Origin of the sequence: Nostoc sp. KVJ20 (assembly GCF_001712795.1) — a bacterium.
Classification (GTDB): domain Bacteria; phylum Cyanobacteriota; class Cyanobacteriia; order Cyanobacteriales; family Nostocaceae; genus Nostoc.
The window spans coordinates 1-57,378 of sequence record NZ_KV757705.1; the positions used below are offsets into that span (position 1 = coordinate 1).

The 57,378-nt window shown below is 41.8% G+C and carries 50 protein-coding genes and 1 pseudogene; 21 read left to right on the top strand and 30 right to left on the bottom strand.

Features of this window, described 5'->3' with window-relative positions; all coding sequences use genetic code 11:
• Positions 1-201: 201 nt before the first annotated feature.
• A complete protein-coding gene (locus tag A4S05_RS40760) occupies positions 202-402 on the top strand; it encodes a hypothetical protein (protein ID WP_141699843.1) in 201 nt (66 codons plus the stop codon).
• An 8-nt stretch (positions 403-410) separates the two neighbouring features.
• On the opposite strand, the gene A4S05_RS30260 is transcribed toward A4S05_RS40760, so the two are convergent.
• The 3 genes from A4S05_RS30260 to A4S05_RS30270 form a co-directional block, all read right to left on the bottom strand.
• Positions 411-1,127 (bottom strand): pirin family protein, encoded by a 717-nt coding sequence (locus tag A4S05_RS30260; protein WP_069073473.1) that lies wholly within the window; start codon positions 1,125-1,127, stop codon positions 411-413.
• Between the two features lie 293 nt (positions 1,128-1,420).
• Positions 1,421-2,974, bottom strand: a complete 1,554-nt coding sequence (locus A4S05_RS30265) for a cation:proton antiporter (RefSeq protein ID WP_069073474.1) — start codon at positions 2,972-2,974, stop codon at positions 1,421-1,423.
• Positions 2,975-3,016: 42 nt separating this feature from the next.
• Positions 3,017-4,018, bottom strand: a complete 1,002-nt coding sequence (locus tag A4S05_RS30270) for a DUF389 domain-containing protein (protein WP_069073475.1) — start codon at positions 4,016-4,018, stop codon at positions 3,017-3,019.
• Positions 4,019-4,233: 215 nt separating this feature from the next.
• Between A4S05_RS30270 and A4S05_RS30275 the strand changes: the two genes are divergently transcribed.
• Positions 4,234-5,799 (top strand): cation:proton antiporter, encoded by a 1,566-nt coding sequence (locus tag A4S05_RS30275; RefSeq protein ID WP_069073476.1) that lies wholly within the window; start codon positions 4,234-4,236, stop codon positions 5,797-5,799.
• Between the two features lie 140 nt (positions 5,800-5,939).
• Here A4S05_RS30275 and A4S05_RS30280 read toward each other — a convergent pair whose 3' ends face one another.
• The 4 genes from A4S05_RS30280 to A4S05_RS30295 form a co-directional block, all read right to left on the bottom strand.
• A complete protein-coding gene (locus A4S05_RS30280; protein WP_069073477.1) occupies positions 5,940-6,380 on the bottom strand; it encodes a hypothetical protein in 441 nt (146 codons plus the stop codon).
• A 7-nt stretch (positions 6,381-6,387) separates the two neighbouring features.
• Positions 6,388-7,824: a c-type cytochrome gene (locus A4S05_RS30285; protein WP_069073478.1), complete on the bottom strand. Its 1,437-nt coding sequence runs from the start codon at positions 7,822-7,824 to the stop codon at positions 6,388-6,390.
• Positions 7,825-7,855: 31 nt separating this feature from the next.
• On the bottom strand, positions 7,856-9,331 hold the full coding sequence (locus A4S05_RS30290) for a c-type cytochrome (RefSeq protein ID WP_069073479.1): 1,476 nt from the start codon (positions 9,329-9,331) through the stop codon (positions 7,856-7,858).
• A 65-nt stretch (positions 9,332-9,396) separates the two neighbouring features.
• Positions 9,397-10,854: an NADH:flavin oxidoreductase gene (locus A4S05_RS30295; protein ID WP_256091270.1), complete on the bottom strand. Its 1,458-nt coding sequence runs from the start codon at positions 10,852-10,854 to the stop codon at positions 9,397-9,399.
• Positions 10,855-11,458: 604 nt separating this feature from the next.
• On the opposite strand from A4S05_RS30295, the gene A4S05_RS30300 reads away from it, so the two are divergent.
• From A4S05_RS30300 to A4S05_RS30310, 3 genes are all read left to right on the top strand, one after another.
• On the top strand, positions 11,459-13,468 hold the full coding sequence (locus tag A4S05_RS30300; RefSeq protein WP_069073480.1) for a hypothetical protein: 2,010 nt from the start codon (positions 11,459-11,461) through the stop codon (positions 13,466-13,468).
• 82 nt (positions 13,469-13,550) lie between these two features.
• Complete coding sequence (locus tag A4S05_RS30305; RefSeq protein WP_069073481.1) at positions 13,551-15,023, top strand: alpha/beta fold hydrolase; 1,473 nt, start codon at positions 13,551-13,553, stop codon at positions 15,021-15,023.
• Positions 15,024-15,341: 318 nt separating this feature from the next.
• Positions 15,342-16,133, top strand: a complete 792-nt coding sequence (locus tag A4S05_RS30310; protein ID WP_069073482.1) for an SDR family NAD(P)-dependent oxidoreductase — start codon at positions 15,342-15,344, stop codon at positions 16,131-16,133.
• Between the two features lie 142 nt (positions 16,134-16,275).
• Here A4S05_RS30310 and radC read toward each other — a convergent pair whose 3' ends face one another.
• A complete protein-coding gene (radC, locus tag A4S05_RS30315; protein WP_069073483.1) occupies positions 16,276-17,007 on the bottom strand; it encodes a RadC family protein in 732 nt (243 codons plus the stop codon).
• A 171-nt stretch (positions 17,008-17,178) separates the two neighbouring features.
• On the opposite strand from radC, the gene A4S05_RS30320 reads away from it, so the two are divergent.
• Together A4S05_RS30320 and A4S05_RS30325 are read left to right on the top strand one after the other, a co-directional pair.
• A complete protein-coding gene (locus A4S05_RS30320; RefSeq protein ID WP_069073484.1) occupies positions 17,179-17,742 on the top strand; it encodes a hypothetical protein in 564 nt (187 codons plus the stop codon).
• A gap of 47 nt (positions 17,743-17,789) precedes the next feature.
• Positions 17,790-18,365 carry a hypothetical protein gene (locus A4S05_RS30325; RefSeq protein WP_069073485.1) on the top strand — a complete coding sequence of 192 codons (576 nt, stop codon included), beginning with the start codon at positions 17,790-17,792 and terminating at the stop codon, positions 18,363-18,365.
• Between the two features lie 216 nt (positions 18,366-18,581).
• Here the strand turns inward: A4S05_RS30325 and A4S05_RS30330 are convergent, their stop codons facing one another.
• From A4S05_RS30330 to A4S05_RS30340, 3 genes are all read right to left on the bottom strand, one after another.
• On the bottom strand, positions 18,582-19,520 hold the full coding sequence (locus tag A4S05_RS30330) for a phosphoribulokinase (RefSeq protein ID WP_069073520.1): 939 nt from the start codon (positions 19,518-19,520) through the stop codon (positions 18,582-18,584).
• Between the two features lie 628 nt (positions 19,521-20,148).
• The gene (locus A4S05_RS30335) at positions 20,149-20,955 is read right to left on the bottom strand and encodes a hypothetical protein (RefSeq protein WP_069073486.1); all 807 of its coding nucleotides are present in this window, start codon (positions 20,953-20,955) and stop codon (positions 20,149-20,151) included.
• 228 nt (positions 20,956-21,183) lie between these two features.
• Positions 21,184-21,984: a histidine kinase gene (locus A4S05_RS30340; RefSeq protein ID WP_069073487.1), complete on the bottom strand. Its 801-nt coding sequence runs from the start codon at positions 21,982-21,984 to the stop codon at positions 21,184-21,186.
• Between the two features lie 422 nt (positions 21,985-22,406).
• On the opposite strand from A4S05_RS30340, the gene A4S05_RS30345 reads away from it, so the two are divergent.
• The 4 genes from A4S05_RS30345 to A4S05_RS42195 all read left to right on the top strand — a co-directional run bounded on the left by A4S05_RS30345 (position 22,407) and on the right by A4S05_RS42195 (position 24,382).
• Positions 22,407-22,631: a hypothetical protein gene (locus tag A4S05_RS30345; RefSeq protein ID WP_069073488.1), complete on the top strand. Its 225-nt coding sequence runs from the start codon at positions 22,407-22,409 to the stop codon at positions 22,629-22,631.
• Positions 22,632-22,687: 56 nt separating this feature from the next.
• Positions 22,688-23,023, top strand: coding sequence for a cytochrome c6 PetJ (gene petJ, locus A4S05_RS30350; RefSeq protein WP_069073489.1), 336 nt, complete (start codon positions 22,688-22,690; stop codon positions 23,021-23,023).
• A 110-nt stretch (positions 23,024-23,133) separates the two neighbouring features.
• A complete protein-coding gene (locus A4S05_RS30355) occupies positions 23,134-24,153 on the top strand; it encodes an aldo/keto reductase (protein ID WP_069073490.1) in 1,020 nt (339 codons plus the stop codon).
• Between the two features lie 58 nt (positions 24,154-24,211).
• Positions 24,212-24,382, top strand: a complete 171-nt coding sequence (locus tag A4S05_RS42195) for a hypothetical protein (protein ID WP_176727156.1) — start codon at positions 24,212-24,214, stop codon at positions 24,380-24,382.
• Between the two features lie 596 nt (positions 24,383-24,978).
• Here the strand turns inward: A4S05_RS42195 and A4S05_RS30365 are convergent.
• The 6 genes from A4S05_RS30365 to A4S05_RS30390 all read right to left on the bottom strand — a co-directional run bounded on the left by A4S05_RS30365 (position 24,979) and on the right by A4S05_RS30390 (position 33,463).
• Positions 24,979-25,452 (bottom strand): DUF4385 domain-containing protein, encoded by a 474-nt coding sequence (locus A4S05_RS30365; RefSeq protein ID WP_069073492.1) that lies wholly within the window; start codon positions 25,450-25,452, stop codon positions 24,979-24,981.
• 727 nt (positions 25,453-26,179) lie between these two features.
• The gene (locus A4S05_RS30370; RefSeq protein ID WP_069073493.1) at positions 26,180-26,875 is read right to left on the bottom strand and encodes a DUF305 domain-containing protein; all 696 of its coding nucleotides are present in this window, start codon (positions 26,873-26,875) and stop codon (positions 26,180-26,182) included.
• A gap of 105 nt (positions 26,876-26,980) precedes the next feature.
• Positions 26,981-29,203: a dynamin family protein gene (locus tag A4S05_RS30375; protein ID WP_069073494.1), complete on the bottom strand. Its 2,223-nt coding sequence runs from the start codon at positions 29,201-29,203 to the stop codon at positions 26,981-26,983.
• Positions 29,204-29,345: 142 nt separating this feature from the next.
• The gene (locus A4S05_RS30380; RefSeq protein ID WP_069073495.1) at positions 29,346-31,427 is read right to left on the bottom strand and encodes a dynamin family protein; all 2,082 of its coding nucleotides are present in this window, start codon (positions 31,425-31,427) and stop codon (positions 29,346-29,348) included.
• Between the two features lie 16 nt (positions 31,428-31,443).
• Entirely contained in the window at positions 31,444-31,770 is a 327-nt protein-coding gene (locus tag A4S05_RS30385; protein WP_069073496.1) for a DUF3040 domain-containing protein, read from the bottom strand.
• Between the two features lie 508 nt (positions 31,771-32,278).
• Entirely contained in the window at positions 32,279-33,463 is a 1,185-nt protein-coding gene (locus A4S05_RS30390) for an AbrB family transcriptional regulator (RefSeq protein WP_069073497.1), read from the bottom strand.
• Between the two features lie 214 nt (positions 33,464-33,677).
• On the opposite strand from A4S05_RS30390, the gene A4S05_RS30395 reads away from it, so the two are divergent.
• Positions 33,678-34,874 (top strand): RNA-guided endonuclease InsQ/TnpB family protein, encoded by a 1,197-nt coding sequence (locus tag A4S05_RS30395; protein WP_069073498.1) that lies wholly within the window; start codon positions 33,678-33,680, stop codon positions 34,872-34,874.
• A 309-nt stretch (positions 34,875-35,183) separates the two neighbouring features.
• On the opposite strand, the gene A4S05_RS30400 is transcribed toward A4S05_RS30395, so the two are convergent.
• The 3 genes from A4S05_RS30400 to A4S05_RS30410 form a co-directional block, all read right to left on the bottom strand.
• The gene (locus A4S05_RS30400; RefSeq protein WP_069073499.1) at positions 35,184-35,522 is read right to left on the bottom strand and encodes a hypothetical protein; all 339 of its coding nucleotides are present in this window, start codon (positions 35,520-35,522) and stop codon (positions 35,184-35,186) included.
• Between the two features lie 279 nt (positions 35,523-35,801).
• Positions 35,802-36,164 carry a Lin0512 family protein gene (locus A4S05_RS30405; RefSeq protein ID WP_069073500.1) on the bottom strand — a complete coding sequence of 121 codons (363 nt, stop codon included), beginning with the start codon at positions 36,162-36,164 and terminating at the stop codon, positions 35,802-35,804.
• A 168-nt stretch (positions 36,165-36,332) separates the two neighbouring features.
• Entirely contained in the window at positions 36,333-36,701 is a 369-nt protein-coding gene (locus tag A4S05_RS30410) for a Crp/Fnr family transcriptional regulator (RefSeq protein ID WP_069073501.1), read from the bottom strand.
• Positions 36,702-37,170: 469 nt separating this feature from the next.
• Here A4S05_RS30410 and A4S05_RS30415 point away from each other — a divergent pair, with 469 nt between their 5' ends.
• Positions 37,171-37,551 (top strand): endonuclease domain-containing protein, encoded by a 381-nt coding sequence (locus tag A4S05_RS30415; RefSeq protein ID WP_069073502.1) that lies wholly within the window; start codon positions 37,171-37,173, stop codon positions 37,549-37,551.
• Positions 37,552-37,652: 101 nt separating this feature from the next.
• Here the strand turns inward: A4S05_RS30415 and A4S05_RS40775 are convergent, their stop codons facing one another.
• Positions 37,653-37,889 carry a hypothetical protein gene (locus tag A4S05_RS40775; protein WP_176727158.1) on the bottom strand — a complete coding sequence of 79 codons (237 nt, stop codon included), beginning with the start codon at positions 37,887-37,889 and terminating at the stop codon, positions 37,653-37,655.
• 146 nt (positions 37,890-38,035) lie between these two features.
• On the opposite strand from A4S05_RS40775, the gene A4S05_RS30425 reads away from it, so the two are divergent.
• From A4S05_RS30425 to murF, 7 genes are all read left to right on the top strand, one after another.
• Positions 38,036-38,473 (top strand): hypothetical protein, encoded by a 438-nt coding sequence (locus tag A4S05_RS30425; protein ID WP_069073504.1) that lies wholly within the window; start codon positions 38,036-38,038, stop codon positions 38,471-38,473.
• Positions 38,474-38,832: 359 nt separating this feature from the next.
• A complete protein-coding gene (gene ileS / locus A4S05_RS30430; protein ID WP_069073521.1) occupies positions 38,833-41,742 on the top strand; it encodes an isoleucine--tRNA ligase in 2,910 nt (969 codons plus the stop codon).
• Positions 41,743-42,354: 612 nt separating this feature from the next.
• The gene (locus tag A4S05_RS30435; RefSeq protein WP_069073505.1) at positions 42,355-44,991 is read left to right on the top strand and encodes an EAL domain-containing protein; all 2,637 of its coding nucleotides are present in this window, start codon (positions 42,355-42,357) and stop codon (positions 44,989-44,991) included.
• Positions 44,992-45,168: 177 nt separating this feature from the next.
• A complete protein-coding gene (locus tag A4S05_RS30440; protein WP_069073506.1) occupies positions 45,169-46,098 on the top strand; it encodes a histone deacetylase family protein in 930 nt (309 codons plus the stop codon).
• 262 nt (positions 46,099-46,360) lie between these two features.
• The gene (locus A4S05_RS42200; RefSeq protein ID WP_176727159.1) at positions 46,361-46,498 is read left to right on the top strand and encodes a hypothetical protein; all 138 of its coding nucleotides are present in this window, start codon (positions 46,361-46,363) and stop codon (positions 46,496-46,498) included.
• 177 nt (positions 46,499-46,675) lie between these two features.
• Positions 46,676-47,122, top strand: a complete 447-nt coding sequence (locus tag A4S05_RS30445) for a tellurite resistance TerB family protein (RefSeq protein WP_069073507.1) — start codon at positions 46,676-46,678, stop codon at positions 47,120-47,122.
• Positions 47,123-47,587: 465 nt separating this feature from the next.
• Positions 47,588-48,943, top strand: coding sequence for a UDP-N-acetylmuramoyl-tripeptide--D-alanyl-D-alanine ligase (murF, locus tag A4S05_RS30455; protein ID WP_069073509.1), 1,356 nt, complete (start codon positions 47,588-47,590; stop codon positions 48,941-48,943).
• Between the two features lie 107 nt (positions 48,944-49,050).
• On the opposite strand, the gene A4S05_RS30460 is transcribed toward murF, so the two are convergent.
• The 9 genes from A4S05_RS30460 to A4S05_RS30505 all read right to left on the bottom strand — a co-directional run bounded on the left by A4S05_RS30460 (position 49,051) and on the right by A4S05_RS30505 (position 56,524).
• A complete protein-coding gene (locus tag A4S05_RS30460) occupies positions 49,051-49,713 on the bottom strand; it encodes a Na(+)/H(+) antiporter subunit B (protein ID WP_069073510.1) in 663 nt (220 codons plus the stop codon).
• On the bottom strand, positions 49,710-50,279 hold the full coding sequence (locus tag A4S05_RS30465; RefSeq protein ID WP_069073511.1) for a DUF4040 domain-containing protein: 570 nt from the start codon (positions 50,277-50,279) through the stop codon (positions 49,710-49,712). Before A4S05_RS30465 ends, A4S05_RS30460 begins: the two co-directional genes overlap by 4 nt.
• Positions 50,272-50,550, bottom strand: coding sequence for a monovalent cation/H(+) antiporter subunit G (locus tag A4S05_RS30470; protein ID WP_069073512.1), 279 nt, complete (start codon positions 50,548-50,550; stop codon positions 50,272-50,274). Before A4S05_RS30470 ends, A4S05_RS30465 begins: the two co-directional genes overlap by 8 nt.
• Entirely contained in the window at positions 50,547-50,804 is a 258-nt protein-coding gene (locus tag A4S05_RS30475) for a hypothetical protein (protein ID WP_141699846.1), read from the bottom strand. The genes A4S05_RS30470 and A4S05_RS30475 overlap by 4 nt, the downstream gene beginning before the upstream one ends.
• Positions 50,801-51,190: a Na+/H+ antiporter subunit E gene (locus tag A4S05_RS30480; RefSeq protein ID WP_069073513.1), complete on the bottom strand. Its 390-nt coding sequence runs from the start codon at positions 51,188-51,190 to the stop codon at positions 50,801-50,803. Before A4S05_RS30480 ends, A4S05_RS30475 begins: the two co-directional genes overlap by 4 nt.
• Entirely contained in the window at positions 51,175-52,614 is a 1,440-nt protein-coding gene (locus tag A4S05_RS30485) for a cation:proton antiporter (RefSeq protein ID WP_069073514.1), read from the bottom strand. Before A4S05_RS30485 ends, A4S05_RS30480 begins: the two co-directional genes overlap by 16 nt.
• A complete protein-coding gene (locus A4S05_RS30490; protein ID WP_069073515.1) occupies positions 52,611-52,946 on the bottom strand; it encodes a cation:proton antiporter subunit C in 336 nt (111 codons plus the stop codon). The genes A4S05_RS30485 and A4S05_RS30490 overlap by 4 nt, the downstream gene beginning before the upstream one ends.
• 215 nt (positions 52,947-53,161) lie before the next feature.
• A complete protein-coding gene (locus A4S05_RS30495; protein ID WP_069073516.1) occupies positions 53,162-54,577 on the bottom strand; it encodes a cation:proton antiporter in 1,416 nt (471 codons plus the stop codon).
• Between the two features lie 264 nt (positions 54,578-54,841).
• Positions 54,842-56,524 (bottom strand): bicarbonate transporter BicA, encoded by a 1,683-nt coding sequence (locus A4S05_RS30505; protein ID WP_069073518.1) that lies wholly within the window; start codon positions 56,522-56,524, stop codon positions 54,842-54,844.
• 576 nt (positions 56,525-57,100) lie between these two features.
• On the opposite strand from A4S05_RS30505, the pseudogene A4S05_RS42740 reads away from it, so the two are divergent.
• A pseudogene (locus A4S05_RS42740) lies at positions 57,101-57,307 on the top strand (GNAT family N-acetyltransferase); the annotation flags it as partial.
• Positions 57,308-57,378 lie beyond the last annotated feature (71 nt).

A 57,378-nucleotide genomic window follows, 5' to 3' on the forward strand; every position in this document is an offset into this window, starting at 1 on the left:
AGGCAACAGGCAACAGTCAAGAAGGCTTCTTAGTTGTACTGAGTTTTTTCAGAAATCAAATATGAGTCCTATATAACTTAATAAATATAATTGAAGAAGAATTCAGAATTCAGGAGTCAGAATTCAGGAGTCAGAATTCAGGAGTCAGAATTCAGGAGTCAGAATCTAATCAGTTGGGGATTCAGACCGGCGATTGAATTGTTGCACCACCAAATCTACGATTTGGTGGTGGTATTAAACCCGGTTATTCAGACGCGACTCGAAAATACTCGCTCTAAGCGAAGCCATGCCCATGCTGTTCGCGTTAGCGTCTCTGAAAGAGAAGGCTTTACACTGCGCTATCCACCAGTCATACAGAATACCCAACTCCCGGATTTCTCATTTGTGAGAAATCCAGGTTAGGTGGAATATTAGCCCAAATCGAAAAGCAAGATTTCGCCGCCGATGTTGGTGCTAATTTCTAGCTGTTCTTCGCCGTTGATCTGCACACCATCGCCGGCTCTGAGTTCCTCACCATTTAAGTTGACTATGCCTTGGGCTACTTGTAACCAGGCATAGCGATCGCTTTTGACTTGATAATTAACAACATCACCTGACTCTAAAACAGATGTATATAACTCAACATCTTGGTGAATTGTCACAGCACCATCGCGCCCATCCTTAGAGGCAATTAAGCGGAGTTTACCGCGCTTTTCTTCGAGAGGAAAAGCTTTTTGTTCATATCTTGGCGTTATTCCTTCTCGATCGGGAAGAATCCAGATTTGTAGCAGGTGCAGTGGTTCTGTTGGTGAGGGATTAAATTCGCTGTGGCTGATTCCAGTACCAGCGCTCATAATTTGGGCATCACCAGGACGAATCACCGACCCAGTACCCAAGCTGTCTTTATGCTCTACAGCACCTTCTAAGACGTAGGTGAGAATTTCCATGTCACGATGACTGTGGGTAGGAAATCCAGCACCAGGGGCGATGCGATCGTCGTTAATCACTCGCAGAGAGCGAAATCCCATGCGGTTGGGATCGTAAAAACTACCGAAGGAAAATGTGTGATAACTATCGAGCCAGCCTGTTTGAGCGTGGCCGCGGTCATTGCGATCGTGAATTAAGTGGGTAATTGTATTTTGAGACATAAATTTACCTCGTTGTTAATTGTTTTTAGAAGAATTTAGAATTCCAAATTTAGAGTTCTGATTGATTAGACCTAATTTGTAACTATTTAAATAGTAAAGTATATACATATAAAATGAGAAGTACGCACTTAAAAGTGGCGTACTTACCAAAAAGATACTGTGAGATTTGACAGCGCTTTTCAATTGAATGAATACACCTTTTAAAAACGTTCAGTTAAGAGCTAACTGTACAAAATTGTGGATTTTCGAGACGCGATAAATCGCCGTCAAGACAAGTGTATTGCCCCATATCCTTAATCATCTTCTAATTTCAGTAATTGTTCATCAAGAATTTGTATCCGCGCACGCACTATTTCTTCTGAGAGAATTCGCTTCCGCATTGCCTCATTGAGCGCTCCTTTTTCTGCTAAGAGTAAACGTCGGCGAATGGCTTCCAGTTTACTGCTCTTGCCACTTCTACCTTCTACCTCATCAGGGCGACGATTATATAGTTCCCGCAGTGTCTTTTCTGCACTGGCAATTCGCACCTGATAAGCTGAACGCATCTCTTCGTAAACAGCTTTTGGTAACACCCCTGATTTCAACAAACTATCTAATTCATCTTGTGCTGCCTTACCCGTCATTAACTGGGCTTGCAATTCTTCAACTTGTTGTTGAGCTTCTGAAAATTTAGATAATTTCAAACGTTTTACCACCCAAGGCAAACTTAAACCCTGTCCAACTAACGACACCAGCACACTACCAAAAACTAAAGCGATGAGGACATCTCGCCCTGGTAGTGTTGGAGGTAAACTCAACGCCAGAGCCATTGAGAGCGAACCTTTGATGTTACCTAAAAAGAGTAGATGTTGCCAGCGCAATGGAATTGGACGGTCAATCAAACGAATTCCTGCTAGTAGAGGATAGACTGTAAGAACTCGCCCAATTTGATAAGCCAAAACTGCAAATATAATTGCAGGTAAAGTTCTCCAGAGCGTTACTAGGTCTATTTCTACACCAATCAACAAAAAAATAAAGGTGTTGACAGTAAAACTGGCATATTCCCAGAAACTTAACAAGGTGATGCGACTAGAAGCAGAAGTATTGCCAGAAAGCCCTAAATTCCCGAAAATTAATCCCGCAACAACTACGGCCACAGCACCCGATACACCGATAAATTGCCCAGCCTGAAAAGTTCCTAATGCAACTGCAACTGTCAACAAAAGACTGCTAAGGGCATCATCTAAACGGGCGAATATAGGTATACTCAAGTAACCCAGGACTAACCCCACAAGGCAGCCTCCTAGAGAGATAAATAGCAGTTGTTGGATTCCCTCTAAAAATGTGAGTGAGCCTGTTGAATATACTTGCAAAATTAGGTTGAAGGAAACTAGGGCGGCTGCATCATTGAATAGGGTTTCTCCTTCAACGATGGTGGAAAGCCTTGAGGGAACTGGTATCTCCTTGAATACAGCAATCATGGAAACTGTATCAGTGTTTGCCAGAATTACTCCTACAAATAACGCAGGTATCCAACCCAGTCCCAGCCCAAATTTTAAGAGGGCGGCAATAATCGCGCCAGAAAGTATAGCCCCTGGCCCAGCTAGTAGGGCAATTGGTTTAAAGGTGCTGCGTAGGCGGCTGACATCTGTATTAATACCAGCTTCAAAGATGAGAATTGGTAAGAAAAGATTCAATACAAGGGTTGGATTTAAACCAATGGGCCGAGATAATAACTCAGTGATTGGCAAACCTGCTAATACTAAACCTGTGACATAAGGGATTCGCAGCCGTCGGGACAGCAAAGCTACACCTGTAGCAACAAGCAAGAGAATAATTGAAACTTTGACTAATTGAGTTACATCCACTATTGCATTCTGGAAAGTTATCTTGACTTTACATTAGCAACTTCAGGGCGTTGGTTCAGAACGTCGAATTTCCTCCACTTGACCAACTTCAAAAATGAGAGTGAATGGTTGCCCCATCTCTCGTTCAATAAATTCTTCTAATAATTCTACTTGCCGGGGTGTAACAGGTTCCCTTGCCCGGACACTCAAACGGACTTCTGGGGGATTTGTCAACCAATTAGTATTACTGTTGAGTAACTGCAAGCGTCCAAAGGTGACAGTTCGGTTTAATAATGCCCGTCGTAGACTATTTTCTAGTTGTGCCTGTCGTACAAGTCGAGCAAAGCTAACTCCCAAGGGAATTACCAAAATAGCCGTCAAAGCCATAGTCCAAATTAGGGGTTGACGGGCCCGCGCCATTGAAGTGTAACCTACTGCCACGAATGTCACCATACAGGAGAGGGCGATACCTAGCAAGTTGGTGAGATAAAGGAGAGTTGCCCCGAAACTCAGTGACCAATTTCCCTGTGCCAAGCCTAAGCCAATGACACAGATGGGAGGCATGAGGGCAACAGCGATCGCAGTTCCCGCTAAACTAGTAGAGATTTTCGTCTCAACTTTTGCGTAGCCACTGATACCGCCAGCCGCTACCGCAATTCCTAAATCTAACAGTGTTGGTCTTGATCTGGCCAGGATCTCGCTACCGTAGCTGGGCAACCCTACTAGCCAACCCAGAGTCCAGGCGATCGCTACCGCTAATATAGTGCCCACTGCTACAGCAATTATTCCCTTACGGAATAATGTAATATCTGCTTGCAAAGCACCAAAAGCTAATCCGCGAATCGGCAACATCAGAGGGGCAATAATCATCGCGCCAATAATCACGGCCGCACTATTAGACAATAAACCTAAAGTAGCGATCGCACAGGAGCTAATAATTAAAATTATGTAAGCCGAGTCTAGAGTCGATTCTGCCAGCAAGTCTGTTTGTAGCTGTTGGAGTTGTTCCGGCTGCGAACCCCGGCGGCGGAAATTTTTAAAGCGGTCTCGAATGTTATTACTCAAGACCTTCCTCCTGAATGTTCGGTTAATTGTAAAATCTTCATTCTCTGCTAATTAAAGTCTTAAATTGAATTGGTGTCATCTGAAAATAGTCATATCTAAGTCTGCCAGACATACTGACTCCTAAATTCTGACTCCTAAATTCTGAATTCTGACTCCTGAATTCTGACTCCTGACTTCTGTTTCGATAAATGCAAAATTATACCAGGAATTTACTTATGGCACTTGAATCCGCGATCGCCGAAGAAGTCATTACAAACAATCTCAAGCAGTTTTTGCTGGTACTTTCGGTATCTCTAGGTGTGGCGACACTACCGCAGATATTTAGCTGGTTTCGCAATATCCCTTACACCTTACTACTGGTGATTGTCGGGTTAGGTTTGGCGTTGGTGGATGTCCGTTTAGTAACCCTTTCCCCGGAATTAATTTTGTTCATTTTTTTACCACCGCTGCTATTTGAAGCCGCATGGAATTTGAAATGGTCAGAACTGAAGCGGGATTTAGTGCCAATTTGCTTGTATGCAGTGTTTGGGGTGTTAATTGCGATCGCCGGGGTAGCGATCGCTCTCAATCAATTCGTTGGTATTTCCCTAACTACAGCTTTACTCATCGCCGCCAGTCTATCTGCCACTGACCCGGTTTCTGTCACCGCTTTGTTCCGCCAACTCGGCGTAGGTAGTCGTCTTACCACCTTAATGGAAGGCGAAAGCCTATTCAATGATGGTATGGCTGTAGTTGCCTTTAGTTTTTTGGTGGCCTTATCTTTGGGAACTGTGGAATTGGAATTCCAGCCAATTTTATTGCAGTTATTTACAGTTGTTGGCATTGGTGTAGGGGTAGGGGCTTTCATTGGATTTGGGATTTCCTACCTCACCCAGCGCTTCGATTTGCCTTTAGTGGAGCAATCCTTAACCCTAGTTTCCGCCTACGGCACTTACCTGATTATCGAAGACTTAGGTGGTTCTGGGGTAATTGGAGTTGTCACCACAGGTTTGATTTTAGGCAACTTTGGCTCTCGTATCGGCATGAATCCCCGCACTCGGATTATTGTCTCCGAATTTTGGGAATTTTTGGCGTTCTTTGTTAACTCGATTGTCTTCTTGCTAATTGGCGACCAAATACGCTTTGCTAGTTTAGGCGAAAACCTGCAAATCATTATGGTGACAGTGGTAGCAATGATTTTGATGCGAGCAATTGCTATTTTGATTCTCACCAGATTTAGTACTAGCATTACCAAATCGGACATTTCGTTACCAGAACAAACTATCCTCTGGTGGGGTGGGTTACGTGGTTCCGTCTCCATTGCCTTGGCATTGAGTGTACCAGTAACATTACCAGAGCGAGAAAAAATCATTGCAACGGTATTTGGAGTAGTTTTATTTACTCTACTTGTCCAGGGATTAACCATCAAACCATTGCTAGAAAAACTCAATTTGCTAGGTGATGCACCCTTACGTGAGCAATATTTAGAATTCGTTGCCCGTCATGTTGCCTTAGAACGCGTTCTAGAACATCTCCAGGCAGACAAACGCCCAGGTATTGACCCAGAGTTTCGTCGTTATCAAGAGACACTAATCAAAGGTGAACTTGCAGATTTACGGATAGAAATTGACAAATTACAGGGTGAATATCCCAATCTTCAGAGCTTTACAACAGAACAATTTCGAGGAGAACTGCTGGCAATTGAGGCAGATACTTATGCAGAATTTGTCAAATCTGGTCGGTTAAATAAAGAATTAGAATCTATGCTTGAGGGTGTTTTGCCAAATCAAAAAGAAGGGTGATTCTGGAGTAATGAGTAATAAGTAATAAGTAATGAGTAAATACCCATTTTTCATCCACTCATTACTCATTACTCCTTACTCATTACTTTAAAGCATTGCGTGAAGCACGGGGCTTCACTTTGGTCAAGACAAAAGACTAATTATTGTAGAGACGGCGATTTATCGCGTCTTTGTAATGATTTATCGTCATTGTCTGGCGTATAAGCTTGAGGTTTGTTGAGCATAGTCAGTATCAACAGTGGCGCTTGGAACAAGAAAAATACCAAGTCGATAATCCCGAAGACGGGATAAACATTGGGGTAAATAAAGAAAAAGAAAATGACTCCTTGCGATCGCGCAAAGATCGCAAGCACAGCATTAGATGTGTAGCGGTACGGGTCATTTCCTCCCGGAATGTAGAACAGCGACAGCAGAACCACTAGCAAGCCAGCAAACGAAGTCCATACCGGGTCTTCGGTAGGTCTTTGGTGGAGTAATTCCAGCAACCAATTCGGTGCGAAGATAGCGGGTATACCCATCACGCAGTTTTGGATAACACCTAACCAGACGAGCGCCCGGAACCAAACAGCATATTTGTTCATAACTTGGTTACAAAGTTTTTAAGTATTCGACTAATGCTTGTTTATCTTTGACAGGTAAATCAGTGCCATAGATATGTCCTTGGTTACTATTACCAGGAACACTAATGTCATATTTAAAACCTACACGTTGCGCTTCTTCTCCTTCGGAAATAAAGCCAACTTTGTTTTGGTCATAGACATCAAATCCTCGATAAAAAGATTGGGGACGATCCTCCGGTTTTTCTAACAAGTCTTGTAGGGATGGCACCGAACCATTATGGAGATAAGGCGCTCTTAACCAAAGACCATCAAGAGAGACAGAAACATAACCATTGGTCTTCCGCAACTGGTTGAAGTCCCAAGAGTAACCATCACCAAATTTGTTGTAAGTATCTGCTGCTTGCTGCGTCCACATATCTAGACGGTGGCGGTCAGTTCCCACTTCTTCAACAGGAATCACCTTACCAGTCCTTTCGCCGCCAAATGCATGACAAGACGCACAAGTATTATTAAAAATTGCTTTTCCTTGTGTAGCTAGTTGCTCATCAACTGCAAACGGATATTTAGGAGGCGGTAATTCCGAAATATAATCTTCTACTCGTAGCAGATCCTCTACTGGTAGAGAGTCTTTAGTTGCACCGTCACCAATCGCCCCAGTCTGGATCGTTTCTCGCAGCGAAGTTTCTAAACCATCCCAATGCAGGGCAAAGTTTTGGTGTTGCTTTTCATTCCACAGAGGCATCATATCTGAGTTACCAATGGTGTCATCTTTAGGCAACTTTAAAGTAGTAAACTTCACAGGATTAAACGGGTCAATTCTACCTGGGCCCCAATTAGGACGAGAATCAGTCCAAGCAAAGTCTGCACTTTGTTGCAGCAGCCCTTTTTTTGTTTGGGGAATAATTATAAAACGATAAAGCAGGTTTTCTAACCAGCTAAACTCATGACTATATTTGATTTCATCAAGGATATAATCTGGTTCAAATCTGGGGTCACTAGCAGCGTTACCGAGAAAGCGGACATAGCCTTGAGAATCAAATCTATTAGCAGGCCCAGCTGCAATAATTGTTGGCTTATCTTTGAGATTTTCTCGATAAGTAGCATGATGACAAACAGCACAAGTTATCCCAACTCTGGGAAACCCGATTGTTTTTTTAGAAAAACCGACTGGTAGCTCTTTACCTTCTTCCCAGGTAATTCCCAGAGAAGTATAACCGCCTGGGCCTGGTAGCTTATCGGGAAATATGCGCGGTAATACTAACCAAATCCAATACGGTACACCTTGCGCTTGTTCTGTACCAATAGAACCATATTTAAAATGATCCTCTGGTAACTCATAAACTTCGCTAGGAACTTCGCGGAAAAGGTTGTACCATCCCACATAACCCACAACCCCAAAAAGAAGGACAATAACTACAGCAATTGAGGTGATTATTTTCCCTAATTTTGACTTAAGTATTGCCATAAACTTAGGTTTTTTCTCGCTAAAATATTTTTCAAAGTTTCTTCATGTACTCAACGATCGCATCTTTTTCTTCTGGGGAAAGATCAACGCCGTATAAGTGACCGCTATTACTGTTACCATCAAGTTTTGTATCAAACTTGAAGTAATTTTTACCATTTTCTTCGGCTATATCAGAGACAAAACCAACTTTTTCTCTATCGATAACGTCGTAGCCTCGATAAAATTCTTGTGGTCTGTTCTCTGGTTTTTCTAGTAAATCCCGTAAGGTAGGGACTGAACCATTGTGTAAATAAGGGCCGCGTAACCAAACACCATCAAGAGGCATATTCGCATAGCCATTAGTCTTGCGAAAATTCTTAAAGCGCCACGGATAACCTGCATACAGCGTATTTTGGTTAGAGATGGTTTCATAAGTAAATGAATCTAGGCGATGAGGGTCTGTACCAATTTCTTGAATTGGTACAACTTTGCCTGTATACGCACCACCAAAAGCGTGACAACTAGCGCAATTACTTTCAAAAAGTGGTTTTCCTGTGGCCGCTAAAGTTTCGTTAACTTCATAAGGATATTTGGGTGGTGGTAGTTCCCACAGCCAATCAGCAACTCTCTGAATTCGAGGCAAATCAATTGTTGTGGGTGTGACTCCAGTTCCTAAGGCTGCACTCTTATTACGTTCATCAACAGATGTGTTATTACCATCCCAATGTAACTGCAATCCCTCGCGGGGTTTTTGATTCCAAATTGAGGGGAAATCAGAAGTACCAATTAGTTCATCTTCACGCAATTTATCCATTGGGAAATGGAATTGAATTGCTTTATAAGGATTAAAAGTATCTACTCTTCCTGGCCCCCAATCTGGTTGTTCTTCCACAAACTTAAGTCGATATGCCTGATTAATTAGTGCATCTCTAGTTTGGGGAATTGCAATGAAGCGATAAAGTAATTTTTCAATGGGATTAAGACCACCACTAATTTTTTCAATTTCTGGTAACATCCGGTTAGCAGTAAAGCGCTCATCCACACCAACTGCTGATAAAAATTTTATATATCCCTGCAAATTCAGCACATTAGCAGGCATCGTAGTCATGACTTGATGTTCACTATTAGGGGTATTTCGCAGTGTTCCTGTATGACATACAGCACAATTTAACCCAACTCGATCAATAAAGACTCTTCGTTGTGAAAAACCTACAGGTAAATCTTTATCAGGTTCTTTGATAAATCCCAAAGAACTATAACCTTGTCCGGGTAATTTATCTGAAAATAATTCTGGTAAAACTTTCCAAATCCAGTAAGGGATGCCATTGATGGGTTCACTGCCAATTGAACCATATTTAAAGTGGTTTTCAATATCAGCATAATCCACTGGGGAGTTAGATAAAACAGGCCAAAGGAAAAATACTGCTACTGCTACAATGCCTACAATCACAACCCAAATCCGCCGGAAGATACCCTTTATTCCCTTAACTGGGGTAGAAAGTAGGGTAGGGTTAGTTTGTTCAGTCATAAAACACTCCCCATATTGTCGAGATTATCTCTAAGCGAAATTGTCAATGTGATACCCATCGCTTTTTATTTAGATGAATTGGCAAACTGAGTTGGATGAAAGACTGACATTACTTCTTCCATCATCTCTTCATAGCTATTGAAGCGCTCCTGCTCGTAACAACCCAAGGGATTTTCGATTACATTAAGTAGACATTTGTTGCAATAGGTACAGGGTTTATCTGCTAGGTCTTTACCTTCTTGAAAAGATTTAACTAAGTAATTGTTAGCAATTAGGGTACGAGCCATTGTGACACCATCACAATACTGATCGTTAATTGCCTGACGAATATATGAAGCTTGCTGTAAACCACCAGTGCATAATACGGGAATATTAACGTGCTTTTTAATTTCTCTGGAATCTAGTAAGTTTCTGCCTTGGTTCTCTATTAACAACTGCTTGATTTTGGGGTCTTTTACATCATCACCACTAAATGCTTGAGGAGGCAATTGCTTTTTTACACGGTTCCATAAAAGATTGAAAATTGGATGCAGAAATGATTTGCGAAATAAAATGTAGTTACGTGTGGTTTCGACGCCACTTGACAACATCGCATCATAAGTTTTAGTAATAACATCAAAATTAAAATCACCAATGGGATTGAGTGGGTGAGGAAATAAGCTACCAGTTGATACATGGATGCCATCAGCCCCAGCTTCTTCTGCCCATTTACAAACTTGGATAGAATCTTCTATGGTATTACCTGGTTTTTCCCAAAAGGTGACGGCGTTGTTATAGTCAACGGCACTAATTTTAAATTGTAGATGAAAGTCATTACCTACTTCTTTACGAATTGCTCTAATTACATCTAGCAGAAACCGCGCTCGATTCTCTAATGAGCCACCATATTCATCTTGGCGATCGTTAATTCCAGAACTGAGAAATTGGTTAAAAAGATATCCATTAGCACTGTGCAATTCTATTCCATCTAAACCTGCTTCACGGGCCCGTCTAGCACCATCGGCAAAGTGTTGGATTGTTTCTTTAATCTCTGTTAGTGTCATCGCTTGACACAAAAATCCGTGGAATGGCTCAGTTTGGCTAGTGGAACTTAAGGCTTTTTTTCCTAAATTTTCTACACCGGCAATGTCCTGCTGTCGCCCCGAATGACTTAATTGCAAGATAAATTTACAGTCATATTCGTGGACTTTTTCTCCTACTTTCCGCCAAAAAGGAATGCGTTCATCACAGTCAATAGTGGCGTAATTGGGCATAATTCTTCCCCGGATGGCGACTGGTACAAAGGAAGTAATAATAGCCCCTACACCACCACGAGCAAACTTTTCTTCCCAGTTGATTCGGGCTTGGGTTCCTGAACCATCATAGTTATCCCATCTTCCAGAAATACTAGAGCGAAAAATCCGATTTTTTACTGTGAGATTACGGAATCTCAATGGTTCAAAGATAATATCGTTTTCCATCTGTTCCTCTGTCTTTTGTGTTTTTTCGGCAATAAAATTAGGTGTCAGAATTTTTCGTAGCACGAATAGCCTCGCCAGAGAATTATGATTTCTAATGTCTCTGCGAGGGTAATGTTTTATGTCTACAAATCTACAGTGGAGGTTTTCGGATGCAAAAGCTAAGTATTAAGTTTTTGTTACTTATATTTTCCTACCCAGTTTCAGCATGGATGTTTATCCTTATTGGTTTTTACAGTTATATAAAGTCTTTTGCAGTTTGTAAACCGACAACATCAACAAACAAAATCTTAAGAAAAATGAAAATTTTTGTCTTTATTTTTCTTAAAAGGTTAAGTCAACCTTAAGATCAGCTTCTAACAATTTGTTACAAACTTAACCAAGTATCTAGGGAATGGATATAACCATAGCAAATTGGTTATTGAACACTATTGTAAGTTTACAAATTTTTAAATTTTTAGGTTAAAAATGTATAAAAGTTTATTGATGACGTTTTGCAAACTTGTGTAGTAAGTTCATATATAACGAACCTCAGTAAGGTACATTTAAAATCATCAAAATATCCCAAGACTAAATCTGGAAAATGGGAAATTAGTGATGAAGTATTAGTGTATCTCTGCAAACGTGAGGTGCTGTGGAGAAGGTTTAGGTCTTACAAACAAAGAGTTTTATGAAAAAGACAAGTCTAATTTTTAAGGGCTGTCTGCTCCTGCTATTCGTGACTATGTTTATAGTCTGCGGCTTTTATGGAACGCCTACAGCTTTAGCTGATGAGTATAGTGAAACACCTACATCCATAAGTACTAGCTATTCGGATACAGGTGTATCTGAATACCCTGATAACTGTGAGGGTATCGGTTATCTCCCAGACTACAAAATAGAGAATTTGACAGATGCCGAGAAACGGGGCCGTTGTACTTGGTACTTATGGACTGGCGGTAATGCTAAGTACTATCGTGATTTAGCGAAGCGGACACATGGTGGTGTTGATCTGCTAAAGCTGATTGATTCGCGTGTGCATGATGAACGATTCCAACGCTATGGCGCTATCAACGATCCTGGATGTGAGAAAGCAACAACACCAGATGAATACGGTTTGTGGCTAGATAAGTGCAAAGATCCACTTTCAACCGGCGTTATTGGGTTGCGTAAGTTCCAAAACCCCAACTTCGACTCGGCAAAATGGAACTCTGTTGAATATGCCAAAACTTCACAAGTTGAGCCTCCATACGTGATTGGACAGTCTTGCGCTATCTGTCATGTAGCGTTAGATCCTCTTAACCCACCCAAAGATAAGGAACACCCGAAATGGGAAAATCTCGTAGCAGCATTAGGTAATCAGTACATCAAGGAAAGCAAATTATTTGCATCCAGCGTTGGGGCAAATAGTTTTGTTAAGCAAGTACTTGACTCTCAAAGACCGGGTACATCTGATACTTCGCGGATTGGTAACGATCACATCAATAATCCGAATGCGATCAATGCCATTTTTAATTTAAGCGATCGCCCCACATATCCAGAAGTAATGAACGATGGTTCAATCAAGGAGGTTAATCATATTCTCAAGGATGGTGCAGACTCTACAGGAGTGGCAAATGCCTCACTACGCGTCTACGTCAATATTGGGATGTGCGGCGATTATTGGACGACTCTTCATGAACCTTTATTAGGCAGAACTCCCCAAAAACCTTTTGATATCGAAAAGGCGCGGAAAGAGTGCGAAGGCTGGAGACAGACAGAAGCACGCATGGCTGATGCCGAAGCATTCTTGAAAACCATCAAGCCGATGCACTTGAAAGATGCACCGGGTGGTGAAGAGTTCTTAACCAAAGACGAAGAAGTTCTCAAACGTGGCAAACTGGTTTTTGCCAGTACTTGTGCTGGTTGCCATTCCAGCAAAAAGCCACCTGCTGAAATTGCTGCTGACCCAGAACAGGCTCAGAAATGGTATGAAGAGTCTGTACTCAGTAGTAATTTTCTCGACCACAACTTCTTGTCTGATGACCAGCGTTATCCAGTTACACTAATTGGTACCAATGCGGCGCGATCGCTAGGGACAAATGCCACTAAGGGGCATATTTGGGATCAGTTCTCATCTAAAACCTACAAAGAACTACCATCACCAGGTAATTTGACGCTGTACAACCCCTTCGATGAGAAAAAACCCATCGAATTTAAGATACCAGATGGCGGTTTGGGATATTACCGCACACCTTCGCTAGTTAGTATTTGGGCAACAGCACCACTTCTGCATAACAACACACTAGGACTTTACAACGAAGATCCTTCAGTGAAAGGACGTGTAGAAGCCTATACCGATGCTATGGAAAAGTTGCTGTGGCCTGAAAAGCGTGAGGGAATTATCAGCAGGACATCTCAAGATACTAAATTAGAGCTTCCTCCAGGAGATCCAAATCCGAGATTTAGGATTCCTATTCCTAAAGGTACGCCTGTGAATTTGCTGGCAAGCATCAATATTAGAGAGGCGATTACATCTCTCAATCTCAGCAGCCTTTTCCAAGACTTGAAACCGGGCGGTGGAATCAAAGGTAAATTAGCACGTGTGCTTTTAAGAGCCAACAAATCTCCCGACTTCGTTGAAGATGAGGGTCATTATTTTGGCTCAAATCTGCCAGATGAAGATAAGAAAGCCCTAATTGAGTTTGTGAAAACTTTCTAAGACAAATTGTCTGGATGCTGCACTCGTTCCCATGTTAAATATGGGAACGAGCAAAAATATTTATTAAATAGTGAGGATATAGATGCAGTATTTACCAATAATCTTTGTTCGTGGATATGCAGGTACACAAAAAGATGTTGAACAAACAGTTAATGATCCATTTTATGGGTTCAATAGTGGTTCAACACATATTCGAGTAGACCAGAAAGAAAATCCCCAAAAGTTTGTTTTTGAGAGTCCATTGCTGCGGCTAATGACCGATCATGGTTATCAACCGATTGTTGACAATCAGAATGTGAGCAATCAGATTAAAAGATTGTCTGGTCAAGTTCATAAAACTATTTGGATCTACCGATTTTATGATGTAACTACACCTAGTTTTGGCTCCTCAAGTGTAGTTCGTCAGGAGATGGAGGAGATAGCTAAGGGTTTAAGAAACTTGATCCAAAACGTCAAGAAAACGACGGGTGCAGACAAAGTTTATCTTGTCGCCCACTCAATGGGAGGCCTTGTTTGTCGTAGTTTGATTCAAAAGATTTATCCAGAAACAGGTGAGCAAGCTGCCCATCACATTGATAAATTCTTTACCTACGGTACACCTCATGGTGGCATTTATTTTGAGGTTGGGAGTGGTTTGCTGGAAGAACTAAGGGACAGGTTCCAATTGAATAATTCTGATGACTTTGGCCCCCAAAGGATGTACCAGTATTTAACACCTTATGTTAAGCCAACCGATAAATTACCTAATAATTTTCAGCTAGAAAAGTTACAAAGTATAGAGAATGCATTTTCACCAAGCCGCGTTTTTTCTCTAATCGGCACTAATGCACATGATTATGAAGAGGCTTTGGGTCTTTCACGAAAGGCTGTCGGGGTGAAAAGTGATGGTTTAGTTCAGATTGACAAAGCCTACATCACGGGATCTCATCGTGCATATATTCATCGCGCTCATGGTGGGCGTTATGGTATATTAAACTCGGAAGAAGGTTATCAAAATCTGCAACGCTTTTTGTTCGGTGATATTCAGGTGAAACTGTCTCTGAGTAATGTCGATTTAAAAGAACAGAACAAGAATTTTTATCAACTAGAAACTAGGGTTGCTTTGCGTGGTCTTCCTACTCCTATATATGAACAAGCGATCGCTCATTATTGCCCAATCACACAAGAGTTAACCAGAACCGATAAACCCGTTCCTCTGTTTACAGCCTTTTTAATCCCAAAAAACTCAGCTAGTGATAATAATGTGTGTAGATATGCCCTGCGTTTAGCACTACATTCTTTCACAAAACAAGAGACGAATTGGCTACGTGACAGTCATCTCGACCAAGTGCCTTTGTGGACTGACTATCTAATTACTGATGTTGTCGCAACAGATGGTACATACAAGGCTAAATACAGTTGGAATTCCGTTGAAAAAGAGCCAGTAACGAACTTAAATCCCACTTCAGAATCCAGTTCAAATGTATATGTTGCATACGTTCCCTTACCTGAACGTGGCCAAAGAGTATTAGGCCAAAATGTGGCAGTCCGCTTGGAAATTTCACGGTGGCAATAGATTACAGCAGAATTCAGGAGTCAGGAGTCAGAATTCAGGAGTCAGAATTCAGAATTCAGGAGTTAGAATGGGCTACGCCCCGCTGCGCTAACAGAAGTAAAATATCTGGCTTTAAGACTTAGCTGGTGTACTTCAGTAATTTTACATCCGCTGTAAGTAGTAGTGTGGGGAATGCTTGTTGTGTAGTCAGTGATTAGTTTTTGTTAATTAGCGTTTTTAATTATTGTGAAGATAGAATAATTAAGGTTAAAGAGCGTTAGGTTAATAACAACTAATAACTAATAATTCATTTTTTAAGCTGTTAAAAAAGAAAAAAATATGCAGAGTAATCGCAAACAAACGGCTCTTATTACTGGTGCATCTGGTGGCATCGGTTATGAATTTGCAAAGTTATTTGCTCAAGATGGTTACAATCTGGTGTTGGTAGCTAGAAGCGTGGACAAGCTGAATAAAATCGCCGATGAATTTAAAAATAAATTTGGCATTGTTGCCAAAGTTATTTCCAAGGATTTATCAAATCCATCAGCCCCAGAAGAAATTTTCACTGAGCTAGAACAAGCATCTATCAGAGTTGACGTGCTGGTTAACAATGCTGGTTTTGCTACCTACGGATTATTTAACGAAATTGACCTGAATTCTGAAATGCAAATGCTACAGGTTAATGTTTTATGTCTCACACATTTAACCAAATTATTCCTAAAGGGTATGGTGAAGCGGGGGTCTGGAAAAATATTAAACGTGGCTTCGACTGCTGCTTTTCAACCAGGGCCGCTGATGGCAGTATACTACGCTAGTAAAGCTTATGTATTATCGTTCACAGAAGCGATCGCAAATGAGTTAGAAGATACAGGTGTTTCTGTAACAGCGCTTTGTCCAGGGCCTACCGAATCTGGTTTTCAACAAAGAGCCGCAATGGAAGACTCAAAGCTAGTAAGTGGTCAAAAAATTATGACTGCGGAAACAGTAGCCCAAATCGGCTATCGTGGTCTATTAGAAAACAAAACTGTTGTCGTTCCTGGAATTAAAAATAAGCTCCTTGCTGAATCTGTAAGATTTACTCCCAGAAAGCTAGTGACTAAACTAGTCAGAAGTATGCAGGAAAGTAAGTAATAAGTAGGTCGGCGTAAATAATTAAGGCAGGAAGAAGAGGACTTGGGGACAAGGAGAATTGGGGACAAGGGGAAAGACTTGTTGCAAGTTATTACCTCTTGTCCCCTCTGCTCCCCTGCCCCTCTGCTCCCCTGCTTTTTCACTAATCCCCCTGTGGATGCTCATCCCACAAGGTTGTCAGTTCCCGTAAACTTTGATGATTGCCATTGCCCAAAATCAGATGATCTAGTACTGGAATGCCCAAAAGCTGCGCCCCTGCTAACAACTGACGCGTCAATTCTATATCTTCCTGGCTGGGTTCAAGGTTCCCAGAAGGATGGTTGTGAGCAACTATTACCCGCGTTGCACCTTGACGAATAACTTCTCGAAAAATATCACGGGGAGAGGCTAAGGTTTCCGTTGCTGTGCCAATGGTAATTACTTGCGTACCCAATAAGCGATTCTTGACATCTAATAACACCACTGCAAAACGTTCTTGTGTCTGCCACATCAAATCTTGACTCAGGGTAGCAGCAGCAGCAAGTGGGCTATCAATTAATGTTCCATCGTTAGGTCGAGATTGAAAAGCGCGTTTACCCAATTCAATTGCTGCTAAAATACTTGTCGCCTTCGCCGGGCCAACACCAGAAATTTGCATTAACTCAGCAGGGCTAACTTCTCGCAGAACTACCAAAGGATCGCGTTGGTGTTTGGCTAATTCGCTCAAAATATATTGTCCCAAACCCACAGCAGAGAGTTTTCCCGGCCCTTGACCGGTGCCTAGAAGAATTGCGATTAACTCCGCTGTGGCTAAAATTTTGGCACCATGCGTCATTAATCGTTCACGCGGACGCTCATTTGTAGGTAAGTCGGCAATTCTGAGGCAATAGGTCATAGGAAACTAAGAAAATAGTCACTAAAGATGTAACTATCTTTATTTATCCCTTGTTTGCTCTCAAAAACATCTTTATTTGAGAAAATCTTTAACCTTGGTCAGTTTCTATGGGTAATCTCATTTGCAACCTTCAAAGGGAATACTAAAAATAAGATGATTTAGGCGATCGCTATGTTCGATGATTTATTCAACAATCTCAAAGGTTTTATTGACTCTAAACTTCAAGAAGTCGGTAATGATCTGCAAAAACGCTTCGGCATTCCCGAACCCACAGAGCCATTTGTGCTGATTCGTCGATTCACACCTGCCGATTCCACTGTGACAAAGGGATGCATTGCAATTGTTGGAGAAAGCTGGCAAATTGAAGCTTATGACGATAATACTCAGCGCTTTCTAACTAATAGTACAGATCCTTTGCGAAATGTCATCTTATTTGAAGTTGCAGAACCCGATGTCCAAGAGTGTGTTTTTGCTTGTCAATTTAACGCCAAAGCACTAAACACAGAAAAACCAATTAAAGTTAGTTTAGGTTGGCGGAGAACGGGACAATGGGGCACAATGACGAGATTATGGCCAACAGAAGTTTTACTAACGGAAGATTTGCAGCCTTATGAAGCGCGTGCCCATTTTAAAAAAGAAGCAGATGCCGCCACAGTTCAAATCAGTGTGCAATTTGAGAGTAGTGGCATTCTTCAGATTAGAGATATTGAATTGTTGCAAGCGCCTGTAAAGTAGCAATCATGAGCAATACCTGAAATTTGAGTAATTAGTTAAAGTACGCTATGTTTGACGAGCTATTCAAAAATCTGACAAATTTTATTCTCTCTAAAGCTCAGGAAGCCCTTAAGGAACTGGAAAAACCCCTAGCTATTCCCGAAGCCGCAGAGCCATTTGTATTGATTCGTCGATTCACACCTGCCGATTCCACTGTGACAAAAGGAGGCATTACAATTGTCGGAGAAAGTTGGCAAATAGAAGCTTATGACGATAATACTCAGCGCTTTCTAACGAATAGTACAGATCCTTTGCGAAAAGTCATCTTGTTTGAAGTTGCAGAACCCGATGTCCAAGAATGTGTTCTTGCTTGTCAATTTAATGCGAAAGCGCTGAATACAGAAGAATCAATTGCAGTAAGTTTGGGTGTAGGTAGACCAAGAGAATCGGGCGAAATGAGAACAACTTCATGGGGTAGAGGAGTTTCACAAACGGAAAATTTTCAGCCTTACAAAGTGCGTGCCTATTTCAAAAAAGAAGCGAATGCTGCCAAGATTCAAATCAGTGTGCAATTTGAGAGTAGTGGTATTCTTCAGATTAAAGATATTGAATTGCTGCAAGCTCCCGTCAAGTCACAATCATGAGCATTTGAGTTTAAAACCATAATTATATTACTTTGTCAAGATAGTTTTGAGGGTTTGTAGTAAGCACTTTAGTGCTTAGAAAATAAGGACTAAAGTCCTCACTACGAACTTGCTTACCCATCAATTAAAACTTGACAGACTAATAGTGCGTTCGCATAATTCAACAACCTAACATTGCACGCGATCGCAAACTCTTTAATCCTCCATCTTCGCTGATTACTGATAAGTTTGCGTTGCTTTCAGCATGTGGTAGGTAATGATCAACTGAGTCAAAGCCAGAGGATAACTTTGGAGTGTTTCTCCAGTTGTACCAGCAATTTTACCCAGTTCTGGATTACTTTCGCGATCGCAAATACTTCGTAAATGGGGCATATCAGAACAAATAATATGCTCTAGCTTATTTACCTGTTCTAAGGTTGCATGACCATCAACTTCTAAGACATCCACAGGCTTACTCATATCCCTGTCTAGCCCCAAGCGGATTGCTGAGTCAGAATTACCATAGCCAGAGTTGACAATCTCAGTAAAATCTGGGTGGGGAATTGTCGGACGAAGTACGAGACGGACATTTAAATGACCATTGGTTTCATCATCTTCCCCGGTGGGTGGATAGAAACTAATGACTATATCAGACCATTGCCGCTGCGGACGAATAAATTGTGATGAGTCTGGTTCACGCTTTTCTAGTTCCGCTAATACCTGTTCAGCCGTGTAGCCGCGCTTTTGGGTGTCTCGCTTAACTTTCCACTTAGCGCGTAGTGTTTCTGGGGGTGCAAGGTAAACTTTCACATCGTAAGAGTCACGAGCCGCACGAGTAGAATAACCGAGTAATCCCTCAATAATCACGAATTTATTCGGCTTGATATACTGCGGTGGCTCAAATGTGCCGGTTTTATGGCTGTAAACTGGCTTGAGAATTGGTTGTCCCGTGCGTAGCAACGACAGATGTTGCTGCATAATATCTAAATAGTTGCAGTCCGGGTGGAGGGCAGTGATGCCAATTTCTGCACGTTGTTGGCGATCGTAACGGTGATAATCATCTGTACAAATGAGCGTAACATTTTCTGGGCCGAGTACCTGAGCGATTCCTCGCGTTAGTGTTGTTTTCCCAGCCGCGCTGTCGCCGACAATGCCAAGAATTATTGGACGGCTCATCATACCTCCCACAATAAAAACAAGTTTATTAATAAAATTCCCTACAATAGTTTTCATTCTAGAAGGGTTTAGGCGAGTAACTCAAGCAAAGGCTTGGTATGCAATATCTCTACATATATAGCAATCCGATAGCGAAGCGGTAGCGAGTCTTGTCTACGACACGCTACGCGAACGAGCGTCTTTGATTTGGAGAATCACTCGTAGAGGTAAGGGACTAGGGATTGGGGAACTCGGGGCCCCCTCTGGGGATTAGGGGCAATGGGGACTGGGAAGAGGGAATAAATATGTACTGAATTTTGTTCAAAAATCAAATATGAGTCCTATAGAACTCGTTTCCCATCATTGAAGTCAACATGAATAAATTGAGTATTATTTACCCACTCATTGCTGAGTGCCTCGGCAAGCGAGTAAATTTAAGAAGTACTGAGTACTTTCGCACTACGGTAAAAGCCCCGCCCTTTGTGGGTGGTCTTTCAACTCAGCACTTGGAACTCAGCACTCTTCATACAACAACAGAAGGTTATTCCAGACGATAGGTTGAATTTCTTTAAGAGGTTGAATGAGCAAGTGTTTCGCTGTGACTTTAGGGACTTTTAAAGTGTGAAAATTAGTAATAATAGAGTCAAACCTAATTCTTTTCACCATGAGCAACGTAAGCGGAATCTGTAACAATTCCCATTAAACTCACAGGTGCATTTGCTGAAACGTAATAGTAATCAACTCGCGTTGCTAAATTATCAATTTCTCTATACCTTCCCTTAACATAAATTACGAGAACGGTTGCTTTTTCCAGCCAATTCAGTACTAAATCAACTTGCTCTTTAACTTTTTCTTCCCGTTTGTTAGTTGCATCAGTATCAGAAAGCCCAGCGAATTCTTGTCCTGAAAGCAGATTAGAATTTATTAAATCCAGTATAAAAACATCACCTATTGGATTTTTAGGTTGTCTTCTCTGATTCCAAAACCTAACTTTTTGAAAGCCTCGTTTTTGCAACAGTTTACAATCATTAGTCTCTAGATCATTGCTAGGCAAGTAATAATCTACAACTGTCGAAGCTATCACCCTTTCACGCTGCAAAGTTCGCGTAACTGTTGCGACTTCTGATTTGACTAAATCAGCAACTTTATTATCAATTTCCTGGCGAATTACCTGGCTAGCAATTTTTTTAGCATCGTCTAAGTTTTTGCCAAATACATAGGCTAAAAATCCCCCTAAAAATGCAAATACTACTAAAGTAAATTGCATCGCACCCACAAATTTGTTAAAACTTTCACTCAATTGACCATTGGTCGCCTTGAGAAATTCCAACTGGCTTTTGAGTAATTCAATATCATTAACATTTTTGGCAGGTGTTGGTAATGGTGTAGGAGTTGGACTTTGGGCAAGAATCCAATCCCCAAGGTGAAATATATCAATTGAGATTAGCCAATCCATAAGACATTTGCTCGATTTTTAACCCGACAGTTGGAGAATTTAATTTACGGCTATTGAACTTAAGCCAAAACCCAGTGTTGTTGATACTATTTATGAGTAAACCCTGCAAAAAACAAGGTAATCCAGATTTTCGGCATTGAGTCAGTTATATTATAAATACATTTGTAGGGGTGCAGACATTGCCTACACCCCTACAAAAACATGATTTTTGTCAAAAAGGAATCTAGTCTATTTATGAATAGTCTCCCGCTCTTTATCAGCAGGTTCCTTATCTTTGAACAAGTCAGCGGCAGTTAGGAGTAACTCTCTTAAAGTCTGTTTGATTTGGCGCTCTTTTCTTGCTAGAGATGTACCAGCTTCACCCAGTTTATCTTCTAGCTGCGATCGCTTCTCTCCTACCTGTACGACTACAGACTCCGCTTGGGGACGAGCTTTATCATACCAGTGTTTAGCCTCGTCTAGATAATCTTGAACCTCCATATTCCGTCCGCCGTAGCGTGCAGCCATATTAGCTCGGACAATGGCTAGCTGCGCTTGCAGTTGCGCGTAACGTTTCTTTAACAATCCGACTTCTTCACTATCTTTAATGGCATTGACAGCAGAATCAATGGCAGTTTTGGTACTTGCAGGTTTTTCCCTACCCGTCTCTTCAATCTCTGCCAAAATTACATCAACCTCTTGCTGGAGTTGTTCTTCTTCACCATCTAGTTGAGCTTGTAGGCGCTTGATATCTGTTTGAGTTTGAGCAATGCTTTCGTGTCTTTTGCTATTAATCCCTTCCAGCGCTCCTTCAATGGAAGCTGTTACTTCATCTTTGAGTTCGCTACCTTTTTCTTGGAAGTTTTCAATTACAGCAGAAACAGCATCTTTAACAATGCTACGAACTTCACTAGAACCTTGTTTAAACTCAGACGATACTTGAGAAACTGCGGATTTGACAATTTCTCGAATCCGCTCAGTTCTTAATTGTCCAGTTTCTTTCGCTTGTTGCAGGTCTGCTTGAATTTGTTGTTTGATATTGTTAGGCATTTTCAACTCTTGGAGTTTAACTAATTGGGTTGAAGAAGAATTCAGAAGTCAGAATGGGCTAAACCTTAGCTATCCGCTAACAGGAGTCAGAATGAAGACGCGACTCGAAAATACTCGCTACCGCTCCGCTATCGCGGAGTCGAGAGTATTGAAGACCACTAAATCAAGGATTTAGTGGGGGTCTTAAACCTCTAGATTAATCCACCAGTCGCACAAAATTCATTCTGAATTCTGGCTACTGACTCCTGAATTCTGTTTCGATAAAAGTTTCTAGAAGTGTTCCTACATCCACATTATGGCGTAGCCCGATCAGGCTTGGCACTGCCTTTAGATAGAAAATTCCAATCCCAAAGAGGTGATGTGTAAGATGTTGCCCATTTGTGAGATGATGAATATTTAGTGGTAGTAATTGAGAGTAAAATATGTGGCGAGTAAATATTACTTGTTCGGGCGATGCCTGGAAGATTTATGGTGTTGAATTTAAAGCGATCGCAGAGAAATATCAAGGTGAATTAATTGGTTCCAAAAAAATGCCAGATGGTACGCGGATCATGTCCTATAAAATTGAGGATGTTAGCGATGCAGAAGCCTTTCAAGAAGATTGTGCAAATTTTGCCGGATTTACAACAGATTTTGAATCTCTGTAGTATTGGTTCTTACACTTAATACTTGCAACCAGTATGTCCAAATCAGGAGAAATTAATTGAAAAAGTTACTCAGATTATTATTAGTAACAATTTTGTTATCAATCAGTACTTTTACTTTGCCTGTTAGTGCAGCAGATACAGTTAACGGTGAACAAATATTTAGTGTTCATTGTGCTGGTTGTCATATTAACGGTAGCAACATAATTCGGCGAGGTAAAAATCTCAAAAAGCAAGCCCTGAAAAAGTATGGTATGGATTCAATAGAGGCTGTTTCATCCATAGTAACCAATGGTAAAAATAATATGTCAGCTTACAAAGAACTACTCACTGAACAGCAAATTCAAGAGGTTTCTGCTTACGTTCTCGAACAAGCTGAAAAAGGCTGGCGTTAAAAAATTAGGAGTTAGGAGTTAGAAGTTAGGAATTAGGAATTATCAGTTATGATTTATCTATTAGTAATTCTTAAGTCTTGCCATTCCTACTTTTCACTCATAAATTGAAAATGAACTTACCCGCAGCTAGTCGTCTCCAATTTACTCCTGATTTGAACATCTGCCGCATATTAAATGGGATGTGGCAAGTCTCTGGCGCACATGGACAGATTAATCCCAATGCTGCCATTGAGACTATGTTCAAATACTTAGATGCAGGATTTACCACTTGGGATTTAGCAGACCATTATGGCCCCGCAGAAGACTTTATTGGTGAGTTTCGTTGTCAACTAATTGATACTCGTGGTAAAGATGCTTTATCTCAGGTACAAGCCTTTACGAAATGGGTACCTCGTCCAGGCAAAATGACGAAAAAACTGGTTGAGGAAAATATTGATATCTCCCTGAGAAGAATGAATGTGGAATCGTTAGATTTGATGCAATTCCATTGGTGGGAATATCAGGATAAAAATTACCTGGATGCCCTCAAATATATGGCGGAACTTCAGACTGAGGGTAAAATAAAGCATCTAGGTTTAACTAATTTTGATACGGAAAACTTGAAGATTATTACCGAAGCAGGTATCAAAATTGTTTCTAACCAAGTGCAATTTTCTCTGGTTGACCGCCGTCCTGAAGTTAATATGGTGGAGTTTTGTCAACAGCATGGCATAAAGCTTTTTACTTACGGTACATTGTGCGGCGGTTTGTTATCAGAAAACTATTTGGGGAAACCAGAACCGCGAGGATTTGATCTCTCCACTGCTAGTTTGAAAAAATATAAAAATATGATCGATGCTTGGGGTGGTTGGCAATTATTTCAAGAACTGCTAGCTATCTTAAAGGAAATTGCTAATAAGCATGGGGTAAGCATTTCCAACGTGGCAGTACGTTACATTTTAGATCAGCCAACTGTGGGCGGTGTGATAGTTGGTGCAAGACTTGGTGTCTCTGAACATATAGAAGATAACGCCAAAGTATTTAGTTTTAGTTTAGATACAGACGATCGCGATCGCATCAGTGCAGTATCTCGCCAATCAAGCGATTTGTACCAGCTTATCGGCGATTGCGGCGACGAATATCGGCGATAATCTCAGGAAAAAGGTGATAATACGGTGAAGGTTACTGTGGAAACTACTGCTGTCAGCCATGCCCCTAAACTTCACCTTCGCCCTCAGTCAACAGCAAACTTTTGAACTGCGCTGTGATTATGGCTCACGTCACCTGGATAAAACGGAGTTGGCAGCGCTGATTGATTTGTGTGAGCAAAATTATTATCCTCGACGAACAGATAACTTACACTGGCACAAACTCTGCTGAATGCCTTGGAACCGGAAGAACAAAAGTTTCTCGCATAGTTGAGTGTGTTTAATTTGCCCGTGACGGAGGAGATTGTGAGAGCTATTTCTTCGACTTCCCACCCTAACGCCTGGGACTCGAAGTCCCAGGCTAATAGCAAAAGTCCTCTGAAGAGGACTGAGGATTTAGGGGAGGGAATTTCTAGTCCGCTTGAGCGGACTTTAGCTATGAGCCAGGAAATTGATTTCCTGGCGGTTGTGGGCAAGCTTGTCAGCCTTAGCTTAGTTGAGTCTGCCACCACTCACCCCACCCAGCCAGCTAATTATCGGGTGAGTTCCTTTGACAGTCGGCTTACCCAGCAGAATTTTAGGGTCTGAATGAATGTACTGTTGCCAGTCCATAGTTTTTACTCCGACTAAGCTACAGCTATTGTTGCACAGTATGATTATTGTTGGATTGCCCAGAGACGAAATGCGATCGCGCTAATCTTCAATTAATTAGCCACAGTGTGAGTGAGAACATTCTGCAATTAGTCCCCAAAATTCATTTACGAAGCTCAGAGGTTCATTCACATAACACACTCTCCGAAAGCCGCTCAATTGAAAGTTAGTAGTGTCTTACTGTAGCTCATACATCTGTTTATGTTTGGCTAAAAGCTCTTGATATTTCTCATTTGTCTTTGCTTCTACCCACTTAGCTTTAAATATTGCTGCTGATTCCGCTTTCACTGGGTCTACTTCATAAGGAAGAATTTCTTTTTTGGAACTTGAATCTTCAGAATTTTGTTTATACTTCCTGCCGCTTTTATGATTAGCATAACGGCGAGAGCGAGTATACCCCATTTGGATAAACTTCCTTGCCATATCTGCGCCAACAAAATCATCTTTATCTAAATAATCAAGAAACATCTCATAGATTTTTTCACTCGACTCTCTAGCAATCTCAGGAGTTTTGAATCGCCAGTAAGGAAGAATTTCTGATTTGTATGGTTCAACCAAAAGTACACCCTGCTCACCCTTCCCAACACGATAGAGTTCAGGATGTTGGCGAAAATCAATAATTTTAAAGTCTAAAGAATAATCAAAAGCCATGATAGATTTTTATTATTACGCGATGTGCAACTTATCCTTAGCTCGACTTTATCCATTTTTTGGCAACACTCAATCTTACGCTGAAAGCTTTGTGGGACAGTAATTTTACTTTTTCGATTTCACCGATAATCAGGTACACCATAGCCCCACTCCTGAGAGGCTTTGATTCCTGCTCCCCAACGCTAGTAGGGAAGGGGTTGGCGGTTAGGTCGGAGAGAAAGTTGCACACGGCGTTAGGAATAATAAACTTTAAAAAAAAGTTCAACTTCTATCTAAGTATTGAGATTTATCGGATTAGAGAATCCCCTACTCGCTACGTTGAGATTGATGAAGATGTTCGCCGATGCATGACACGCAAGTTTCCGTATGGAATTCTTTACACGATTGAATGAGACTATATTCCAATACGCTTGGGTTAGCGCCAAAAATCTTGAAATGTGTAGGTTGGGTTGAGGAACGTAGACCCGAAGGGATACTGGAAAAGTCGTAAATAATCGCAGTTGCCAGCAGGCGAACCAATACCGTTCGGTTAAGGTTTTTTGATGAAAATTCTAGATCCAAAGACGCGATAAATCACCGTTAAGACAAAAGATTGATCCTTGTAGAGACGGTGATTTATCGCGTCTCTTGCCTTAACCAAACCGTATTGGCAGGCGAACACTATGATGCACCAGAACCTACCATAAATGGTTATTTGAGTCGCAAACAAAGATTTTTGGCAATGCGATCACTTGTTATACCAAGTTTTTCGCCACTGCTGCATTTGCTTAATCTCTGTATTTTGTGCCTTGATAATTTCTTGGGCTAATTGCTTGACTTCAGGGCGCTTAGATTTACTCAAGACATCTTTTGCCATTGTTACAGCCCCTTCATGATGAGGAATCATCGCATTGATAAAGCGCAGATCAAATTCAGCATCAGCTGCACCTAAGTCTTGACTCATCATCATGGCTTGCATTTGGTCAGACGACATCTCCATCATGTGGCCCATTTGACTGTTATGAGCCATTGGTTTATTTCCGGCGCTGGGATACCAAGCTTGTCGCCACTGCTTCATCTGAGTGATTTCTTGGTTTTGCGATTTGATTATATCGTCTGCTAGTTTTTTAATCTCAGGGCGTTTTGATTTCTGCTGCGCTTCTTTAGCCATTTCCACAGCCCCTTGATGATGCAGTATCATAGCGTCGATAAACCGTAAATCAAAGTTAGCATCGGCTGGGCCTAAATCCATTCCCATACTGTGATTCATGCCACCACCGTGGTTCATCATCTGCTTGTCATTAGCATTGCTGGTGGTTGCTTCTGGCGCTTGGCTTTGGTTCTGGGAAGCAGTACTGGCGCAGCCTGTGATTAACCCACCGCCTGAAGCGATCGCAGTCAAGGTTAACGCTAAAAAGCCATTCCTCAAAGATAGCAGTTGCATAAGTCTCACCTAACAGTTTCCTAACTCTATATTGACAGCCAGAAATGAAATTAGGATGAAATCTAAATATCCCCGACTTCTTTGATAAGTCGGGGATCTGGTTGTTTATTTATCACTCAAAATTGTGTAAGCTTCATTAACTAAGTGCATTTTCTCTTGTGCTTGTTTTTGCAGTTGCGGCTGATTCACAAACAAATCTGGATGCCATTTTTTTACTAAAGTTCGATAAGCCTGTTTTACCTCAGCCAAAGAAGCATTTGTTTGCAATCCTAAAATACTGTAGGCGCGAGTAATTTTATCTTTTTGTGTCTGTGTTTTGGGTTGTTTGGGTGCTTCGTTGCTTTGAGTTGTATTTTGCTGTTTACTAGTTTTAAAACCAGGCGATTGCATCTCTGCTTTCATTCTTGCTATTTCTTCATTGAGTTCCCAATCACGAAATTTTGCCTCCACCTCTTCTTTCCGTGGGGAGGGAGGAGCTTTTGGCGGCGGTGGTGGAGAAACAGATTCTACCCTTGTCCTAGTATTCTTAGTAGTATTTTCCTGTTGTCGCTTAACGTCAGGATGTTTTTCAGGGGAAATTTGAACTCTATTTGGCTGTGGCGAATATTTTCTCTTGGTGTTGCTGTATTTGGGTATTTCTTTATAAGGTTGATTATTTGAGATAATTTTGACTTTTTCTAACTCTTTTAATAACTGATTAAAACCGTTTTGTAACTGCTGCAATTTTTCCCGTTTATTAGTAATTTCTAGTGGTTCTTGACTGACTTCAAAGCAAATTACTTTATCGGCTTTCTGTTCATATTCAGTTAAAATTGATAACGCTTTACTGCTGAAGTTAAATAAATAATCTTCAATTGCAGTTATACAAAGTTTAGCAACGTCCTGATGATAAGATTCCTTTGCTAATTGTTCGTCTTGTTTTTGGATATTCTTGTTTAACAAATAAGAAATACTCCCGACGACAGCAGCACCCACCGGGCCGCCTAACAACCAACCAATACCACCACCAACCGCGATGGAACCAGGTTCACTTAAATCATCAGTACTGCTTGGTTTTGGCGGTAGTATTACTTGTGGTTCGCTAGGAAAGGGAATTAATAAATCTTGCGGCCGTTCTTCTTGAAAAAATTCATAAGCTTGATAAAGCCATTTCACCGCAGCCAATTGCAATTGGTTCAGGTCTTTCTTAAAATTATTTGTTTGCCAAACTTTAAAGTTATTTTCTGCCAATGCAACTGCCGCATCAGCTTGATATTTTGTGAGTAATTTTGGTAATGCTAGCCAATCGCGTAACTCTCTTATGCTAGCGGTAAAACCTTTATAAATTAAGTTAGCTGCTTTTTGTTTAATTTCAATTTTGCTATTTTGTTTATCATCAAAGGATTTTATTTCAATAGCAATCGGGTCAATTTTAGCTTTGAATGAGAGTTGGATTTGAGAAGCGATCGCTTCCACTCTTGGCAAACGCACACTACCACGATTTGGTTGCAAAATCCCGACAATATTTTGCAAAGCTGTTTCAAATGCTGCTAACCCGCTACTATTTGCAGCCGCAACATCGCCTTTTAATCTGGCTCTTAAAGCAGGTAAAGCATCAACGCGATATAAATTACTAAAACCTGGAGGTAATTCGGCTCGAAAGCTTTCTGCAACAAACAGCAGACGATTTTGAACTTGTTTTTGCTCGTCGGGTTCGAGTAAGTTAAGAAAATTTGCAACAAATATAACTGTTTTAATACCGCGATCTAATAGCCAATCTCGTAAGTTTTCTCGCTCACCTAAAGTCATTAATTTGCGTGCATCTAGTAATTGGATAACTAAATCTGCACTTAAAAGTTGTTCTCTGACTAAATTATCTTGTTCATCTCGATCATTTGTTCCCGGTAAATCGAGAAATTCTACTCCTGTTTCCAAAAATGGATTTGGGCAAAAAACTTCCACAGATGCTACATCTTTTCGCATCTGCCTATTGCCATCAAGAATTGCAAATTGTTGTAAAATTTCTGTGCCATTGCGATATATTTCTGTACCATCTACCAACATGATGCGAGTCCGCACATCAGAGCCATACTTGACAGTAATCGATGCGCCTGTGGTAGGAATTAAATCAATTGGTAAGGTGCGATTCCCCAACATGGCATTCAATAGGGTAGACTTGCCATGATTAAAAGGGCCAAATACTGCAATGCGAAAGCTAGGATTAACCAGATGATTGCAGATGGTAATTATATCTTGATGTAGTTGCGATTTGCGTTCTAAATTCAGCAACGTAGATGCAGATTTGAGAGAATCTGCTAAATCCTTATAACCTTCATACTGTTGTTGCATAGTTCCCCTATTCCTCGTTCCCAGCTAAAAGCTGGGAATGCAATTCATTGAGGCTCCGCCTCATATTCTTATGGTTATGGGAGGCGGAACCTCCCAGTAGGCATTCCCAGCTAAAAGCTGGGAACGAGAGTAATGAAATATATTAGCTATAGTAAGCTAATAAGTTGCTATATGCTGCCTCGATTTTTTGCAACTGAGCTATTACATCTTCCTGTAAATCTTTTAAACGTTTAAACTCAGTCTCACGATTTATTTCACGGGTTTCTTTCTGTTTGACTAAATTATCTAATTCAGATTTGCGAGATACAATATCATCGTTAATCCGTTTACTTACTTCTCTTTCGTAAGAGTCAAAGCACTCTTTAACAGCATTGTATACAACCTGTGATTGCTCATGTGCGACTTGGGGTAGGTGTTTAACTAATTCTTTTTTTGCTGTTTTAACTAACTCTTTCCGCGCTTGATCTGCTTGCAAAAATCCTACCCCTAAACCTAGCAGCGCAAACCCGATTGGGCCAAGCAAAACCCCTGTCACTGCTGTAATTATCCCGCCAATACCAATTACAGTGAAGTAGTTTAACAAGATATTTTTCCAATCAAATCCAGCCCCCGCCATTGCAAAACCAGCAAGATTTCCCTTAGAGAGTGATAACAATCCCATTGCCCATTTTGCCCAACCGGGAGAGTTATCTTCTTCAGCAGTAGTAGTGGTATTTACTTTGACGTTTTGTCCGGTGAGCTTTTCTGTTATTTCGTCTGTGATTTGACTGTAAGAAGCGCCATATTGTGATGCTTTGCGAGAAAGTTCTTTAAAAGCTGCATTGATATCTTTTTCAGCAGTTAATGTCCAAGCAGCAGATTTGTCAGTGATATATTGCTCAAAGGCTTTTTGTAGTGCGGTATTAAATGCTTCTCGTTTACCACTGCTGAGAAAATCAAACAAATTTAATTCCGGCTGATAGCGTAAGAAATCGGTTTCAAAGGTGTTACCTAAGTTTAAAACGTAGCTACGAAAAGACTCGGAAATCGTTCTTGATTGAGTATCTCTTGTATTAATAATTTCTTTTTGGAAGTCATCCCGAATACCTGTGAGTTTGTTAAACTCTGGTTCTACTGAATCAATCCGTTTTTTCAATTCATTGACATCTTGATCAAGTAATGGTATACGTCTAGCGACTGCTTCGCGGGTATGATTGCAGGCAAGTCTTGCTAAGGTTCTGACTTGACGGAGTTCTGCGATCGCACGTTCTCTGGTAAGAAAAGTATTAAGGGCTTCCATAAACTTCGGAAAGCCAGTCCCCTCTAAATCAGCTTGGGGATTTTTCAACCGCCGTCTGAGTGCTTGAATTGACGAAAGCTCAAACACGCGTTCGTCATAAATATTTTGACCCTCTACAGTACAATATTCTGCTAAATTCGCATTAAATACTTGCCGTAATCTATTCTCAGATGCTTTTAATTCTTCGACATCATCAGGATCAATCAATGATTCCCGCACCTGATCCCAAGCATTAACTAAAAAGAAAACCGTCAATCCTCGACCTTTGATATAATTTTCTAGGTAGCGACGCTCACCCAATGTACAAGGTTGAGAAGCTCTCATCACAAACAAAATTGCGTGGCAGTTATTTACATAACCTAAAGATAATTCGTTTCGCGCTTCTGTATCATTCAATCCTGGGCTATCGACAATTTCAATTCCCTTTTCTAGTAACGTTAAGGGATACTCAACTACTGCATAATCTACATCAGGAAATGCTTGTTTTTTTTCCTGCTCCAGTTTTTTAGCTTCAGCCGGATCAATAGTATATTTATATTTAAAATTCTGAAAATCTAGTTGTTGTGGACTTTTCCCATCATTAAAATGAATAGTAACTTTTTTTTCTGGCCCATAGCGTAAAACTGTTAATACTGCGGTACAAGGGTTAACATCACTAGGTAATAAATTTTCACCAATTAAGGCATTAAGAAACGTGCTTTTTCCCCGTTTCATATCGCCCAAAACTAAAAGGCGAAATACACCTTGGCGGAGGTTTTTACTAGCTACTGTAATATCTTCAATATCTCGCTCTAAACTGAGTTTTCCTGATGAAGAATCACCAGCGAACTCAGCTTTGCTAATTGTTTCAGCCAGTTTATTCAAACATACAGAAATCTCAGAACGCACTTGAGCAACACGCTCTAAATCTTGGATAAATCTGTCAGTTGCTACCTGCTCACTCATCATAGTTACACCATTATTAAGAATTAGTTTTTTTAGATTCCAAAAATAATTTGTAAGACATCCACCCCAGCGCAGCAACAATAATAAACCCAGCCAATGCTGCGGCTATTCTGACTGCAACTAGTGTTACTACACCAAGAGCAAACAGCTTTCCACCCAGAATCACTTTTTGCATCCAAGGTTTCTGGGAATTTTCTGGCTGATGCTTCACAGTTTGATGAAAAGCTGCATCGGTAGTATGGAGGTTAGTTTCCATTTCTCGGAGTCGCAATTCAACTTCTCGTTCTCGTAGTAAACGTTCTCGGTGTTCAAGTTCTTTTTGGCGATCGCTTTCAGATGTCATCGGTGCCTACCCCATCTAAGACAATGAAATGATGTCAACATTCACTCGACAATCATGCAGTATAGTAACTTACACAAATATTTTTTAACCCCAGTGAAATTACTATTTTAATTTTCCTAGCCGACAAATCTAAAGCTGGAAGTTGGAATACCTTGAAGAAGAATTCAGAATTCAGAATTCAGAATTCAGGAGTCAGAATAAAGACGCTCTCTACGAGACGCTAAAAGCGAACGCGGACTCGCTAACGCTTCTCTCGGAGAGGCTCCGCCAACGCGAACGCTATCAGTCGGGGATTCAGACGCGACTCGAAAATACTCGCTCTAAGCGAAGCATCCCGAAGGGTATACGCTGCGAAGCACCGCCAGTCATACAGAAAACATTGCTGTTAGCGGATAGCTAAGGTTTAGCCCATTCTGACGACTGATGCCTTTATTCTGTTCGATAAATATCAATAGTATCTTGGTTCTACTTGTCAGAAATGTTTTGCCAAATCCTCATACTTCTGCAATTAAACTGGTTCAGAAAGTTGCTCATCCAGATGGCGAAACAAAAACACCCAAAGTGGTAGGGAACTATTAATCGCAATTAGTCGCACTAAATGACCAGTTGTGACAATTTCAACATTATGATTCAACGCCAGGGAAACCAGGATCATTTCTGCTGATCCTCCTGGGGCTGTGACTAGCAGACAGGTTAACCAGTCCCAAGAGGTTAATTGCATCGCAAGTATAGCAGCGATCGCTCCGGCGATGAGGGTCATGGCTACAGAGATCAAGGCATAGCCAACAGTCCGCTTTCTAAAGTTGGGTTTGTCTCCCCAATATTCACCAATAGTAATTCCCAGGAGCATTTGACCCAATAAGTTAACTAAAGGTGGCGGACTAAAGCTAATATCACCCACGAAAGGCAGCCAATGTAGCAAAGGATTAAACCCAATACCAATCAACAATGCACCAAAGAAATCGCCTGCGGGAATTTTAAATAATATAGCTGGATAAACTACTAATCCAGTAATTACCAGTACTAACAAGAGTAATTCTAGTTGAAATGGATCGAAATTAAGCCAAGCAGGGTTGATTGGGAGTGTTTGTGGATAGTAATTACCAGCTGATGTCCTAGCAACGAAGGGAATTAGAACAACTACTGAGGTGACGCGAATCGCCTGAACTAGGGCAACCAAGCTAACATTTTTATTGTAATCGGCGGCGATCGCTGCCATAATTCCGACACCACCAGGAACGGTAGCCAGCATTGCTGTCATGAGGTTAGTTTTGCTGACGCGGGAGTAAATATAACCGATACAGCTGCCACTCAGCAGTAGAAACAAGGTAAGAAAAATAAATACGGGAATACCAGAAGCAACACTAGCTAGATTACCGTGCGTATTGGAAGCGCCGACAGTTAAGCCTACAAGTGCCATTCCGACTTTTCTCGCAGTGCGGTTAGGTTGGGGAGAATATTGATAAAAAACTCGACACCCTTGAAGAACGACTGTACCAGCTGCAATCCCACCAAAGATCCAGGCAATCCTGCCAATTTGAAACTTGGCGAGGAGTAAACCCAGAGGTAATGCCAGAAATATTTCTAAGACAAGGACAATTAGTTGCTTCGCAAATAGCTGTTGTTTGGTAACAATAGGATTTTCATGAGTGTGTTCTTCCAGGCTGGGAGCAACACTTAGGCTGTGATCCATCTATATAAGCTTTTTTATCTAAATTGCCGGGAAGACCCCATACGTAGCGATAGCGGAGTGTGGGGATGAAAGGCAGTTAAATACGAGACATCCCTTGAATGATTTCTTGCGGAGCAAGAACAGAGAGAGGGATAGTTGAGTATTTAACAATTTTAGGAATTGTGTTACTCCCTAAAATATTATAAAATACCTTCAGGTCGATAAAGTAAAAATAATGATTGTTTTTGAGTTCAAAGCCAAAGGCACTTTGCGACAATATCAACAGATAGATGAAGCGTTGCGGATTACTAAATTCATCCGTAATAAGTGCTTGCGTTTTTGGATGGACAATCAAAATGTTAAACCTTACGACTTGAATAAATACACTGCTGTTATAGCCAACGGGTTTGACTTTGCTGATAAATTAAATTCCTCAGCAAGACAAGCAGCAGCAGAAAGAACAGCGTTTGCAATCAAGAGATTTTTTGACAATTGCAAAGCTAAAATTCCGGGTAAAAAGGGGTATCCAAGATTCCAAAAAAATAATCGTTCAGTTGAATATAAATTGAGTGGATGGAAACTTTCAGATGACCGCAAGTACATTAAATTCACAGATAAATGCAATATTGGTCAGCTAAAGTTAATTGGTACTTGGGACTTACACTTTTACCAAATTAAACAAGTCAAGCGAGTCAGAATAGTTAAACGTTCAGATGGTTACTATGTTCAATTTTGTGTAGATGCAGAACGGAATATAGATACTCAGCCAAATGGTAAAACCATAGGTTTAGATGTTGGACTGACTCACTTCTACACCGACTCGCAAGGAAATACTGTAGAAAACCCTAAATATTTACGCAAGTCAGAGAAGGCACTAAAACGCCTTCAAAAACAAGTTAGTCGTAAAAAGAAGGGATCTAATAATCGCAAAAAAGCTATTAACCGTCTTGGCAGAAAGCACTTGAAAGTTTCTCGTCAGCGTAAAGATAACGCAATTAAACAAGCGTTATGCGTGGTAAGGTCTAACGACCTTGTGGCGTATGAAAAACTGCAAGTGAAAAACATGGTTAAAAATAGTAAACTTGCGAAGTCTATTAGTGATGTTTCATGGTCACTGTTCACCCAATGGCTAGAATACTTTGGGAAAGTATATGGTCGAATTGTTGTACCTATTGACCCAAAATTCACAAGTCAAAACTGTTCATCTTGTGGTGAAACAGTAAAGAAATCACTATCTGTTCGTATTCACATCTGTAAATGCGGGTGTGTTTTAGATAGGGATTTGAACGCAAGCATTAATATACTGAACAAAGCCTTGAAACAGACTAATTACGACTTAAGTACGGTGGGGCGCACCGAAACTTTTAACGCTTGTGGAGAGATAACCCTATACCCAGATTTGGCAACAAGTCTAGGCAAGGTTGCTCAGTGAAACAAGAATCCCCGTATATAGCGTAGCGAAATGCGGGGAGCGTCAATAATTTAACTTATCTACTCAAGCTAATGCGATCGCACAAGATAATTAGAGTCTGTCAAGTCAAGTTTGCTAGGTTTGTAGTGAGCGCTTTAGCGTTCAAATCAAGGACTAAAGTCCTGACTAAGAACTTCATTGATTCACCAAAGTTGCTTTGGTGGACTACTAGTCTAAATTTACACAAGAGTTTCTTTCTATAGAGGAGAGGGGGACAACAACCGTTGTCCCCCTACAAATAATTTGTATTCCTTTCAATGGTTCAGCCGTTCAATCTTCATCAAGGGCTGGGAAAGCTTCTTCAAGCTGCCACAACCGATCTTTATTTTCAACGAACCAAATACGAGTTTCTGGAGTTAATTTACTCCAAATGTCTTCAACAGGGATGTGAGGAGATGCATATTGGTACTGCTGACCAAGTGATTTGAGATTATCTGCCACATCACGGGGAATTCCGAATTGTTCCCAGTCAACTGTTATGTGCCTTCCCGAAACTCCGGCTGTGGGGTCAAAAATCAATTGTGCTGATCTGACTAAATCAGCAAAGTGTTTCGGTTTGAGTTTGGTGATTTCCTGAATTTGGAGTGATTCGTTGTGTTCTTGAGACATTATCGCCGCAGTGCTAAAGATTAGTGATTCAGTTGAACTTACTGCCAGAGATTTTTATCCCAATGTTTTTACTTTAGCGCAGAGCCACTAAGTTGATCATGACTTAACCACACAAGGGGTTTGAGAAAATTGTTTAAGGTAAGCAAACTTCTGGCACAGTGTACCAGTACAATGTCCAAGCTAGTTTTGAGGGTAAAACGTCAAAAGTAAATGTACGGGAATGTTTTTATGTAGATCCGTTATCTGACTAATTAAATGTTGTATCTTTTACCTCAGCTATTAATTTTCGATCAGAACTGTAACAGCTGCGATCGCAATCAACATTTCATCATTTTTATCGTTGAGTTCAGGAATTGCCCGCCCTTGAACTATCATCCCCCCAGATTCTACGGTAAGACTTTTCCGACCAAATGGTAATACAGCTAATACTTCTTCTTCTCTAACTTGTTCTGGATATGGAACTGCTACCTGAACCTCTATAATCATTTCATTGGGATGACTTAAGCCAGCAACTTCCCAAACACCAGGTAAAGCATTGTGAGCGATCGCATTTCGTACCGCCCTAGATGCTGCTACTGTCGGTTCTTGTCCATGTTGATCTATTCCCATCCCCATCTCAATAATTAATCGTTTACGTGCCATTACTACCTCCGGTAAATTCTGCACCTATAAATCAGGAGTCAGAAGCCAGAATTTAGAGTTGCGTGAATTCTGACTTATGACTCCCCAAGAGAGAGCATATTGTGTGTGGCCTTCTGGGGAGAAGGTAAGATTTTGATTAGTTTTGGAACTTCTGCTGGCTAAGGTGCTTTAGAGCAGATGATGCAAGCGACTCAGACGTTCTGAGTGACTTTTCATCACCTTTAAGGCAAACACTGGTGTTTCCTGAACAGCAAAGAGAAACTTTCTCTCATCAAGGAAACCCAGTTTGGTATCCTCCTTGGCAACAGCTGTATAAGTTCTATTTTCGACTCCTACGAGTACCCCGACACCAAAAACTTCGCCTGTATCAATGGTTTCTACAACCTTGCCATTGACTAATATATCCACTTTTCCTTCCAGAATGCCGTACATTTCATTACCAGGCTGTCCTTCTTCAAAGATGACTTCACCTGCTGAAAATCCTTTAGGGTCGGGTTGTTTTTGAAAGATACTGACTGTAACTACAGGACTTAGCATTAGAGCAACCCCAAAATTATTGGTTTTTAGACGAAACTTTTGGATAGCTTGACGCTAACCCACAAAAGTATACTACTTTCTGTTGCTTAAGCTCAATTTACGCAAAATTTCTGATTTGCTAATCGTCTAGAAACCTTTCCCTGGTTTTACTATGCAGGCAAAACCGTCCCTCTCTGAGTCGGAGCTACGGTGTATACACAAGTCTGAAATAGCTGATTAACCAAGCTTTAACCCCACCCTAACCCTCCCCTTGTAAAGGGGAGGGAACTGGATTTCTTATTTCCCCCCTTTCCAAGGGGGGATTAAGGGGGGTAATCCTGGGAATAGTAAGCACAGTCTGCAAGTTATTGAATTACCCCACCTTGTAAAGGGGAGGGAACTGGATTTCTTATTTCCCCCCTTTCCAAGGGGGGATTAAGGGGGGTAATCCTGGGAATAATAAGCACATTCCAGCAATATGAAAACGCTGATGACAAAGCTGTATAACCAAACCTCAGAAAAGCAAAAACGGCAAACTCTCAGAAACAATATGCCCCCATCTGAAAAAATAGTTTGGGCAAAACTTAGAAATCAACAAATGGAAAGCTGTAAATTTCGCAGACAATACAGTATTGACAGATTTGTAGTGGATTTTTATTCTTCGGAATTGAGACTTGCCATAGAAATTGATGGTGATAGTCACTATCAAGATGGAGTTCCAGAATATGACCGCGATCGCCAAGCTTTTTTAGAATCAAAAGGTACGAGGTTTTTGAGATTTACAAATCAAGAGGTTTATCAAGATATTGATGGTGTGGTGGAGAAGATTAGGGAAGTTATTTGTCGCTTGAGGGAAGTTACCCCACCCTAACCCTCCCCTTATAAAGGGGAGGGAACTAGATAGATTCTCTTGTTTCCCCCCTTTACAAGGGGGGATTAAGGGGGGTAATTCGACTTTTGTATACACCGTTGTTATTTTGGCGATCGCATTTGTTGATTCGGAGTTCGCATTTGCTGATATGGCATTCGCATTTGCTGATATGACATTCGCATTTGTTGATTTTGCGATCGCATTTGTTGATTCGGAGTTCGCATTTGCTGATTCGGAGTTCGCATTTGTTGATTCGGAGTTCGCATTTGTTGATATGGCGATCGCATTTGCTGATATGGCGATCGCATTTGCTGATTGCACTTATTCTCAAACAACAAATCGATATAAAAATGAGTAAGAATACAGATAAACTCGTAATTATTTCGTTGAAATTTTAATGAAATAAATCCACAAAACTACCCATCTCAGGCAAAAGGATACTCCACTATGTTGAAAAAGGAATTCTTTAAAAAAAGGATATCTCATGTCTTTAAGAACTCGTGGTTCTGCTGCTGTTGACAAAGCCCAACTTCGTCTCGCCTTGCTTAAATCCGTTGATGAAAATCTGGATTTAGGACATGGATTAACTATCGAAGCCTACAACCACCTCATCAACACTACCCGTTCGACGCTAGAAGCTCATAACACGCTTGTATCCAATCTTGAAGAATCGCGTAAAACAATAATCCAGATGGATAAAGCCCTCTCGGAAATGTCTGAACGAATGCTAAGTGGAGTTGCAACTGTCTACGGCAGAAACAGTATAGAGTATTCCAAGGCTGGCGGCTCTAATGGAAAAAGAAATAAAAAATCTAGTTCAAAAGTTGCTCCACTTGTAGCGGTTCTTGCTACTCAACCTACTCAAGCTGCAATTGCGAATGCGTCAATTAACGGTAACGGCACAACTTCTTTGCTGCAATAATCCACTTGCCGCATAAATCTAGTAGCGTGTCAAGACTAAATTGTTGCATTAAATATAAGTTGGGTTTCCTTACGTCAACCCAACCTACCTTTAATTTAGATCCCCCTAAATCCCCCTTAAAAAGGGGGACTTTAAGAGACTCTTTGCCCCCCTTTTTAAGGGGGTTGGGGGGATCTAAGACTTTGAAAACACGCCCTACGCTCTTGTGGAAAAGTCCTATCTTTATTTTTGCAACTTTATTATCGAAAATTCAAGGTAGGGAGAGGTTTATCAAACTCGCTCTCAAAAAGCGAATTTTGGTTTTCCTGCCATCTTCTATAATTGATAAAACCTGCACACCTAATTCTAGGCATGAGACTGTGACCGAACCAGGAAGTTACAAAGATACTGTAAACCTACCCAAGACTAATTTTGATATGCGGGCAAACGCTATCAAGCGTGAGCCTGAAATCCAAAAATTTTGGGAAGAAAATAAAATTTACGATCGCCTCTCCAAAAATAACCCCGGCGAATTATTTATACTGCACGATGGGCCTCCCTACGCTAATGGCTCACTCCATATTGGTCATGCCTTAAATAAAATTCTCAAAGATATTATTAATCGCTACCAACTGCTAAAAGGGCGTAAGGTTCGCTACGTCCCTGGTTGGGATTGTCACGGTTTACCAATTGAGTTAAAAGTTTTGCAGAACATGAAGTCAGCAGAACGGCAAAACTTAACGCCTTTACAACTCCGGCAAAAAGCGAAAGAATTTGGTCTAGCGACGGTAGATGACCAACGCCAAAATTTTAAACGTTACGGTATTTGGGGTGATTGGGAACATCCTTATCTCACTCTGAAGCCGGAATATGAAGCGGCTCAAATTGGCGTGTTTGGTCAGATGTTCTTAAAAGGCTACATCTATCGCGGTTTGAAGCCGGTTCACTGGAGTCCCAGTTCTAAAACCGCTTTGGCTGAAGCTGAGTTGGAATATCCTGAAGGTCACGTTTCCCGTAGTATCTATGCAGCTTTTGCAATCACAAGTTTGGCGGAAGCTGTAAAGCCTCTGTTGGCAGAATATCAGTCAGATTTGGGTGTGGCTATTTGGACAACTACACCTTGGACGATTCCGGGGAATTTGGCTGTAGCGGTGAATGCAGATTTGAACTATGCAGTGGTGGAAGTTTCACATCCAGAGGGACAAGCGCAGAGTAATTTCAAATACCTAATCGTTGCTGCTGATTTAGTAGAACGTTTATCTTCAACCTTAGGAGTTGAGTTAACCGTAAAAGCCACGTTCAAAGGGAGTGACTTAGAACATACTACTTACCGTCATCCTCTATTTGACCGCGAAAGTCCGATTGTTGTCGGCGGTGATTATATCACTACTGAATCGGGTACTGGGTTAGTACATACCGCACCCGGTCATGGTCAAGAAGATTACATTGTTGGTCAGCGTTACGGTTTGCCCATCCTTGCGCCAGTGGATGACAATGGCAATTTTACCGAAGAAGCGGGACAATTTGCGGGGTTGAATGTGCTGGGTGATGGAAATCAGGCGGTGATTGATGCATTGAGTGCGGCTGGTTCCTTGTTGAAGGAAGAACCATATCCCCACAAATATCCTTATGATTGGCGGACAAAGAAACCGACGATTTTCCGCGCGACTGAACAATGGTTTGCTTCCGTGGAAGGATTTAGAGAAGAAGCACTAAAGGCGATCGCAACTGTAAAATGGATTCCAGCCCAAGGTGAAAATCGGATCACGCCAATGGTAGCGGAACGTTCCGATTGGTGTATTTCTCGTCAACGCAGTTGGGGTGTACCCATTCCCGTTTTCTACGATGAAGCCACGGGAGAACCACTGCTGAATGAGGAAACTATCAACCACGTTCAAGGAATTATTGCTGAAAAAGGTTCTGATGCTTGGTGGGAACTTTCAGTTGACGAGTTATTACCCGAATCCTATCGCAATAATGGCAAGTCTTACCGCAGAGGTACAGACACAATGGACGTATGGTTTGATTCTGGCTCATCTTGGGCAGCTGTCGCTCAACAGCGTCCAGAGTTACGCTACCCTGCTGATATATATTTGGAAGGTTCCGACCAACATCGTGGTTGGTTTCAATCTAGCTTACTCACCAGTGTAGCGGTAAATGACATTGCGCCTTACAAAACTGTACTAACTCACGGCTTCGCTTTGGACGAACAAGGGCGGAAAATGAGTAAGTCAGAAGGAAATGTGGTTGACCCCAATACAATCATTGAAGGCGGGAAAAATCAAAAAGTAGAACCGGCTTACGGTGCAGATATCTTGAGATTGTGGGTATCATCGGTAGACTATTCCGGCGATGTCCGCATTGGCAAAAACATCATCAAGCAGATGAATGATGTCCGAGGCAAGATTCGCAATACGGCACGGTTTTTGCTGGGTAGCTTGGATGATTTTGACCCAGAAAAAGATGCAGTTCCCTTCGAGGAATTGCCAGAACTTGACCGTTATATGCTGCACCGCATCACCGAAGTGTTTGAGGAAGTTACCGAAGCCTTTGATACTTTCCAATTCTTCCGCTTCTTCCAAACAGTGCAGAATTTCTGCGTGGTGGATTTATCCAACTTTTATTTAGATGTTGCCAAAGATAGGCTGTACATCAGTGCAAAAGATGCTTTCCGCCGTCGCAGTTGTCAAACGGTGCTGAAGATAGCTTTAGAAAATTTAGCACGAGCGATCGCACCAGTGTTATGCCACACCGCCGAAGATATCTGGCAATATCTCCCTTACAAAACACCTTACAAATCGGTGTTTGAATCTGGTTGGATACAGGTTGAGGAAAAATGGCGTAATCCAGATTTAGCAGAATTTTGGGAAACACTGCGACAACTCCGTACCAGGGTCAACAAATTTATTGAGGAGCTTCGAATTGACAAAAAAATTGGGTCTTCTTTAGAAACCAAGGTAAAGCTGTATGTCCCTGATGAAGAATTGCGTCAACGGTTATATGCTCTTAATCCCAAATTTGGTGGTTCAACTGAAAAAAGTAATGACGTAGATGAATTACGCTATCTGTTTTTGGTTTCTCAAGTTGAACTGATGGAGCCTAAAGATATAGAAGATTTAATGTTTGGTCCTTCGGAATCTTTTCCTCTCAACGAAGAACGTATTTTGGTTGGAGAAGCAGAGGGGCAAAAATGCGATCGCTGTTGGAACTACTCCACCCACGTGGGAGAATCAGCAGAACATCCGCTAATTTGCGAACGATGCGTTGCAGCCTTAGCCGGAGAGTTCTAAAAGCAAGAATCCCACAGCGCTTGCAGATTAAAAGTCACCGAAACCAAGTCTTAAATAGCTGATTAACCAGCGTTTTACCCCACCCTAACCCTCCCCTTGCAAAGGGGAGGGAACTAGATTTCTTTTTCCCCCCTTTCCAAGGGGGGATTAAGGGGGGTAATTCGACTTGTCTGTACACCGTAGCCAATACATCGGGGGGATTAAGGGGGGTAATTCGACTTGTCTGTACACCGTAGCCGGTTATTAAGGATAGGTTGAAAACCCCAGAGAAACAGCAATATAGTTGCGTATTTCGTGCTTTAGCCCATAAAGGTTTCCCCACAACTCAGAATAAAAATCCGCAAATATAGCACGTGTTCTATTAAGTGTTTGATTTTATTCTGGGTATCCTAAGAAAGACAAGGTTAAATGATATAGACGAAACAACAAAGCTTATTACTGTGGTCAATTCTGAAGAGAAAAGCTGGTATGCACCCACATACCAATGAGATCGCAGATGGTGAAAACTTTGATTGAGAAAATTTTCCCAGAAGTGCAGCCTGAAAATCTGAACTTCTGGGAGTAGTATTTTTCAGACTAAGACATAAAGATATGAGAATTTGAGGAACAGCCATGCTAGGAAATGAGCGGGAAAAAATACGCCATTTGTTGGTCATCCAAGACCTGGAAGGGCGACGAACTGTCCCTTTACAAGAGACTACTTATTCTCTGGGGCGGCATCCCGCAAACACTATTGTCTTGGCTTCCCGGTCAGTATCAATGCAACATGCAATTTTATTGCGAGTAACTGTTCCAGAGACGGACCAATATGGCTTCCAAATTATTGATGGCAACTATAAGGGGAAAGGAAGTACTAATGGCTTATTTGTGAATGGTGCTAAATGCTTTTCTCATAATCTCAGGCACGGAGATGTCATTGCCTTTGGCAGTAATAAAGCTCAGGCTAAATATTATGCTATTTCTAACCTCTCAGAACAAGCATTTTCAGAATCTTGTGATGTTGAAGACTTATCTGGTTTCCTATCAGAGCAAGCCAGTCCTGCCAATCCTTTTCAAACCTTAGCGATCGATCCCAGCTTTGAAGCCGCTAGTGAATCCGCCTTAGCTCGCCTAGCATCCTTCCCTGAACTTATCCCCAATCCAATTATTGAGATGGATTTCGAGGGAAGAATTACTTATCTTAATCCAGCCGCAGGTATGAAGTTTCCTAAACTTCGGGAAGTTGGTATAAAACACCCGATTTTAACAGGACTCCTGAGTGGAGTTAACAATCTAGTACAAAATTCTTTTGTGCGGGAAGTGGAAGTAGGCACAGAAGTTTTTGAACAATCCGTTCTCTACCTTCCTGAAAGTGATCTAATTAGAACTTTTATTGTTCGGGATATTACAGAGCAAAAGCAAGCCACAGCCGAACTTCATCAGCGCGATCGCTTGCTACAAGCAGTTGCGGAAGCTGCCAATTATTTGCTAGGGGAAATGAATTATGAAACTGGTATTGATCGAGCCTTAGCTGTACTGGGTGAAGCTGCCAAGGCAGATCGTGCTTATCTTTTTCAAAACCATCTCCATCCTGCTACAGGGGAAATAGCCGTCAGTTTACGATTTGAATGGACGCACTCTTCTTTTGAATCTACCCATCACCATTGGCAAAATCTGCCTTATCAAGCTTCTGGATTAGCTCGTTGGTACGATGTTCTCTCTACCGGCCAGTCAATTAGCGGAATTACCCAAAAATTTCCTGTCGCCGAACAAGAATTCCTAATTCGAGATGGCATTCAATCCCTTCTTTTAGTGCCTCTTCGCTTGGAAAATGAGTTTTGGGGATACCTTGGTTTGGCAGACTGCACTTTTGAGCGTCATTGGTCTAGGCACGAAGAATCTAGCCTTTTGACTATGGCCGCCAGTATCATTAGTACGCGGCAGCGTCAGCAAGTAGAAGAAAAGATCCGCTATCAAGCCCTCCATGACGTACTGACAGGGTTGCCCAATCGCCTACTATTTAGCGAGCTACTCAGTAAAACTCTGCCCAACGCCACTCGTAATAGTGAAAGTTTAGCCGTGATCTTTCTCGACCTGGATCGCTTTAAGGTTATTAATGACACTCTGGGGCACACTCTGGGAGATCAATTGTTACAAAGCGTCGCTCAAAGGTTAAAAGACTCACTTAGAGGCGGAGACACCATAGCCCGTTGGGGAGGCGATGAGTTCACTATCTTACTCCCACGAGTTAATGATATTGAAGAGGTAACGCTGGTGGCGTGCAGAATCTTACAAGCTTTAGAAGATGCTTTCCATCTACAAGGGCATGAACTTTACGTGACTGCCAGCCTCGGTATTGCGTTGCTTGATCAAAACAGTCCTGACGCCGAAACACTAATCCAGCACGCCGATGCTGCTTTGTACTATGCCAAGGATAAAGGGCGAAATAACTACCAATTCTACAGTGTTTCCCTGAGCGCTAAAAATCCTGAACTCTTGACTTTAGAAAAGAGCTTGCGCTATGCCCTAGAACGCAATGAATTTACGGTGTACTATCAGCCTCGTGTGAACATTGCCACAGATGAAATTACTGGTATGGAGGCTCTGTTGCGTTGGCAGCACCCAGAGATGGGATTGGTTGCACCCAGCGTCTTCATTCCCCTCGCCGAAGAAAGTGGATTAATTGTCGCCATTGGCGAATGGGTGCTGCGGACAGCCTGTATTCAAAATAAAATCTGGCAAGATGCAGGATTTCCACCCATAATGATGGCTGTCAATCTTTCTCTTAAGCAGTTCCGCCAACCCAAATTGGTTGAGACTATAGCCACAGTTTTAGAACAAACGGGTCTAGAAGCGCGTTTTTTAGAATTAGAAATTATGGAAACCACAGCCATTGAGGATTTAGACTTTACCAGAACGGTGTTAGAGAATCTAAAGCAGATGGGTGTTTATATCTCCATTGATGACTTTGGTACGGGTCATTCCTCGCTCTCGCGCCTACAACTTTTACCACTCCATAATTTGAAAATAGATAAATCTTTCATTCAATATTTGACGCAGGATGTGAAAGTAGCTCATATTATCAAGGCCATAGTTACCTTGGGACACAGCTTGGGATTGAAGTTGACAGCTGAAGGGGTAGAAAAAGAAGAGGAATTAGAGTTCTTAAAATCTATCAATTGCGAGGAGGTACAAGGCTTTCTATTCTATCGACCACTTTCTGTCCAGAAAGCAACAGAAATCCTTGAAAGTAAACGACCAAAACTGTAGTACAGCAGGAGGCTGGAGGCTGGAGGCTGGAGGCTGGAGGTAAAAGTATTACTATTCCTAGCCTTGGGGTTTTCAAAATGTCCTAACCTATGTGGCTACGGCTATACAAAGAAAAACTGTTTGTACCAGTGACGATACAATAGCATTCAGTGTCGCTGCTGCAACCTTTTTCGTCCTATGCTCCCAGTCATCTATTCCGACGAATTTTTAGATCACAAGACTGGAAAATACCATCCTGAAAAACCAGAACGCTTGATAGCGATCGCAAATGCCCTAAAAGCAGCTACATTTGCAGATCAAATCTCTTGGCGATCGCCTACACCAGCATCAGAACAACCATCACTGATGCCATCATTGGTTAGAGCACATAGCCCAGCCTACATCAAAAAACTTTGGCAAATCGCTTCTAGTGGCGGTGGGCCTTTGGATGGAGATACACCAGTTTCCCCACGCAGTTATGATGTGGCATTGTTGGCAGTCAGTGCATGGTTGGATGGAGTTGAGGTTGTGTTAAGTTCAGCTAATCCAGCTTTTGTACTAGCACGTCCCCCAGGGCATCATGCAGAAAGTGATGCGGGGATGGGCTTTTGTCTATTTTCTAATGCTGCGATCGCAGCTTTATTTGCCCTCGAACAACCCGGAATTAACCGCGTCGCCATCCTCGATTGGGATGTACATCACGGTAATGGTACTCAAGCGATCGTCGAAGCTGAAGCACGTATTGCCTACTGTTCCCTACATCAGTATCCCTGCTATCCCGGTACTGGGAGAGCGGCAGAACGCGGTTTTCATAAAAATGTCTTAAATTTACCAGTACCCCCCGGTAGTGATATTGCACTATATCAGCCATTATTTGAAACACAAGTCGTACCGTTTTTAGCTAACTTTCAGCCGGATTTACTGATTGTGAGTGCTGGCTATGATGGCAATGCCGCAGATCCTTTGGCAAGTATCAATTTGCAACCAGAAGATTACGCATTATTTACTGATTATTGTCTAGGGATAACTCGTAAAATTCTGTTTGGCTTAGAAGGTGGTTATGACTTTGATAGTCTTTCTCAATCAGTTGTAGCGACGATTGAACGCTGTTTACCCACTCAGTGCTGAATGCCTCGGCAAGCGAGTAAATTTCAGAAATACTCAGTACTTCCGCTGACCAATGACTCGAAATCCCCCGGCTTCAAGCCGGGGGATGAGTTAACACTCTTTAAAATTCATCAAATCTTCAGAAATAAAAAGTTTAAATAGTGTTCTTAAACAGCTAAAGTTTTGTTAAGATGCAATTGCTAGCAGTTTCTTAGCGAAATTCACCTATCGGTGTGTGGAGAAATAAAAAGTACTAGCAGCACAAATTTCAAAAGGTGAAGCAATGACCACCTACATTTTTTTTGATGAAGCCCTACGGATGCTGACCAACGCCTATTTGATGTCAATAGTACTGTTGATAGCAGGTTCGGGTATAGGTTTGGCGGTAATTGAAACGATAGAAAAGACAGGAGAACGCTAAGTTTACAAATGGCAGTGTAGTTATTGCCAAAAACCATTGGTTGCAAGTGTTCGCCGCGAATAAATCCTGGGAACACTAAGGGATGAAAGTCTCACAGCGTTACAGTCTTACCTGGAAATCTACCCAATGCACAGGTAACTGTAGCGCTGGTGGGACTCTAACCAAGGAGCTACTACAATGGGTCTATTCGACGCTGTGTTGGGCACAGAAAGCCAAACCCAAGCAGCACTCAATCCAGCAGAAGCTTTTGCTGTTATTATCTTGGTGGCAACAGCTTCAGACGGTTATATTTCTATTGAGCAAGCAAATTCTATCATTTCTGTGCTGTCACGGATGAAACTTTTTAAAAGTTATCCCCATGAGATGATGAACAGGCTGTTTGACAAAATCTTGGGCATTCTTCAGGGAGATGGTTTTAATGCTTTATTTAATGCAGCAAAAGATTCTCTATCTCAAGACTTACGGGAAGCAGCCTTTGCAGTAGCTACTGATTTAGTCTTAGCTGAAGGTCTCGTAGCGGAAGAAGAAAAGAACTTCTTAAATGATTTATATCAAGCTTTAGGGGTTTCTAGTGAGATCGCAATACAAATTGTGCAAGTAATCTTGATTAAAAACCGGGGATAGGACGATAGAATATATGCCTAATTAAACTATATAAAATCAGGAGTCAGGAGTCAGAATTCAGAATTCAGAATTGGTGAATAATCCACCCATAAAGGGATAGAGTTTTAAGGCGAGAATATTTTAATTTAATTTTTTCGCGCCACTTGCGGGCAAGGGTTTAAACCAATATTCATTACCCAGTCGGACTCCAATTCAATTCTGTTAGCGGATAGCTAAGGTTTAGCCCATTCTGACCGGAGGCGGAGCGTCTCCGGCTCCGCTCCTGAGTTCTGAATTCTTCTTATAAATAGCTTATAAATAAAGCGTGCCAAAGAAATTAACTTCTTTGGCACTATTTTTGGTGTTATTTTGACTAGGGTTAGATTCCTAACTTTTTCGATAAGTTGTAAATCTTGTTGTTCAATGCAGTATTGTGTCATAATCCGATTTTATAATTTTGAACATTAAATTGTAAAATTACTTATTATGCATTGTTCTGCCACCCTAACCGAACTGGTTGAAGTTATTTTTGCCCAAACTCTAAACTTATCTGAAACTGCTTTAACAAAAGTAAGTAGCGGTATCCAAACAGATAGCCGTACCCTCAAGCCGGGTGAAGTATTTGTTGCTTTCCGAGGCGATAAGTTTGATGGACATGAATTTGTGCCAACTGCGATCGCAAAGGGTGCAATAGCTGCAATCGTAGATTTTGAATACGAAAATCCGGGATTTCCGGTATTACAGGTAAAAGACACCCTCAAGGCATATCAACAAATTGGCAGATGGTGGCGCGATCGCTTTAATATTCCTGTAATTGGCGTAACGGGTTCGGTGGGTAAAACTACAACCAAAGAATTAATCGCCGCAGTTTTAGGAACAAAGGGACGAGTTCACAAAACTTATGGAAATTACAACAACGAAATCGGTGTCCCGAAAACTCTCCTAGAACTTGGCGCAGAAAATGACTACGCCGTGATTGAAATGGCGATGCGCGGTAGAGGACAAATTGCCGAACTGACACAAATAGCGCGTCCAACAATTGGTGTGATTACCAATGTCGGGACGGCGCATATTGAGTTACTGGGTTCGGAAGAAGCGATCGCTGAGGCAAAATGTGAGTTATTAGCTGAAATGTCTGCTGATAGTGTGGCAATTCTCAACCACGACAATCCTTTATTAATGGCCACGGCGGCGAAAGTTTGGCACGGAGAAGTTTTGACTTACGGCTTTTCTGGCGGCGATATTCAAGGAAAGTTAATTGATAACGAGACAGTGGAAGTTGCAGGAATCCAACTACCACTGCCTTTACCCGGTCGTCACAATGCGACTAATTTCTTAGCAGCTTTAGCGGTAGCAAAGGTGTTGGGAATCGATTGGGCAACCCTTAAAGCAGGTGTGGAGGTGGATATGCCCACAGGGCGATCGCAGCGATTTACCTTATCCAATGATGTGGTAATTTTAGATGAAACTTACAATGCTGCACCAGAAGCTATGATTGCAGCGTTGCAATTATTGGCAGACACACCCGGAAAGCGGAAGATTGCCGTATTGGGTGCAATGAAAGAATTGGGAGAGCGATCGCAGCAGTTGCACCAGCGAGTGGGAGAAACAGTGCGAAAGTTGAATTTAGACGGCTTGTTGGTTTTGGTGGATGGACAAGATGCCGAAGCGATCGCTCAAAGTGCCGAAGGTATCCCATCGGAGTGCTTTGCAACTCATGCTGATTTGGTAGCTAGGTTGAAAACATTTGTGCAAACAGGCGATCGTTTATTGTTTAAAGCTGCTCATTCCGTAGGACTAGATCGGGTAGTTAATCAGTTACGTGCAGAATTTCCCAAATGAAAAACTCCATGCCACTTGCAGGATGGAGTTTTTGGGTATGGCAAATGGGGTATGGGGAAGAGTCACCAATGCCCAATGCCCAATGCCCAATGCCCCAATAGAAACTCTCACAACAATCCCCGATAACGAATAAAAAGCAAAACCACCGCCCACGACCCTAACGCGACTTTGACTGCAACTAGAATATTCAGCAAGGGGACAATTCCCCCACTCAAAAGTGCGCCCATTTCTCCGTGGGGTAACTCAACTCCAGTCAGAGTTATAGCCGCCAGTACAATGAAAACAAGAACCGAAACTTTCTCCCATGTAGCGGCGTGGTAGCGCTGGTAAATCTCTTGCATCCACTCCGGTGATGAGGTAATCGCAATCAAACCGATCGCCGTTCCACCTGCGACTCCAGCCGCAAAACCACCGCCAGGGCTGAGATGCCCCCGAATAGCTAGTTCAATACTTACCATCGCAGCAATAGTTGCTCCCAGACGCGCCAGCACAATGGATGGTTGATCGGTAAAACGATAGATCGCACAGGACGGCTGTTCATTCGCTAGCAGAAAATTAACTCCCATAATTGCGATCGTAAATACCACCACCTCGAAGATAGTGTCATACAACCGATTCCTAAGAATGATCACTGTAACCGCATTGGGTATGCCACCATCTTTAACAACCGATTCAACGATCGAGAAATCCGGTATGACTGGCGCTGAATTCGGCAAGACGAGCATTTTTACAAAGAGCGCTATCCCTGCTGCAATGTAGATCCATTTCATTTATGCTTCTCCCCTTCAGCTGGTGTACTTACATAACTCAGGATTGTCGCTGGTGATGCAAGTTCGGTTTGCATAATCTCATAGATGCGTTTCACCCTAATGGCGGTGTGATAAAATTGTTTTTCGTCCTCACTGGTTGCCTGGTTTTGTTCTCGTCTGACACAAGTTGCATGGACTTCTTTATCCATCAACGCCCGTTCTAAAGCTTGGGTATTTGGGTAGGGAACCAGTTCTAGACGCATCTGGCGTTTGCGAAAAATTGTGCGTAAGTCGTCCATCAGTTGCCCAAAATGCTGTTCGTCATCTGCCTCGTCTTTCACCAAGCCAAGACGCATCACCAGGGATGAACGCACTGCCACCGCATAAAGGGTAATTGCCAGCATAGTACCCACCAAGGCTTCGGTTAAAGCAACATCTGGCGCTCCCAAAACCGCATATACCATTGCCGCCACCGCTCCCAATATGCCGCGAATTACCAGCGCATGGTATGGATTGACCTGAAATACCACCATACACGCAGCCAACGGCAACAGGGCGATGATGATATAGAGATAGCTATCATTCATAGTTACCCTCGCTACTAGAACAGTAAGCCAATACATACCCCAGCACTGTATTCCAGATGGCCAAGGAGATGAGAGCGAGGATGAGTAGCGGCCATTCGCTGGGTATCTTTAAGAGCAGCCCGATAATGATACTCATCGAGCCAAGGGTGTCTGCAACCGAAAGACTATGGAGTTTGAATAATAGCGATCGCTTGCCCAGCAGAGGAAAGGTTCCCCAAAACCAGAAGAAAAGTCCTAACCCTATGCATATATAACCCAAAAAGTCAATCATACTTCATTCATTCGTTTGATTACATGAGCCAGCAACATTAAGCCAGCATTTCCCACACTTAGGATGATGACCCCGACAACACCAATCATCCAATCATCACGGAAGACGGATACGACCAGAATCATGATTGAACTTTTGGTGGCAAAACTGGCAAATGCGAGCATTTTTTGCCAAATATCATCATCTTGCCATGCCTCATACATGGGGATGAGCATTGCCAGAATCATGGCAATCAATACTAGATTCAGGATCATACTTTTCTCCTCCGTCGCACCCAATGTACTTCGTACCAGCCTGCTTCGTGGTATTTCAAAACAATGGTCTTTGGCGTAAAGGTAATTAAGAAGATATCTAGGAATACAAGCCCTGGTGTACGTCCTGGTTTGGCTCGTTCCATCGTTATATCTTCGTATTTATGCGGGCGGAGGATGAGTTGAAATGCTTCAATATACGCTTGCGGAATCGCCACCATAATTTCACCCAGCACACGCAGCCAATCTTTTAATGATTCCCTTGCTGTTTTACCACCCGGTAATAGGAGGGCGATGCTGATGCCAATGATGATATTTGCCACACTGAAATCGGCAGTGAGCAAAAACCAAATAGTCAGTCGCAATATTAGATTTAAATACCCAACCATGCAAATCCCTTCCAGAACAATAGGATTAAAATCAGACTCATAACACCGATCAAATGGTCAAATTGTTCAAGGACACGCGGTAGCTTGAGTGCTGAGTGTTTAAAAATTAGTAAATACGCCAACCATCCAATGCCAATGGTTGCGAGGGGTTTAATGATATTCTCAATGGTGTACGCCTCGTAATACGCAATGTTAGCTAGGAACAGCCCACCGAGCAATAGAATCATGGCTGCCCAAAAACCAGGCTTTACCTCCGCTTTTCCCCCACGCGGCAGAAATATGAATTTGGCAAAAGATATTGCTGTTCCGAGGGCGGCAATATTCATAGCGATCGCTTGCCAAGGCAGCAAATTCTTTGTCGTCAACACCTTCGCCCCAAAGCCTGACAACAAGGGGAAACCAGAGATCGAGAAGCTGGCTATAACTAAGGCGATCCAGATTGGGGTAGCGATCGCTTGATGTTGCAGTTCCTTGAAATTGCGACTCGGTAAAGCCCCGGCAATTAGAAAAAGTGCCGATTTAACCAGTCCGTGCGTCAGCGCATAAAAACCACCTACGGACGGCGCAGCGAGGATAAAGCCCAACTGCGAAACCGTGTGAAACGCCAGCATCCGCTTGGTATCTTTTTCAAAGACTGCATAGAAAACTCCCAAAAGCGCCGTGCCAACTCCAAAGGTTCTTACTATCGGATCAACCTCTGCCACCATTAGCGCACACCGCACCAATGGATAGACACCAGCTTTTACCACAACTCCCGACAGCATTGCCGACACTGGCGTTTCCGATTCCGAGTGAGTCAACGGCAACCATAATCCTGATACAAAAATTCCTCCTTTTGTCAAGAGTCCCAAAAAAATCAGGGCAAGGGCTTCTGGAGGTGCTACGCGCAAACCTTCAAAACTAAAGGAATGATGCGCCTGATATGCCAACACCGCGCCAACCAGATAAAAAAGCATTGCCACGTTGCTGATAAACAGATAACGTAAGCCAACCCAAATCGATCGGTCAGTTCGGGGATAGGCAATCAACAGAAACGCAGCAATACCACTCACCTCTAACGCCACGTATAAGCTGATCAAATCCGCACAAGCAAACGCGGCATTGATACTGCCGTGCAAAATGATCAGTTGTGCGTAAAAAAAAGCTGTCTTATCGCTGTGCCAACAGTAGAGGATAACTGCTGCCGTCACCAACGCATTAGTTAATATAAAGTAGCCGCTTAATTGATCGACTGTTAAAATAACGCCAAAATTATCTATTAACTGTAGTGTTAGTGGCGACTGAGTGACAAATAGCTGCAATGCATATCCTGCGGAAGCAAAAGCAACGCACAGAGCAAGATATTTGTCAACTTTTGGGAGCAGATAAATGACAAAGCCAAAAAAAAACGGTAGTGCAATCCATGCGATCGTAATGCTATTCATGGCGTATTATTCTTCTCGATTTCGTTGCTTTCCAAAGTCGGATTATCTCGTGCCAACTTCATAACGCCGACCAGCATTAACGCCTGAATCGAAAATCCGATCACAATCGCCGTCAATATAACCGCCTGGGGAACCGGGTCGGCGTATCTGATATTTTTGACGTTGGAAATAATTGGTGTGAATAAGCCATTTCGTGATGCAATTAGCACGTAATAGGCGATAACCCCGGTACTCATGACATCCATAGAGATGATCTTCATAACGAGGTTCTTTTTAAGGATGATGCCGAAAAATCCGCAAAATATTGTTGCGAATATGCACGCTTCTAACACGGAAATTGCCTGTTGGATAAGGATTGAAAAAGAGGAAAAGGGGCAGGGGGGATAGAACAGAATTAGGATTCGACATTTCGGATACGTTCAGTAACCACTTCACCTGTAGCTTGCTTACCCGCAGGGGTACGAGAACCAGTAGTAGAGAAGGAGTTAGTTATTTCCCCCTGCTCCCTCCTCCCTGCCCACTTCCCCCTGCTTCTTAATTTGCGGCGCTAGCCTATTACATTGGCTTTCTCTAAAGCTTCTTTTTCTTCTGGCGATTGTTTGAATGCAAACCGCAATAAAGGCGGTGCTAAGAAGGTCGTCAAAATCACCATAATAACGATCGCAGCTTGCAATGGTTTATCCAGAGTACCGCTAGCTGCACCAATGGCGGCAAACACTAACCCAACTTCGCCACGGGGAATCATCCCCACACCAACCGCTAACCGATTAATTCCGGGTTGTCCAAAAACCGACCAACCTGTGACAACTTTACCGATAATTGCGATCGCAATTAAAAAGATAGAAATAATTAATCCTTCTCGATTTTCTGGAACTAAAGGATTAAGAACTCCTAAATCAACTTTCGCGCCAACCGTCACAAAGAAAACTGGTACTAAGATATCAGCAACCGGTTTAACCTGCTCATCTAGCTCTTTGCGTTTATCCGTTTCATCCAAAACTAAGCCAGCCGCAAATGCACCTAAGATAGCTTCTAAATGAATGGCACTACCCAGAAAAGCCATGAAAAAGGCAAAGATAAATGCTGGGATAATTAAGTTGCCTCGCGTTTGCAATTTATCAGCGATCGCAACAAAACTTTGATTGAAATATTTCCCTAATAAAATCGAGCCAATGAGAAAGACTGTAGCACTGACAATTAGATAAATGACGTTGAAAATATCAACCTCACCAGTTTTAGCAAGACTCGCAACCACTGCCAATACAATGATGCCTAAAATGTCATCAATGACAGCTGCACCGACAATAATCTGTCCTTCACGAGATTTTAATTGCCCAATTTCTGACAAAACTTTCGAGGTAATGCCAATACTAGTAGCTGTAAGCGCTGCACCTGCAAAAATTGCTGGAATTACTGGCGCATGAAACAATAAAATCAGCCCCGCTGTTCCAGCCGCGAAAGGAACAGCTACCCCAACACAAGCAACAACTGTTGCTTGATAACCGACCTTCTGTAATTCTTTTAAGTCTGATTCTAGACCAATTTCAAATAACAGAATGATCACACCTAGTTCGGCAAGCACAGAAACAACTTCACTCTGGCTTTGAAAAATTGATGTGACTGCATCAGGACTGAGGTTATTAATGAATTGCAGGATAGTCATGATAATGGAGTCGCTACCAGCCGCTCCACTGTCGGGAAACACCACCAAATGCAGAGCAGAAGCACCCACAAGCACGCCGCCAACTAATTCTCCTAAGACAGGAGGCAAGTCAATCATTCTAAATAATTCGCCACCAATTTTACTAGCCAGATAAATGACTACTAAAGTTAGCAATACTCCAGTCAGGACAATAGGGGCATATTCTGCCTCATTGGTTGTTGCTAGTAAAGGAGACTGCAAACCTCCGGTGAGAAAATTTAACCGCGTAAACGAATTAAGTATTGGTTCTGAAAAAATCATGTTTTTGCTTGTGTTTCTGATTCATTTTGGAGCCAACTTAAAAAATGTAATTTATATAGCGCTTCTCATTCGGGTGCAATACACTTTGACCTCACTTCCATTCCTCTCTCCTAAAAGGAGAGAGGCTTTGAATTTTACTCCCCTTCCCTTGAAGGGAAGGGGCTGGGGGTTTGGTCTATATTCTATGCAACTGAGAACCGCTATATCTAGTAATTCGTAATTGCATCCTTAATTACGAATTACGAATTATTAATAGGTGTCAGTCTAGATGCTAACCCCAGGAGTATTAGCAGAACTTGCATGAGGATTAACTAAAGCAACAGCTTGTTTAAGTGCATCTACACGGTCTACAAACATGTAATGATCTGGTACAAACCTCGAAATGTCAAACTTTTCTAAGCGCTTTTTGACTTTGCTAGTTGCACCAACAATTAACACATGACGACCTTGCTCACTAGCATCCTTGATGGCATTTTCAATTGCCAAAGAAGCAGTCACACCCAATATTGGTACATCGGTCAAGTCCATAATCAATACATCAGAGTCAGCCATTGCTGAATGTTCACGAGCGATCGCTTTCGATACCCCAAAGATCATCGGCCCGCTCAGGTAAAATAGCAGGACACGTCCATTAGCTAGATCAAGCAATTTTTTCTCTTCGTTATTCAAGACAATTGCATCATCAGTATCGCTAATTGTCTTCACTTCCTGAGCTTGTAATTCCGACAGGCGATTGATAGTTAAGATATTAGCAATAAACACTCCCACGCCGACAGCAACAATCAAGTCAACAAATACGGTTAAGAATAATACACCGTACATGATGAGTGTGCCTTTCAGCGACACCTTATGAGCGCGTTTCAAGAAGCTCCAGTCAAGAATATCAATCCCCACTTTCAGAGCAATACCAGCCAATACCGCCATTGGGATAGGTTGAGTTACACCCGCAGCCCACAAAACTACAATTAACAAAATTAACGCACGAGTTAAACCAGATACAGCCGTACTAGCACCAGTTTGGATATTAACTACTGTTCCCATCGTGGCGCCAGCACCAGGTAATCCACCACACAAACCAGATACTAAGTTACCGATACCTTGACCAATCAATTCTTTGTCAGATTTGTGTTCGGTACGAGTCAAACTATCTGCAATTACTGCCGTTAATAAAGTATCAATACAACCCAACATCCCCAGCATCGCCCCATCCACAATCATGACTGTGATTTGAGATGCAGTAAAGGTAGGTATTTGCAATGTTGGTAGTCCAATTGGAATTTCACCAATTCGTCTGATATCCGTACCGCCAAAAATGGTTAAAGAAACTATAGTTCCGACAATTAATGCCACAAGTTGCGGTGGAACAATGCGCTTGAGTTTGCGTGGCATAAAGAAAATAATTGCCAGTGTCAGCAAACCTAAAGCTGTTTCGGCAGGATTAATCTGAGTTAATAACTGAGGCAAATTTTGCACCATCCCCAGTACGCCACCTTTAGGATTTGGCTGTCCGACAAAAGGAGCAATTTGCAAAATAATCAGAATCACCCCAATCCCAGACATAAAGCCAGAAATGACGCTGTAAGGCATTAGGGTAATGTATTTACCCAACTTAAATATCCCAAAAAAGATTTGGAATATTCCCGCTAGCATGACTACGGTAAATGCCATTGCCAAGCCGTTTTCAGGGTTAGCTGCGGTCATGGAACCGACAATTGCAGTCATGACTACGGTCATTGGCCCGGTTGGCTCAGAAATTAGGGTTGGTGTCCCACCAAATAAGGCTGCGAAAAAGCCAACGCAAACTGCACCATAAAGACCAGCTACAGGCCCAGCACCAGAGGCAACACCGAATGCCAGCGCTAGAGGCAACGAAACGATCGCAGCAGTTACACCACCAAATAAATCGCCTCGTAAGTTTCTAAAATGGATCGTATTAGTCAATGACATACTGGGGTATTGGTTACAAAAACAGCAAAATAAATTTGGGTTGTAAAAATTGCCAGCTACTTTGAGTAAGTTTCATGTTTTATGAACATGAAAAATTAGGCAAAAAACTTTAATTCTTTGCAAAGGAGCTATAGTGCCTTTCTAAATGACGAGTCGCTGAATACGAATTCCCACTAGATAAGGCTTAAGTCAAAAACGGTTCCAAAATGTGAACTGGGAAAACTTACCTAAATTGTAAGTTTTATTTATACTCAAATTTTATGCGATAAACAATAGCTTACAGCTTTATATGCCAATATTGTTAATTCACCAGCCCTAATATTAAATAAATATTAAATTGCTTTCATAGATAAAAGACTATATATCTCGAATAGCGAAGAAGATACCAAAAATTTTTTGTAAAGAGATATTTCATTGCAAGGGGAAAAACCCCGTCAGCATTTTGCCTTGGCAGTGACTTTGAAAGCCCAAAAGCACTTAATTGGCATCTGTCGCATATCCGTTCAGGATACTGCCAACAAAACAGGCTCTATTTGATACTCTTTCACTAAGTAATTTTGATGGCAAGGATATGCAACTGAAACTGTAAAAGCAATTGTATCCTTCGGTTTTCAGGAGTTAGACTTACATCGCATATTTGCAACTTGTCACCCAGAAAACACGGCTTCAGCAATAGTTATGCAAAAAATCGGAATGCAACAAGAAGGATATTTGCGAGAATACCATTGGATTAAGGGAAAATGGCGAGACTCTTGGCTATATGCCATTCTTGAACACGAGTGAAGAGGTATAAAATATCACCAATAAATTGGGACTGAAGCCCCGTCCTTTGAGCTATCCATTAGTCACATCTT

Bases quoted from the DNA above. Each gene is read 5' to 3' on its own strand.
- A4S05_RS30320 (WP_069073484.1), top strand. From the start codon at position 17,179: ATGTTCGATGATTTATTCAACAATCTCAAAGGTTTTATTGACTCTAAA.
- A4S05_RS30330 (WP_069073520.1), bottom strand. From the start codon at position 19,520: ATGAGCCGTCCAATAATTCTTGGCATTGTCGGCGACAGCGCGGCTGGG.
- A4S05_RS30505 (WP_069073518.1), bottom strand. From the start codon at position 56,524: ATGTCATTGACTAATACGATCCATTTTAGAAACTTACGAGGCGATTTA.
- A4S05_RS30390 (WP_069073497.1), bottom strand. From the start codon at position 33,463: ATGGATCACAGCCTAAGTGTTGCTCCCAGCCTGGAAGAACACACTCAT.
- A4S05_RS30395 (WP_069073498.1), top strand. From the start codon at position 33,678: ATGATTGTTTTTGAGTTCAAAGCCAAAGGCACTTTGCGACAATATCAA.
- A4S05_RS30460 (WP_069073510.1), bottom strand. From the start codon at position 49,713: ATGAAATGGATCTACATTGCAGCAGGGATAGCGCTCTTTGTAAAAATG.
- A4S05_RS30410 (WP_069073501.1), bottom strand. From the start codon at position 36,701: ATGCTAAGTCCTGTAGTTACAGTCAGTATCTTTCAAAAACAACCCGAC.
- A4S05_RS30475 (WP_141699846.1), bottom strand. From the start codon at position 50,804: ATGATCCTGAATCTAGTATTGATTGCCATGATTCTGGCAATGCTCATC.
- A4S05_RS30465 (WP_069073511.1), bottom strand. From the start codon at position 50,279: ATGAATGATAGCTATCTCTATATCATCATCGCCCTGTTGCCGTTGGCT.
- A4S05_RS30260 (WP_069073473.1), bottom strand. From the start codon at position 1,127: ATGTCTCAAAATACAATTACCCACTTAATTCACGATCGCAATGACCGC.
- A4S05_RS30385 (WP_069073496.1), bottom strand. From the start codon at position 31,770: ATGACATCTGAAAGCGATCGCCAAAAAGAACTTGAACACCGAGAACGT.
- A4S05_RS30480 (WP_069073513.1), bottom strand. From the start codon at position 51,190: ATGGTTGGGTATTTAAATCTAATATTGCGACTGACTATTTGGTTTTTG.
- A4S05_RS30305 (WP_069073481.1), top strand. From the start codon at position 13,551: ATGCAGTATTTACCAATAATCTTTGTTCGTGGATATGCAGGTACACAA.
- A4S05_RS30405 (WP_069073500.1), bottom strand. From the start codon at position 36,164: ATGGCACGTAAACGATTAATTATTGAGATGGGGATGGGAATAGATCAA.
- A4S05_RS30290 (WP_069073479.1), bottom strand. From the start codon at position 9,331: ATGACTGAACAAACTAACCCTACCCTACTTTCTACCCCAGTTAAGGGA.
- A4S05_RS30275 (WP_069073476.1), top strand. From the start codon at position 4,234: ATGGCACTTGAATCCGCGATCGCCGAAGAAGTCATTACAAACAATCTC.
- A4S05_RS30415 (WP_069073502.1), top strand. From the start codon at position 37,171: ATGACAAAGCTGTATAACCAAACCTCAGAAAAGCAAAAACGGCAAACT.
- A4S05_RS30355 (WP_069073490.1), top strand. From the start codon at position 23,134: ATGAACTTACCCGCAGCTAGTCGTCTCCAATTTACTCCTGATTTGAAC.
- A4S05_RS30495 (WP_069073516.1), bottom strand. From the start codon at position 54,577: ATGATTTTTTCAGAACCAATACTTAATTCGTTTACGCGGTTAAATTTT.
- A4S05_RS42200 (WP_176727159.1), top strand. From the start codon at position 46,361: ATGACCACCTACATTTTTTTTGATGAAGCCCTACGGATGCTGACCAAC.
- A4S05_RS30345 (WP_069073488.1), top strand. From the start codon at position 22,407: ATGTGGCGAGTAAATATTACTTGTTCGGGCGATGCCTGGAAGATTTAT.
- A4S05_RS30280 (WP_069073477.1), bottom strand. From the start codon at position 6,380: ATGAACAAATATGCTGTTTGGTTCCGGGCGCTCGTCTGGTTAGGTGTT.
- A4S05_RS30325 (WP_069073485.1), top strand. From the start codon at position 17,790: ATGTTTGACGAGCTATTCAAAAATCTGACAAATTTTATTCTCTCTAAA.
- A4S05_RS30300 (WP_069073480.1), top strand. From the start codon at position 11,459: ATGAAAAAGACAAGTCTAATTTTTAAGGGCTGTCTGCTCCTGCTATTC.
- A4S05_RS30400 (WP_069073499.1), bottom strand. From the start codon at position 35,522: ATGTCTCAAGAACACAACGAATCACTCCAAATTCAGGAAATCACCAAA.
- A4S05_RS30485 (WP_069073514.1), bottom strand. From the start codon at position 52,614: ATGAATAGCATTACGATCGCATGGATTGCACTACCGTTTTTTTTTGGC.
- A4S05_RS30365 (WP_069073492.1), bottom strand. From the start codon at position 25,452: ATGGCTTTTGATTATTCTTTAGACTTTAAAATTATTGATTTTCGCCAA.
- A4S05_RS30370 (WP_069073493.1), bottom strand. From the start codon at position 26,875: ATGCAACTGCTATCTTTGAGGAATGGCTTTTTAGCGTTAACCTTGACT.
- A4S05_RS30375 (WP_069073494.1), bottom strand. From the start codon at position 29,203: ATGCAACAACAGTATGAAGGTTATAAGGATTTAGCAGATTCTCTCAAA.
- A4S05_RS30335 (WP_069073486.1), bottom strand. From the start codon at position 20,955: ATGGATTGGCTAATCTCAATTGATATATTTCACCTTGGGGATTGGATT.
- A4S05_RS42195 (WP_176727156.1), top strand. From the start codon at position 24,212: ATGCCCCTAAACTTCACCTTCGCCCTCAGTCAACAGCAAACTTTTGAA.
- murF (WP_069073509.1), top strand. From the start codon at position 47,588: ATGCATTGTTCTGCCACCCTAACCGAACTGGTTGAAGTTATTTTTGCC.
- A4S05_RS30340 (WP_069073487.1), bottom strand. From the start codon at position 21,984: ATGCCTAACAATATCAAACAACAAATTCAAGCAGACCTGCAACAAGCG.
- A4S05_RS30470 (WP_069073512.1), bottom strand. From the start codon at position 50,550: ATGATTGACTTTTTGGGTTATATATGCATAGGGTTAGGACTTTTCTTC.
- A4S05_RS30285 (WP_069073478.1), bottom strand. From the start codon at position 7,824: ATGGCAATACTTAAGTCAAAATTAGGGAAAATAATCACCTCAATTGCT.
- A4S05_RS30425 (WP_069073504.1), top strand. From the start codon at position 38,036: ATGTCTTTAAGAACTCGTGGTTCTGCTGCTGTTGACAAAGCCCAACTT.
- radC (WP_069073483.1), bottom strand. From the start codon at position 17,007: ATGACCTATTGCCTCAGAATTGCCGACTTACCTACAAATGAGCGTCCG.
- A4S05_RS30435 (WP_069073505.1), top strand. From the start codon at position 42,355: ATGCTAGGAAATGAGCGGGAAAAAATACGCCATTTGTTGGTCATCCAA.
- A4S05_RS30380 (WP_069073495.1), bottom strand. From the start codon at position 31,427: ATGAGTGAGCAGGTAGCAACTGACAGATTTATCCAAGATTTAGAGCGT.
- A4S05_RS30310 (WP_069073482.1), top strand. From the start codon at position 15,342: ATGCAGAGTAATCGCAAACAAACGGCTCTTATTACTGGTGCATCTGGT.
- A4S05_RS30440 (WP_069073506.1), top strand. From the start codon at position 45,169: ATGCTCCCAGTCATCTATTCCGACGAATTTTTAGATCACAAGACTGGA.
- A4S05_RS30445 (WP_069073507.1), top strand. From the start codon at position 46,676: ATGGGTCTATTCGACGCTGTGTTGGGCACAGAAAGCCAAACCCAAGCA.